This window comes from Sphingomonas sp. DMC8 (assembly GCF_056314185.1).
This window is the reverse complement of record NZ_JBQUYV010000007.1, coordinates 219,183-275,284: the sequence shown is the minus strand read 5'-3', so window position 1 is coordinate 275,284 and position 56,102 is coordinate 219,183. Positions and strand designations below refer to the sequence as shown.

Annotated in this window: 52 protein-coding genes (2 of these 52 cut by a window edge); 31 read left to right on the top strand and 21 right to left on the bottom strand. The window is 66.9% G+C overall.

What is annotated here, in order from left to right:
- From prfA to ACT53K_RS15860, 3 genes are all read left to right on the top strand, one after another.
- Positions 1-703, top strand: the 3' portion of a protein-coding gene (prfA, locus tag ACT53K_RS15870) for a peptide chain release factor 1 (protein WP_476229683.1). 371 nt of this gene lie to the left of the window's left edge; 703 of the gene's 1,074 nt are visible here — the last part of the coding sequence; its start codon lies beyond the left edge, outside the window; the stop codon is at positions 701-703.
- A gap of 69 nt (positions 704-772) precedes the next feature.
- On the top strand, positions 773-1,642 hold the full coding sequence (gene prmC / locus ACT53K_RS15865) for a peptide chain release factor N(5)-glutamine methyltransferase (protein WP_476229682.1): 870 nt from the start codon (positions 773-775) through the stop codon (positions 1,640-1,642).
- Positions 1,643-1,903: 261 nt separating this feature from the next.
- Positions 1,904-2,731: a DUF4167 domain-containing protein gene (locus ACT53K_RS15860; RefSeq protein WP_476229681.1), complete on the top strand. Its 828-nt coding sequence runs from the start codon at positions 1,904-1,906 to the stop codon at positions 2,729-2,731.
- 249 nt (positions 2,732-2,980) lie between these two features.
- Here the strand turns inward: ACT53K_RS15860 and ACT53K_RS15855 are convergent, their stop codons facing one another.
- Entirely contained in the window at positions 2,981-4,264 is a 1,284-nt protein-coding gene (locus ACT53K_RS15855; protein WP_476229680.1) for a methyltransferase family protein, read from the bottom strand.
- A gap of 160 nt (positions 4,265-4,424) precedes the next feature.
- Between ACT53K_RS15855 and ACT53K_RS15850 the strand changes: the two genes are divergently transcribed.
- The 9 genes from ACT53K_RS15850 to ACT53K_RS15810 all read left to right on the top strand — a co-directional run bounded on the left by ACT53K_RS15850 (position 4,425) and on the right by ACT53K_RS15810 (position 13,932).
- Complete coding sequence (locus ACT53K_RS15850) at positions 4,425-6,314, top strand: M61 family metallopeptidase (RefSeq protein WP_476229679.1); 1,890 nt, start codon at positions 4,425-4,427, stop codon at positions 6,312-6,314.
- A gap of 40 nt (positions 6,315-6,354) precedes the next feature.
- Positions 6,355-6,894, top strand: a complete 540-nt coding sequence (gene ppa / locus ACT53K_RS15845) for an inorganic diphosphatase (RefSeq protein ID WP_476229678.1) — start codon at positions 6,355-6,357, stop codon at positions 6,892-6,894.
- A gap of 140 nt (positions 6,895-7,034) precedes the next feature.
- A complete protein-coding gene (locus ACT53K_RS15840) occupies positions 7,035-7,559 on the top strand; it encodes a DUF1345 domain-containing protein (protein WP_476229700.1) in 525 nt (174 codons plus the stop codon).
- Positions 7,560-7,654: 95 nt separating this feature from the next.
- Positions 7,655-8,113, top strand: coding sequence for a hypothetical protein (locus ACT53K_RS15835; protein WP_476229677.1), 459 nt, complete (start codon positions 7,655-7,657; stop codon positions 8,111-8,113).
- A 68-nt stretch (positions 8,114-8,181) separates the two neighbouring features.
- Positions 8,182-10,374, top strand: coding sequence for an excinuclease ABC subunit UvrB (gene uvrB / locus ACT53K_RS15830; RefSeq protein WP_476229676.1), 2,193 nt, complete (start codon positions 8,182-8,184; stop codon positions 10,372-10,374).
- 146 nt (positions 10,375-10,520) lie between these two features.
- Positions 10,521-10,820, top strand: coding sequence for a type II toxin-antitoxin system RelE/ParE family toxin (locus ACT53K_RS15825; protein ID WP_476229675.1), 300 nt, complete (start codon positions 10,521-10,523; stop codon positions 10,818-10,820).
- Positions 10,789-11,109 (top strand): HigA family addiction module antitoxin, encoded by a 321-nt coding sequence (locus ACT53K_RS15820; protein ID WP_476229674.1) that lies wholly within the window; start codon positions 10,789-10,791, stop codon positions 11,107-11,109. The genes ACT53K_RS15825 and ACT53K_RS15820 overlap by 32 nt, the downstream gene beginning before the upstream one ends.
- 75 nt (positions 11,110-11,184) lie before the next feature.
- A complete protein-coding gene (locus ACT53K_RS15815; RefSeq protein WP_476229673.1) occupies positions 11,185-11,718 on the top strand; it encodes a hypothetical protein in 534 nt (177 codons plus the stop codon).
- Positions 11,719-12,231: 513 nt separating this feature from the next.
- Positions 12,232-13,932 carry a putative bifunctional diguanylate cyclase/phosphodiesterase gene (locus ACT53K_RS15810; RefSeq protein ID WP_476229672.1) on the top strand — a complete coding sequence of 567 codons (1,701 nt, stop codon included), beginning with the start codon at positions 12,232-12,234 and terminating at the stop codon, positions 13,930-13,932.
- Between the two features lie 4 nt (positions 13,933-13,936).
- Here the strand turns inward: ACT53K_RS15810 and mutS are convergent, their stop codons facing one another.
- A complete protein-coding gene (gene mutS / locus ACT53K_RS15805; RefSeq protein WP_476229699.1) occupies positions 13,937-16,516 on the bottom strand; it encodes a DNA mismatch repair protein MutS in 2,580 nt (859 codons plus the stop codon).
- Between the two features lie 110 nt (positions 16,517-16,626).
- Between mutS and ACT53K_RS15800 the strand changes: the two genes are divergently transcribed.
- Together ACT53K_RS15800 and ACT53K_RS15795 are read left to right on the top strand one after the other, a co-directional pair.
- Positions 16,627-18,189 (top strand): hypothetical protein, encoded by a 1,563-nt coding sequence (locus ACT53K_RS15800; RefSeq protein WP_476229671.1) that lies wholly within the window; start codon positions 16,627-16,629, stop codon positions 18,187-18,189.
- Between the two features lie 72 nt (positions 18,190-18,261).
- Positions 18,262-20,517 (top strand): NADP-dependent malic enzyme, encoded by a 2,256-nt coding sequence (locus ACT53K_RS15795; protein ID WP_476229670.1) that lies wholly within the window; start codon positions 18,262-18,264, stop codon positions 20,515-20,517.
- A gap of 23 nt (positions 20,518-20,540) precedes the next feature.
- On the opposite strand, the gene ACT53K_RS15790 is transcribed toward ACT53K_RS15795, so the two are convergent.
- Both ACT53K_RS15790 and ACT53K_RS15785 read right to left on the bottom strand, forming a co-directional pair.
- Positions 20,541-21,329, bottom strand: a complete 789-nt coding sequence (locus tag ACT53K_RS15790) for an SDR family oxidoreductase (protein ID WP_476229669.1) — start codon at positions 21,327-21,329, stop codon at positions 20,541-20,543.
- Between the two features lie 207 nt (positions 21,330-21,536).
- Positions 21,537-22,682 carry an acyl-CoA dehydrogenase family protein gene (locus tag ACT53K_RS15785; RefSeq protein WP_476229668.1) on the bottom strand — a complete coding sequence of 382 codons (1,146 nt, stop codon included), beginning with the start codon at positions 22,680-22,682 and terminating at the stop codon, positions 21,537-21,539.
- Positions 22,683-22,823: 141 nt separating this feature from the next.
- Here ACT53K_RS15785 and ACT53K_RS15780 point away from each other — a divergent pair, with 141 nt between their 5' ends.
- From ACT53K_RS15780 to ACT53K_RS15770, 3 genes are read left to right on the top strand one after another with little or no spacing between them, the layout of a single operon-like run.
- Positions 22,824-24,281: an MFS transporter gene (locus ACT53K_RS15780; RefSeq protein ID WP_476229667.1), complete on the top strand. Its 1,458-nt coding sequence runs from the start codon at positions 22,824-22,826 to the stop codon at positions 24,279-24,281.
- Positions 24,282-24,296: 15 nt separating this feature from the next.
- The gene (locus tag ACT53K_RS15775; protein ID WP_476229666.1) at positions 24,297-24,524 is read left to right on the top strand and encodes an AbrB/MazE/SpoVT family DNA-binding domain-containing protein; all 228 of its coding nucleotides are present in this window, start codon (positions 24,297-24,299) and stop codon (positions 24,522-24,524) included.
- A complete protein-coding gene (locus tag ACT53K_RS15770; protein WP_476229665.1) occupies positions 24,525-24,914 on the top strand; it encodes a type II toxin-antitoxin system death-on-curing family toxin in 390 nt (129 codons plus the stop codon).
- A gap of 68 nt (positions 24,915-24,982) precedes the next feature.
- Here ACT53K_RS15770 and ACT53K_RS15765 read toward each other — a convergent pair whose 3' ends face one another.
- Entirely contained in the window at positions 24,983-25,138 is a 156-nt protein-coding gene (locus tag ACT53K_RS15765) for a hypothetical protein (protein WP_476229664.1), read from the bottom strand.
- Positions 25,139-25,152: 14 nt separating this feature from the next.
- Positions 25,153-26,445, bottom strand: a complete 1,293-nt coding sequence (gene aceA / locus ACT53K_RS15760) for an isocitrate lyase (protein WP_476229663.1) — start codon at positions 26,443-26,445, stop codon at positions 25,153-25,155.
- A 409-nt stretch (positions 26,446-26,854) separates the two neighbouring features.
- Here aceA and ACT53K_RS15755 point away from each other — a divergent pair, with 409 nt between their 5' ends.
- Entirely contained in the window at positions 26,855-28,231 is a 1,377-nt protein-coding gene (locus ACT53K_RS15755; protein ID WP_476229662.1) for a helix-turn-helix domain-containing protein, read from the top strand.
- A 180-nt stretch (positions 28,232-28,411) separates the two neighbouring features.
- Here ACT53K_RS15755 and ACT53K_RS15750 read toward each other — a convergent pair whose 3' ends face one another.
- Positions 28,412-28,867 (bottom strand): DUF2721 domain-containing protein, encoded by a 456-nt coding sequence (locus ACT53K_RS15750; RefSeq protein WP_476229661.1) that lies wholly within the window; start codon positions 28,865-28,867, stop codon positions 28,412-28,414.
- A gap of 86 nt (positions 28,868-28,953) precedes the next feature.
- On the opposite strand from ACT53K_RS15750, the gene ACT53K_RS15745 reads away from it, so the two are divergent.
- Positions 28,954-30,081 carry a GNAT family N-acetyltransferase gene (locus tag ACT53K_RS15745; protein WP_476229660.1) on the top strand — a complete coding sequence of 376 codons (1,128 nt, stop codon included), beginning with the start codon at positions 28,954-28,956 and terminating at the stop codon, positions 30,079-30,081.
- Here the strand turns inward: ACT53K_RS15745 and ACT53K_RS15740 are convergent.
- Positions 30,048-30,644, bottom strand: a complete 597-nt coding sequence (locus ACT53K_RS15740; RefSeq protein WP_476229659.1) for an NUDIX domain-containing protein — start codon at positions 30,642-30,644, stop codon at positions 30,048-30,050. The genes ACT53K_RS15745 and ACT53K_RS15740 overlap by 34 nt on opposite strands.
- Before the next feature lie 143 nt (positions 30,645-30,787).
- Between ACT53K_RS15740 and ACT53K_RS15735 the strand changes: the two genes are divergently transcribed.
- The 4 genes from ACT53K_RS15735 to ACT53K_RS15720 all read left to right on the top strand — a co-directional run bounded on the left by ACT53K_RS15735 (position 30,788) and on the right by ACT53K_RS15720 (position 33,927).
- Positions 30,788-31,639 carry an amidohydrolase family protein gene (locus ACT53K_RS15735; RefSeq protein WP_476229658.1) on the top strand — a complete coding sequence of 284 codons (852 nt, stop codon included), beginning with the start codon at positions 30,788-30,790 and terminating at the stop codon, positions 31,637-31,639.
- A gap of 28 nt (positions 31,640-31,667) precedes the next feature.
- Positions 31,668-32,030: an L-rhamnose mutarotase gene (locus ACT53K_RS15730; protein WP_476229657.1), complete on the top strand. Its 363-nt coding sequence runs from the start codon at positions 31,668-31,670 to the stop codon at positions 32,028-32,030.
- Positions 32,031-32,052: 22 nt separating this feature from the next.
- On the top strand, positions 32,053-32,835 hold the full coding sequence (locus tag ACT53K_RS15725) for an IclR family transcriptional regulator (protein ID WP_476229656.1): 783 nt from the start codon (positions 32,053-32,055) through the stop codon (positions 32,833-32,835).
- Between the two features lie 90 nt (positions 32,836-32,925).
- Positions 32,926-33,927 (top strand): zinc-binding alcohol dehydrogenase family protein, encoded by a 1,002-nt coding sequence (locus ACT53K_RS15720; protein WP_476229655.1) that lies wholly within the window; start codon positions 32,926-32,928, stop codon positions 33,925-33,927.
- Positions 33,928-33,943: 16 nt separating this feature from the next.
- Here the strand turns inward: ACT53K_RS15720 and ACT53K_RS15715 are convergent, their stop codons facing one another.
- Entirely contained in the window at positions 33,944-35,482 is a 1,539-nt protein-coding gene (locus ACT53K_RS15715) for an alpha-L-fucosidase (protein WP_476229654.1), read from the bottom strand.
- A gap of 181 nt (positions 35,483-35,663) precedes the next feature.
- Here ACT53K_RS15715 and ACT53K_RS15710 point away from each other — a divergent pair, with 181 nt between their 5' ends.
- Together ACT53K_RS15710 and ACT53K_RS15705 are read left to right on the top strand one after the other, a co-directional pair.
- Positions 35,664-37,079, top strand: coding sequence for a glycosyltransferase (locus ACT53K_RS15710; RefSeq protein WP_476229653.1), 1,416 nt, complete (start codon positions 35,664-35,666; stop codon positions 37,077-37,079).
- 51 nt (positions 37,080-37,130) lie between these two features.
- Positions 37,131-37,793: a tetratricopeptide repeat protein gene (locus ACT53K_RS15705; RefSeq protein ID WP_476229652.1), complete on the top strand. Its 663-nt coding sequence runs from the start codon at positions 37,131-37,133 to the stop codon at positions 37,791-37,793.
- Between the two features lie 13 nt (positions 37,794-37,806).
- Here the strand turns inward: ACT53K_RS15705 and ACT53K_RS15700 are convergent, their stop codons facing one another.
- From ACT53K_RS15700 to ACT53K_RS15670, 7 genes are all read right to left on the bottom strand, one after another.
- Positions 37,807-38,445, bottom strand: a complete 639-nt coding sequence (locus tag ACT53K_RS15700) for an Npun_F0296 family exosortase-dependent surface protein (protein WP_476229651.1) — start codon at positions 38,443-38,445, stop codon at positions 37,807-37,809.
- A gap of 204 nt (positions 38,446-38,649) precedes the next feature.
- A complete protein-coding gene (locus ACT53K_RS15695; protein ID WP_476229650.1) occupies positions 38,650-38,901 on the bottom strand; it encodes an ATP synthase F1 subunit epsilon in 252 nt (83 codons plus the stop codon).
- A gap of 131 nt (positions 38,902-39,032) precedes the next feature.
- Positions 39,033-40,505 carry a F0F1 ATP synthase subunit beta gene (gene atpD, locus ACT53K_RS15690; protein ID WP_476229649.1) on the bottom strand — a complete coding sequence of 491 codons (1,473 nt, stop codon included), beginning with the start codon at positions 40,503-40,505 and terminating at the stop codon, positions 39,033-39,035.
- A gap of 27 nt (positions 40,506-40,532) precedes the next feature.
- The gene (locus ACT53K_RS15685; RefSeq protein WP_476229648.1) at positions 40,533-41,408 is read right to left on the bottom strand and encodes a F0F1 ATP synthase subunit gamma; all 876 of its coding nucleotides are present in this window, start codon (positions 41,406-41,408) and stop codon (positions 40,533-40,535) included.
- Between the two features lie 14 nt (positions 41,409-41,422).
- Positions 41,423-42,952 carry a F0F1 ATP synthase subunit alpha gene (gene atpA, locus ACT53K_RS15680; protein ID WP_476229647.1) on the bottom strand — a complete coding sequence of 510 codons (1,530 nt, stop codon included), beginning with the start codon at positions 42,950-42,952 and terminating at the stop codon, positions 41,423-41,425.
- Positions 42,953-42,963: 11 nt separating this feature from the next.
- On the bottom strand, positions 42,964-43,518 hold the full coding sequence (locus tag ACT53K_RS15675; protein ID WP_476229646.1) for a F0F1 ATP synthase subunit delta: 555 nt from the start codon (positions 43,516-43,518) through the stop codon (positions 42,964-42,966).
- Positions 43,519-43,864: 346 nt separating this feature from the next.
- Positions 43,865-45,328, bottom strand: a complete 1,464-nt coding sequence (locus ACT53K_RS15670; RefSeq protein WP_476229645.1) for a DEAD/DEAH box helicase — start codon at positions 45,326-45,328, stop codon at positions 43,865-43,867.
- Between the two features lie 575 nt (positions 45,329-45,903).
- Between ACT53K_RS15670 and ACT53K_RS15665 the strand changes: the two genes are divergently transcribed.
- A complete protein-coding gene (locus ACT53K_RS15665; protein ID WP_476229644.1) occupies positions 45,904-46,251 on the top strand; it encodes a PilZ domain-containing protein in 348 nt (115 codons plus the stop codon).
- A 72-nt stretch (positions 46,252-46,323) separates the two neighbouring features.
- On the top strand, positions 46,324-47,367 hold the full coding sequence (ada, locus tag ACT53K_RS15660; RefSeq protein ID WP_476229643.1) for a bifunctional DNA-binding transcriptional regulator/O6-methylguanine-DNA methyltransferase Ada: 1,044 nt from the start codon (positions 46,324-46,326) through the stop codon (positions 47,365-47,367).
- Positions 47,368-47,373: 6 nt separating this feature from the next.
- Here the strand turns inward: ada and ACT53K_RS15655 are convergent, their stop codons facing one another.
- Both ACT53K_RS15655 and ACT53K_RS15650 read right to left on the bottom strand, forming a co-directional pair.
- Entirely contained in the window at positions 47,374-48,891 is a 1,518-nt protein-coding gene (locus ACT53K_RS15655; RefSeq protein WP_476229642.1) for a S1C family serine protease, read from the bottom strand.
- 104 nt (positions 48,892-48,995) lie between these two features.
- Complete coding sequence (locus ACT53K_RS15650) at positions 48,996-51,161, bottom strand: primosomal protein N' (protein WP_476229641.1); 2,166 nt, start codon at positions 51,159-51,161, stop codon at positions 48,996-48,998.
- Between the two features lie 76 nt (positions 51,162-51,237).
- Here ACT53K_RS15650 and ACT53K_RS15645 point away from each other — a divergent pair, with 76 nt between their 5' ends.
- From ACT53K_RS15645 to ACT53K_RS15630, 4 genes are all read left to right on the top strand, one after another.
- Complete coding sequence (locus ACT53K_RS15645) at positions 51,238-51,690, top strand: hypothetical protein (protein WP_476229640.1); 453 nt, start codon at positions 51,238-51,240, stop codon at positions 51,688-51,690.
- A 102-nt stretch (positions 51,691-51,792) separates the two neighbouring features.
- Positions 51,793-52,215, top strand: a complete 423-nt coding sequence (locus ACT53K_RS15640; RefSeq protein ID WP_476229639.1) for a hypothetical protein — start codon at positions 51,793-51,795, stop codon at positions 52,213-52,215.
- A 34-nt stretch (positions 52,216-52,249) separates the two neighbouring features.
- A complete protein-coding gene (gene fsa, locus ACT53K_RS15635) occupies positions 52,250-52,903 on the top strand; it encodes a fructose-6-phosphate aldolase (protein ID WP_476229638.1) in 654 nt (217 codons plus the stop codon).
- Between the two features lie 227 nt (positions 52,904-53,130).
- A complete protein-coding gene (locus ACT53K_RS15630; protein WP_476229637.1) occupies positions 53,131-54,024 on the top strand; it encodes a tyrosine recombinase XerC in 894 nt (297 codons plus the stop codon).
- Positions 54,025-54,216: 192 nt separating this feature from the next.
- On the opposite strand, the gene ACT53K_RS15625 is transcribed toward ACT53K_RS15630, so the two are convergent.
- The 3 genes in view from ACT53K_RS15625 to ACT53K_RS15615 are tightly spaced (at most 31 nt apart) and all read right to left on the bottom strand, a layout consistent with a single transcriptional unit that may run on beyond the window.
- Positions 54,217-54,804: a DedA family protein gene (locus tag ACT53K_RS15625; protein WP_476229636.1), complete on the bottom strand. Its 588-nt coding sequence runs from the start codon at positions 54,802-54,804 to the stop codon at positions 54,217-54,219.
- A 15-nt stretch (positions 54,805-54,819) separates the two neighbouring features.
- Positions 54,820-55,776: a glutathione synthase gene (gene gshB, locus ACT53K_RS15620; protein WP_476229635.1), complete on the bottom strand. Its 957-nt coding sequence runs from the start codon at positions 55,774-55,776 to the stop codon at positions 54,820-54,822.
- Between the two features lie 31 nt (positions 55,777-55,807).
- Positions 55,808-56,102, bottom strand: partial view of a YraN family protein gene (locus ACT53K_RS15615; RefSeq protein ID WP_476229634.1) — the 3' portion only. 59 nt of this gene lie beyond the right edge of the window; the window shows 295 of its 354 coding nt (coding positions 60-354); its start codon lies beyond the right edge, outside the window — the gene reads right to left on this strand; its stop codon occupies positions 55,808-55,810.

The following is a 56,102-nucleotide window of genomic DNA, read 5'->3' as shown; positions in this document are numbered from 1 at the left end:
GGCGCTGTTTGCCGGCGACCTGCTCCGCATGTACCAGCGCTATGCCGACCGGCTCGGCTGGCGGACCGAGCTGATCTCGGCCAGCACTTCGGAAGCGGGCGGCTACAAGGAAGTCGTGGTCGGCATCACCGGCACCGGCGTGTTCGCCAAATTGAAGTTCGAAAGCGGCGTGCACCGCGTGCAGCGCGTGCCGGCGACCGAGGCGGGCGGCCGCATCCACACCTCCGCCGCCACCGTCGCGGTGCTGCCCGAGGCGGAAGAGGCGGACGTGCAGATCGACGAAAAGGATCTGCGCATCGACATCTACCGCGCCTCCGGCCCGGGCGGGCAGGGCGTGAACACCACCGACAGCGCGGTCCGGATCACCCACCTGCCGACGGGGATCGTCGTGATCCAGCAGGACGAGCGCTCGCAGCACAAGAACAAGGCCAAGGCGATGAAGGTGCTCCGCACCCGCCTGTACGAGGCTGAGCGCGAGCGGCTGGCGGCCGAGCGCGTCGGCGCGCGGCGCTCGATGGTCGGCTCGGGCGACCGGTCGGAACGGATACGGACGTATAATTTTCCGCAAGGCCGCGTGACCGACCACCGCATCAACCTGACGCTGCACCGCTTGCCGGAAATCATGGAAGGCGAGCTGGGCGAACTGGTCGGCGCGCTGGTCGCGCAGGACGAGGCAGACCGGCTTGCGCAGCTGGATGGCTGACTTACCCGCCCATATTCCCCTCCCGCTTGCGGGAGGGGCTGGGGGAGGGACCGACGTGGAAGCATTGCTGTGACGTCCGGACAAGAACCGCCGTCCCCTCCCCCGCCCCCTCCCGCAAGCGGGAGGGGAGTAAGAACTGTCCTTGCCGAAGCCACCCGCCAGTTCGAAAGCGTCTCTGACACCCCCCGGCTCGATGCCGAGTTGCTGATGGCCCATGCGCTGGACACCACGCGCGAAGGGTTGTTGCTCGCCCGGCTGAACGATCCCGAACCCGCCGGTTTCGCAGCACTCGTCGCGCGCAGGCTGGCCCACGAGCCGGTCGCCTATATCCTCGGCCGCCGCGCCTTCTGGACGATCGAGCTGGCGGTCGGCCCCGGCGTGCTGATCCCGCGGCCTGACAGCGAGACGCTGATCGAAACGGCTGTGGCGTGGTTTGCCGACCGTGCCCCGGCACGTATCCTCGATCTCGGCACCGGTCCCGGCACGCTGCTGCTCGCAGCGCTCGCCGAATGGCCCGAGGCAGAGGGGCTGGGCGTCGATGCTTCCGAAACCGCGCTCGACTATGCCCGCCGCAATGCCGCGGCGCTGGGCATGGCGAACCGCGCAACCTTCCGCGTGGGCGATTGGGCAGCGGGTATCGACGGCCCGTTCGACCTGATCCTAGCCAACCCGCCCTATATCGGGACGGAGGAGCCGCTGCCGCCGCAGGTGCGCGACCATGAACCGGCCGAGGCGCTGTTCGCGGGTGCCGACGGGCTCGACGATTATCGCCGTATTATTCCGGATATCCCGCGCCTGCTCGCCCCCGGCGGGGCGGCGGTGCTGGAGATCGGCTGGACCCAGGCCGCAGCAGTTTCTTTGCTGGGACAGGAACATGGCCTGTCTCCAAGCGTCTATAAGGATATGGGTGGGCGCCCGCGCGTGGTGCGGCTGACTTGAATCCACGCGAAAACGTCACATATTTCTGCTTGGAGAATGCTGCACCAGCGGCTAGAAGGACGCCGGGGCGAGGCACCTTCAACCAAGTCGTTGAATTAAAGGGCTGAGGCCCGACTCCATGGTCATGTGCGCCGCTGCAGTCCGGCGGCCGTGGCAAGCGGGGAGCACCGGATATCCGGTGCTGTCCGCGAATGTAACCCTGCATCCGGAACCTCGATGGATCGACGGACGGCTTTGTAAAGACAGGACACAGAGACCTTGATGAACAATCGTCAGGCCGGCCGCCGTCGCGGTCGTGGCGGGCAGCAGCGCCAGGGTGGAAACCCGAACAACCAGGGCAACGGCAATCGTATTGACAACCGTGCCCGTGGCAATGCCGCCCAGCTGCTTGAGAAGTACAAGAACCTCGCGCGCGATGCACAGATGCAGGGCGATCGGGTGAATGCTGAATATTATCTGCAGTTCGCCGATCATTACTTTCGCGTGCTGAACGAGAATCGTTCACGCTTCGAGGAACAGAATCAGCAGCGCCGCCAGCGCGAGGAATTCGACGGCGACGAGGACGAATTCGAACTCGAAGGCGAAGCGGGTCGCGAAGACGAGCAGGAGGCGCCGCGCCAGCAGCACCAGCCCCGCCGTGACCGCGAACCGCGCTACGAGCGGGAGGCGCGTGAGCCCCGCGAAGGCCGTGAGCCCCGTGAAGGCCGTGAACCGCGTGAGGGTCGTGAACCGCGGGAACCCCGCGACTATCGCGAATCGCGTGACGATCGCCGCAACGGTCGCAACAACGGCGCCGCCAACGGCTATGCCAATGGTCATGCCGACGAAGCCGCGCAGAATGAAGCCGCTGCGCCGGCCCAGTTTGTCGATGCTCCTGCTCCCGCCGCTGCCGAAGCCGCACCGCGCCGTCGCGGTCGCCCCCGTCGCGAGGCCGCGCCCGTAGAGGCCGAAACCTCGCACGGTATCGACCTGGCAGTACTGCCGCCGGCGATCGGCGCTGAAGCTGCTCCGGCGGAGGAAGAGGCTGTGAAGAAGCCGCGTCGCCGCCGCGTCACCAAGGGCGACGAAGCCGAAGTGCCGGCAGCCTGAATCCAGGCCACAAGCAATCGGTGAAGGGCTCGCTTCCCAAGGGAGGCGGGCCCTTAGCTTTTCCGGGAATCACCCCGAGTTGCGCTGATAAGAACCCATCGCTGCTTGACGAAGCGTCGCCCCGGCGGAAGCCGGGGTCCATTGAAGTCTCGCTATCGGCTCTTGCTGAAAATGAGAGGCGAATGGATCCAGGTTTCCGCCGGGATGACAGAGGAAAGCGGGATGGGGCAGAACCCATGCACCTTGGTATCAGGCGCGGCCGGACAGGCGTGCGAAGAACCGCGGCACCGGACCGTGCCGTTCCATCCAGTCGCGATAGGCGCGATATTCGGGATCGGCGCACAGATGCGCCTCCTCGGTCTTCGCGCGCCAGTAATAGATGCCGCTGACGCAGGCGAGAATTGCGGTGTTGCGCGCGGCATCGACCCAGCCCGTGGTTGCCAGGAAGGGCAGGGTGGAAAGCCACCAGAACAGGTTTTTTGCCAGATAGGCGGGGTGGCGGCTCCAGGCATAGGGGCCGTGCGTCAGCACGCCGCGATGCGTCAGGTTGGAAAAGCGTAGGCCGAACGCCACCGTCGCCCAGGCATAAAGCGCCGTCAGCCCCACCAGCACCGCGCCGGTGATCGCCAGCAGCACGGGGTGGCCCGCCAGCCATATATTCCAGTCGGCGGTGCCCTGATGGTAATCGAGCACGCTGCCCATCAGCGCGAAGGGTGGATAGCAGATCAGCGCCGCCGTCCAGCCCGCCACGCTGGGGTTGGCACTGCGGATGTGGGAATCGAGCGGGCGCAGCGTGAGGATGTAGCCGGCAGTGGCGAAGGCGACATCGATCAGGAACATGAAGGTAATGCAGCACCCTGCCAGCGCCACCGGATCGCGCCACACCTGCCCATAATCGGCGCCAACGAACTGGCCGAAGCCAGGCGGTACGATCGACAGCATGAAGGCGAGGAAAAAGCCCTTCACGGCCCAGCTGCGTGCATGGTTCGCAACGGCGGCCGGGTCGGCACCCTTCAGCCCCATTGCCCAGGCGCCGGCATGCCAGGCGCCGTCACGCGGCGTCACCAGCCGCCGGTCCAGCCACAGGACATAGGGAATCGAGAGCACGAACAGCGCGGGTGCGGCGATGCCGATGCACCACATGGCAAAGGGGAAATTGCCGTAGCGCGGATCCCACCAGAAACGGCCGACCGCATAGATGGCGGCAATCGCGCCCCAGGTGAGCCACAAGCCGGTAAGTTTGGTGATCGAAATCTCCAGCACTTCGCGCCAAGGCCGCCGCAGCGACCAGTCGATGCCGGTGCTGGAGTTGCGGTGGACCTTGTCGACGATCAGCGACCACAGCACCATCGGCAGCGCGCAGGCGGCGACATTGACCAGCGCGGCATAGGGGCCGTCGAGCCGGAAATGGTGCGCGATCGCGACCCAGAGGGTCATGCCGGCCAGCCCCGCCAGCCCGACGCCATGGCTGACGGCAGAGCGCGGCCGCGGCGTGACGGCGGCAGAGGCGCCGAGGGTGGCGTCGTGGAACATGGCGGAAGGCATAGGGCGAAGATGGTTAGAAAGGCGTGAACTGTGCCGCCTGCGCGTTCAGGTGCCGGAAGCCCTTGCAACGGCGCGCGGCGCGGGTAACGATATTACGCAAGGCGCGCAGTTTCTTGCGCGTTCGCCATCCTCCTGAGGTGTTTCGCCGATGATCCGTGCCGTTTCCGCTTTCGCCCTGTTGCTTGCTTCGACTGCGCCCGCGTTCGCGCAGAATTCGGCGCCGCAGCCGGTGCCGATCGTCGACACGATCCCGGCCGCGCGCGACATTCCCTATCCGGGCACGATCAAGCTGGATGTCGACGCGACCGATACCCTGCGCGGCATCTTCCGCGTGCGCGAGACGATTCCGGTGGCGAAGGCCGGCCACCTGACGCTGCTGTTCCCCGAATGGCTGCCCGGCAAGCACGGCCCGCGCGGCGAAATCGAGAAGCTGGCGGGCCTGCAGATCTGCGCGGGCGGCAAGCGGATCGCCTGGACGCGCGATCCGGTCGACGTCTTCGCCTTCCATGTCGATGTGCCCGCCGGCGCGAAGCAGCTCGACCTGGAGTTCCAGTTCGTCTCCGCGACCGAAGGCAATCAGGGCCGTATCGTCATGACGCCGGCGATGATGAGCCTGCAGTTCAATTCGCTGAGCCTCTATCCGGCCGGCTATTTCGTGCGTCGCATTCCGATCCAGGCCACGGTGAAATATCCCGAAGGCTGGTCGGCCGCTGGCGCGGTGCCGGCCAAGGCCAATGGCTCGACCTATACCTATGAAAAGACCACCTACGAGATCCTGATGGATTCGCCGGTGCTCGCCGGCCGCTATTACCGGCCGATCGAGCTCAGCCCGCGCGTTACGCTCGATATGTTCGCCGACACGCCCGAAGAACTGGAAGCGACGCCCGAACAGATCGACGCGCACAAGCGCCTGGTCGATCAGGCGGTGAAGACCTTCGGCACCCAGCATTACGACCATTATCATTTCCTGCTGTCGATCAGCGACGACCTGGGCGGTATCGGCCTGGAGCATCATCGCAGCTCCGAAGACGGCGTGGGGCTGGGCTATTTCACCAAGTGGAAGGAACAGGCCGGCGCGCGCAACCTGCTCCCGCACGAATATACCCATAGCTGGGACGGCAAGTACCGTCGCGGCGCCGAGCTGTGGACGCCCGATTACCGGATGCCGATGCGCGACCAGTCGCTGTGGGTCTATGAAGGCCAGACCCAGTTCTGGGGCTATGTGCTCCAGGCGCGCTCCGGTCTGGTCAGCAAGGAAGAGACGCTCGACGCCTATGCCAACATCATGGCCAGCCTCGACACGCGCGCCGGCCGCCAGTGGCGCCCGCTGATCGATACCACCAACGATCCGATCCTCACCGCACGTGCGCCCAAGCCCTGGACGAGCTGGCAGCGCTCCGAAGACTATTACAACGAAGGCCTGCTGGTGTGGATGGAGGTCGACTCGATCCTGCGCGAGAAGAGCGGCGGCACCAAATCGATCGACGATTTCGCCCGCGCCTTTTTCGGCGGTCGCGACGGCGATTATGGCGAAGTCACTTACACGTTCGACGATGTAGTGAAGACGCTGGACGGCATCGTCGCCTATGACTGGCACAAGCTGCTGACCGAGCGGCTGTACGACGTATCCGACCATGCGCCGCTGAAGGGATTCGAGCGCAACGGCTACAAGCTCGTCTATACCGATGTGCCGAACAAGGGCGGCCGGCCGGGTTTTGCCGATCTCAGCTATTCGCTGGGGCTTGCCGTGGGCAAGAAGGGCGTCGCCGGCGTCGCCTGGGACGGTCCTGCATTCAAGGCGGGGATCACGCTGGCCGACGAAATCGTCGCCGTGAACGGCCGTGCCTATTCGAGCGAGATGCTGATCGATGCGGTCAAGGGCGCCAAGGGCACCAAGGTGCCGATCGTGCTGACGCTGAAGCGTGGCGAACGCTATCGTGATGTCGCCATCGACTATCATGACGGCCTGCGCTATCCGCACCTCGTCAAGACGGCGCAAGGAGAGGCTGGCCTAGACAAGCTGCTTCAGCCCCGCTGAGACGGGGCGGGGCCGCCAACCAACAGGTGCTTGAAACACAATGCGTATTGACCTGATTCCCGTCGGCGACGATCCGCCGAACAACCTGAACGTCATCATCGAAGTGCCGGTGGGCGGCGAGCCGGTGAAATATGAGTTCGACAAGGCCAGCGGCGCGCTGTTCGTCGATCGCATCCTGCACACGCCGATGCGCTATCCGGCGAACTATGGCTTCGTGCCGCACACGCTGTCGCCCGACGGCGATCCGCTCGACGCGCTGGTCATTGCCCGCTCGCCCTTCGTTCCGGGTTGCGTCGTGCGCGCGCGTCCGATCGGCGTGCTGAAGCTGGAAGACGAAGCCGGCGGCGACGAGAAGCTGGTGTGCGTGCCGGTCGACAGCACTTTCCCCTATTACAGCGACATCGGCGAGCGGACCGACCTGCCGTCGATCGTGCTCCAGCAGATCGAGCATTTCTTCAAACACTATAAGGATCTCGAATCCGAAAAGTGGGTGCGGATCGGCAACTGGGGCGATGCCGCCGAAGCGCGCCAGATCGTGCTCGAAGCGATCGAGGCCGCCAAGAAGGCGAAGGCAGCCTGAGCAGGAAGACGCTGCGGCGCGGGGCACATCGCCGGGGAATCGGCAATGTGCTCGCGCCGCCGCGATTCCTGGCCTTCGCGCTGGTCACCACCGTCGCGACGCTGCTGCTGCACCCTTATTGGGGGCTGCGCGGCGGCGTGATGCTGGGGTTCGACATCGGCGCGACCTGTTTCCTGGCGCTGTGCGTGCCGATGCTGCGCCACCAGTCGGAAGCGATGCGGCGATCGGCCTGCGCCAATGATGCCAACCGGCTGGTGCTGCTGGGCATTACCGGCGCCGTGACGGTGGTGATCCTGATCGCGGTCGCCAGCGAGCTGATGGAGCGCAAAGCGCCACAGCCCGGCGCACTGGCGCTGATCCTCACGACATTGGCGCTAAGCTGGACGTTCAGCAACAGCGTCTATGCGCTGCATTATGCCCATCTCTTCTACACCGCCGCGCCCGGCGGCCGCGACCAGGGCGGGCTGCAGTTCCCCGAGACGCCGGAGCCCAATTACTGGGACTTCATCTATTTCGCTTTCTGTCTGGGCATGACCTTCCAGACCAGCGACGTGTCCGTCACCACAAGGCGGATGCGCCGGGTCGTGACGCTGCACTGCATTGCCGCCTTCGTGTTCAACCTGGGCGTGCTGGCCTTTACGATCAACGTGCTAGGCGGGAGCTGAACGCCACTTCCGGGATGCCTCCGGGCGAGGCCGTATTGCGCGGGGGCGGGCGAGCGCAGTATGGAAGCGCACCCTGGGGAGGGGCGGATTTCAGCATGGCGAGCGTCGTGCGGCCACAGGGCCGACTGGATACCAGCATCGATCGCGCGGGACTCGCGCTCGCCGCCGGCAGTGCGCTGGGCGGGGTGCTGATCCTTGCGCTGCTGGTGGCCGGCGGACAGCGCAGCCCGCTGGCGCTCGCTGCCGGCTGGGTGCTGGGCAGCCTGTTCTCGGGAATTGCGATCACTGCGGTGGCCGGGCCGCTCTGGCTGGTATTCCACGTCGCCGGTCTGCGCCGCGCCCGGCATGCCGCGCTGGTCGCCGGCGTCACCGCGCTGGGCCTGTTCACCGGCGCGCAGACCTATGGCTTCGGCGCGCTGGGCCTGCCGCCGATGGACAGCCGCGCCTGGATGATGCGCTGGATCAGCGCGCTCGGCACCAGCGCCCTGATCGCGCTGATCGCCGCCGGAATCGGCCTGGTGATGTGGCGGATCGCCTATCGGGCGCGGGATTAGCGCGTTCGGGGCGGTGCCCGTGCGTACATGCTCTGTTCTTTTCCCGCCGGCGCCCCCATATTCGCGCCATGGCAATCCAGATTCGCACATCGCTGGACGAACCGGAAACCGGCCAGTCCTTCGTGCCCCACCGCCCGCAGCGCCCGGAAAAGGCAGAAGGGGGGCGGCGGTTCAAGCTGGTTTCCGACTATCAGCCCTCGGGCGACCAGCGTTTCGCGATTCCCGAACTGGTGGAACAGGCGCGCGCCGGCGAGCGCGACCAGGTGCTGCTGGGCGTCACCGGATCGGGCAAGACCTACACCATGGCCAAGGTGATCGAGGAGCTGCAGCGCCCCGCGCTGATCCTCGCGCCGAACAAGATCCTTGCCGCGCAGCTGTACGGCGAGTTCAAGAGCTTCTTCCCCGAAAACGCGGTCGAATATTTCGTCAGCTATTACGATTACTACCAGCCCGAGGCCTATGTGCCGCGGTCGGACACGTACATCGAGAAGGAAAGCTCGATCAACGAGGCGATCGACCGGATGCGCCACGCCGCGACCCGGTCGCTGCTCGAGCGCGACGACGTGATCATCGTCGCCTCGGTCTCATGCCTCTATGGTATCGGTTCGGTCGAAACCTATTCGGCCATGGTGTTCGACCTGAAAAAGGGCCAGGTGGTCGACCAGCGCGAGATCATCCGCAAGCTCGTCGCGCTCCAGTACAAGCGCAACGACGCCGCCTTCGGGCGCGGCGCCTTCCGGGTGCGCGGCGACAATCTGGAGCTCTTCCCCTCGCACTATGAGGATACCGCCTGGCGGATCAGCTTCTTTGGCGACGAGATCGAGGAGATTGTCGAGTTCGATCCGCTCACCGGCAAGAAGGTGGCGAGCCTCGATTATGTTCGCGTCTATGCCAACAGCCACTATGTGACACCCGGGCCGACGCTGAAACAGGCGATGGAAGGCATTCGCCACGAACTGGCCGAACGGCTGAAGGAACTGGAGGCCGAGGGCAAGCTGCTGGAGCTGCAGCGGCTGGAGCAGCGCACCAATTTCGACCTGGAAATGATCGCGGCCACCGGCTCTTGCGCAGGCATCGAGAATTACAGCCGTTTCCTCACCGGCCGCCTGCCCGGCGAGCCGCCGCCCACCTTGTTCGAATATCTGCCCGAAAACGCGCTGCTGTTCGTCGACGAGAGCCATCAGACGATCGGCCAGATCAACGGCATGTCGCGCGGCGACCACAAGCGCAAGCTGACGCTCGCCGAATATGGCTTTCGCCTGCCGAGCGCGATCGACAACCGGCCGCTGCGCTTCAACGAATGGGACGCAATGCGGCCGCAGACCACCTATGTCTCGGCCACACCGGGCGACTGGGAGATGGAGCGCACCGGCGGCGTGTTTGTCGAGCAGGTGATCCGCCCCACCGGCCTGATCGATCCGCCGGTCGAGATCCGGCCGGTCGAGGAGCAGGTGCAGGATCTGATCCAGGAGTGCAAGGCAACCGCCGCCAAGGGATACCGCACGCTGGTGACGACGCTCACCAAGCGCATGGCCGAGGATCTGACCGAATATATGCACGAGGCGGGCGTGAAGGTCCGCTACATGCACTCGGACACCGAGACGCTGGAACGCATCGAACTGATCCGCGATCTGCGGATGGGCGTGTACGACGTGCTGATCGGCATCAACCTGTTGCGCGAGGGGCTCGACATTCCCGAATGCGGACTGGTGGCGATTCTCGATGCCGACAAGGAAGGATTCCTGCGATCCGAGACCTCGCTCATTCAGACGATCGGTCGTGCGGCGCGCAACGTGGAGGGGCGGGTGATCCTCTATGCCGATCGCATGACCGGCAGCATGGAACGCGCGCTGGCCGAGACCAACCGCCGCCGCGAGAAGCAGATGGCGTATAATGCCGAACACGGCATCACGCCGGAGACGGTGAAGAAGAATATCGGCGACATCATCGCCCATGTCGCCTCGAAGGACGGCGTGACGGTGGAGATCGATGCGGACCGCCCGCACATGGTCGGCCACAATCTGCGCGCCTATATCGAAGAGCTCGAGAAGAAGATGCGCGACGCGGCGGCGAACCTGGAGTTCGAGGAAGCCGGTCGCCTGCGCGACGAAATCCGCGCGCTGGAGGCGGAAGAACTCGGGTTGCCCGAAGGCGAGCGCAAGGCGCCGGTGATGGGGCGGAGCAACGAAGGCAAGCCGGGCACGCGCAAGACGCGGTACGGGAAGCAGACCAAGACGCGGATGGGGGCGGGGCGGCGGTAACCGTTACAGCAAGAAATTTAGGTGCGTCCTGCTAGTCGCGCGACTTCCCGTCTCGTTTGTCAACCTGCTTTTTGAAGAGTCTATGAATAACCAGTTTGTCACTGCAACCATCGCTGCATCAATACAGAGCTCGTATTCAACATGCGGTGAGCGGCGCGATGATCCGAAGCTTTGCTGAGCAAGAAACGTTACGTATTTTTGAGGGTGGCCGAAGTCGGTCACTCCCGTCCAACATCCAGCAGACCGCGCGCCGCAAACTGCGTATCCTCAACCGCGTGACCAGCCCGCTGGAACTGCGCGAGCCTCGGGGTAATCGCCTTGAGGAGTTGAAGGGCGACCGCAAAGGGACATATAGTATCCGCATAAACGACCAGTGGCGGATCACCTTCCGCTGGGTGGATGGAGGCGCGGACGATGTCCGGATCGAGGATTACCATCGCGGATGAGGACCGGCTGGACAATGTCCATCCCGGCGAGATCCTGCGTGAGGATTTTCTGGTCGGCTCGGCGTTTCCGCTGGAAGAAGTTGCGGCGGGCGCCGGTATCGACCCGACGAAGCTCGCCAGACTGGTTGCTGGAGAGATTTCGGTCGATGCGGAGACCGATTTGCGGCTGACGCGTTATCTCCGCATGTCGGAAGGTTTTTTCCTTGGCCTTCAAAACGACTATGATCTGGAAGCGGCAAAGCGTGCGATGAATGGCGCGCTCGACCGCATCGTACCGCGCGCTGCTTGAGCAATCCGTCGGGTTCATCGCTCGTCATGGCCCCGGACGGTTGAGCGTCGCTCTACGCTCCCCCATAAGCCACTCATGCGTTCCTTCCCCCGTATTACCACCGCCGCCCTTGTCATCCTCGCCGGCTGCGTTCCTGCCCCCAGCACGCCGCCGCCCGCCGCGCGGCCGGTGCCGGTTCCGCCGCCGCTCGCACCGCCGCCGCCCAAGCCCGCTGCACCCGTCGCCGACTGGCGGGACTGGTCGCTGACGCCCGGGGACTGGGCCTATCGCCGGGACGCGCGCGGCAGCATCGCGCTGTTCGGCGTGGCGGGGCAGGAGGCGCAGGTGACGCTGCGGTGCGACAAGGCGCGGGCGCGGGTGTATCTGTCGCGGCAGGGGACGATGCCGGCGGCGCTCACCATCCGCACCACCAGTACGGTGCGTGCCGTGCAGGGGGTGCCGACCGGGGGCACGCCGCCCTATGTCGCGGTGGAGTTTGCGCCCGGCGATCCGCTGCTCGACGCAATGGGATTCAGCCGCGGGCGCTTCCTGATCGAAGGCGGCGCAGGCACGCTCACCGTACCGGCCTGGCCGGAGATTCTGCGCGTGGTGGAGGATTGCCGGGGGTGACGCGGTAGCCACCGCTTCGGCCCAGAATTCCAGAATCGCACCAATAAAAACTTATTACAAGACTTGTTCTGCGACTCGGCATGACTCTACAAGTCAAGTGTGCCGGGTGGCACAGGCTCTTCAACTGGCGAAAGGAGGTGATCCGATGTCTCATGGTTCAGCAATGAGGTCGGTTCAGTTCGTTCGGGAGACGCGCCGCTAATCCTGTTGCGCGGACGGAAGCCCTCCGTCCGTGATGCCGTGCGGGAGGTATCCTCCTCCAATCAACGCCGGCAGCGACAGGCAAAGCGGCCCGCATGGTCTCCCGGGCTGGAGCTCTCCGGCCGCTGACCATGTCGGAGGTCGCCGGGTACCCTGGAGAGGGGCCCGGCGGCCTCTTTCATTTTCGGGGCCGAAACGGTTACCGGAACCTTGACGGGGCCGTATGGAACTGCCCCAACTTGTTCCGGCCACTGCCATCGCGGCACAAGTTGCATCATCGACACCCAGCGTGGATGCAGCGAAAGTACAAGCGTGGCGAAGGACAGCACCAACAGCGTCGGCCGCCTTCCTGCCACCCGCGGCTGTGTGGAGGCGGTGCTTGAAGCGCTGCCGCAACCGGCATTGCTTGTCGATCGCTGGCACCGCATCGTCGTCGCCAATACAGCGCTAAGCCGCATGGGCGGCTATTCGCACAGCCAGCTGATCGACGGTACGCCCGAAGATTTCATGTGCGCGGAAAGCGCCGCGCGGGTCCGCAGCGAACATGCCCGGGTCTTTGCGACCGGTGAGGATATGGAAAGCGAAGAGACGCTTCGCGCGGCCGATGGTCGCGACATCCATGTCATCTGCCGTCGCCGGCTCATCGACGTGCAGGGCGAGCGCCTGCTGCTGACAGTGATTACCGACCTGACCGAGCGCTATGAAGCAGAGGCGCGCAACCGCTATCTGGCGCTGCACGACCCGCTCACCGGGCTCGCCAATCGCAAACTGCTTGCGGATCGGCTGCGCTATGCGCTGGACCGTGACGGTGCGGCATCACCGGCGTTGATTTTCGTCGACCTGGACCATTTCAAGGACGTCAATGATGCGTTCGGCCATCCTGCGGGCGACGCACTGCTGCGCAGCTTTGCCGACCGGCTGAGCGCGCTGATGCGCGGTTCGGACACGGTGGCACGCATCGGCGGCGACGAGTTCGCAGTGCTGGTCAGCGATGCGGGCTGCGAAAAGGCGTTGGAAGCGCTGTGCCGCGCGATTCTGGCGGTGGCGGCACAACCGGTCGAACTTCCGGGTGGCACTGTCATCAGCGGCGCATCGGTCGGTTGTGCGGCGGCAGAAGCCGGCGTCGATCCCGATGAACTGCATCGCCGCGCCGATGTCGCGGTGTACGAGGCGAAGCGCGAAGGCCGTGGCTGCTACCGGATGTTCGACGCGGCGCTGGGCGAGCGGCTGCGCGAGCGGCGGGCGCTGGAAAAGGATCTGCGGGCGGCGATCACTGCCGGCGACCAGTTCGACGTGCATTATCAGCCCGTCGTCGAGTTCTCGGGCAGCCGGCTGGTGGGCATGGAAGCGCTGGTGCGCTGGCGCCATCCCGAACGCGGGCTGCTGATGCCCGGCACCTTCATCGGCATTGCGGAGGAAACGGGGCTGATCGTGCCGCTGGGCGAGCAGGTGCTGGCCCAGGCGGCTCGGACGATGGCGGCCTTTCCGGGCGTGCCGATTGCCGTGAACCTGTCGCCGGTCCAGTTGCGCAGTCCGGGCATGGATGCGCGAATCCTGGAGATATTGAAGGCGGAGGGATTGCCGCCCAGCCAGTTGCAGCTGGAGATTACCGAAACCGCGATGCTCACCGTCGACCAGCCGGTGCGGGATACGCTCGCCCGGCTGCGGCGCGAGGGTGTACAACTGGTGCTCGACGATTTCGGTACCGGCTATTCCAGCCTGTCGCACCTCCACCGGCTGGCGGTGGACCGGGTGAAGATCGACCAGAGCTTCGTGCGCGAACTGGGCACGTCGCAGGACGCGCGGGCGATCATCCAGGCGGTGCTGGGCATCGGCCATTCGCTGGGAATCGGCGTTACGGCCGAAGGCGTTGAGCAGGATGCGCAGCGCGTGTTCCTGCGTGCCTTTGGCTGCAACGAGTTCCAGGGCTATCTGTTCTCGCGGCCGCTGGCGCATGACGATGCCGTGGCGTTCATGGTCCGCGCCCAGGAGGCCGAGCGGCGCGCGGCCTGAGCCTTCAGCCTTCGCGCGCCAATCCCTTCAGCCGGTACAGCAGGTCCAATGCCTCGCGTGGGCTGAGGGCGTCGACATCGAGCCCCTCCAGTTCTGCACGCAGGGCGTCGACCTTTTCCTCTTCTACCTGCTGCGCGGCAGCGAACAGCGGGAGGTCGTCGAGGCCCGCCGCAAGCCCGCCAGTCTTGGCGCGGCCCGCTTCCAGCTTGTCGAGCACCGCCTTCGCGCGCTTTACGGTTGCCGGCGGCATCCCCGCCAGCCGCGCGACTGCCAGGCCATAGCTGCGATCCGCAGGCCCCTCGGCGAGTTCGTGGAGCAGGACGAGGTCGCCCTTCCATTCGCGGGCGCGGACATGGTGGAGGGTGAGCGCGTCGCAGCGTTCGGCCAGCCGGGTCAGTTCGTGATAATGGGTCGCGAACAGGCAGCGGCAGCGATTGTCCTCATGAATCGCCTCCACCACTGCCCAGGCGATGGCGAGGCCGTCATAGGTCGAGGTGCCGCGCCCGACCTCGTCGAGGATCACGAAGCTGCGCGGGGTGGCCTGCGCCAGGATCGCCGCGGTCTCGACCATTTCGACCATGAAGGTCGAGCGGCCGCGCGCGAGATTGTCCGAGGCGCCGACGCGGCTGAAAAGCCGGTCGACCAGCCCCAGCGTCGCGCGGGTGGCGGGGACATAGCTGCCGGCCTGTGCCAGTACCGCAATCAGCGCGTTCTGGCGCAGGAAGGTCGACTTGCCGCCCATGTTCGGGCCGGTGACCAGCCACAATCGGGAGTCTTCTGAAAGCTTGCAGTCATTCGCCACGAACCGGCCGCCGGCGCGGGTGACGGCGGCTTCGACCACCGGGTGACGCCCCCCCTCGATGTCGAAACAGGCATGGTCGACCAGCGCCGGGCGCGCCCAGCCGCCTTCCGCTGCGCGTTCGGCCAGCGCCGCGGCGACATCGATCCGGGCGAGCGCGTCGGCGGTGGCGGCGATCGCTTCGCTGCGGGCGAGTGCTTGCCCGGTCAGATCCTCCAGATGCGCGGCTTCGGCGGCGAGCGCATGGGCGCCGGCCTGCGTCACCTTGATCGCGACATCGTGCAGCTCGGGCGCGTTGAAGCGGACGACGCCGGCCAGCGTCTGGCGATGGGTAAAGCCGCTGTCGGGCTTCATCAGCGCATCGGCCGAGCGGGCCGGCACTTCGATATGATAACCGAGCACGCCGTTATGGCGGATCTTGAGTGCCGAAATGCCGGTGCGGGCGCGATAATCGCCCTCCAGCGCGGCAATGGCGCGGCGGCCCCCGGCACCGGCATCGCGCAGATCGTCGAGCGCGGCGTCATAGCCCTCGGCAATGTAACCGCCATGCGCTGCATCGACCGGCGGCTCGGGCACCAGCGCGCGGCCAAGCAGGTCGATCAGCGCGCCGTGCCCGCGCAGTTGCGGCGCCAGTTCGCGCAGCAGGGCGGGGGCGTCGGCAAGCTGGTCGAGCCGCTCGCCGAGCCGCCAGGCGCCGTCGAGGCCGTCGCGCAGCTGGCCGAGATCGCGCGGCGACCCGCGACCAGCAGCAAGGCGGCCGAGCGCGCGGCCGATGTCGGGCAGGGCACGCAGCGTGGCGCGGACGCTGTCGCGCAGGCTCGAATCGTCGTGGAAATGCTGGACGAGGTCGAGCCGCGCGTCGATGGCGGCGCGGTCCATCAGCGGGGCGGCGATGTCGGCGCCGAGCAGCCGGGCGCCGGCGCCGGTGACGGTGCGGTCGACCGCATCGAGCAGGCTGCCCTTGCGTGTGCCGGCGGCGCTGACGGTCAGCTCCAGGCTCTCGCGCGTCGCGGCGTCGATCGCCATCGCCGCTTCGGCCTGGCTGATGCGCGGCGGGCGGAGAAAGGGCAGTGAGCCCTTGGCGGTGTGGTCGAGATAGGCAACCAGCCCGCCTGCTGCTGCAAGCCCCGCGCGCGAGAACTGGCCGAATCCGTCGAGCGTGGCGACGCCGAACAGCGACTTCAGACGCGCTTCGCCGCCGCTGCTGTCGAAATCGATCCTGGGCCGCAAGGCGGTGGCGAGATCGGCAAAGTCGCTCGCCTCGCTGGCGATGATCTCCGCCGGGTTCAGGCGGGCGAGTTCGGCACTCAGGCGCGGGGCTTCGGTCTCGATCAGCTCGAAGCGACCCGTCGAGATGTCGGCACAGGCGATGGCGACGCCGCCGCCCGCCTCGCCCACCGCCACGCACCAGTTGGCGCTGCGGCTGTCGAGCAGCGCTTCCTCGGTCAGGGTGCCGGCGGTGACGACCCGGATAATCGCCCGGGCAACCAGCGCCTTGGATCCGCCGCGTTTCTTCGCTTCCTCGGGCGTCTCGGTCTGGTTGGCGATGGCGACGCGGTGGCCGGCCTTGATGAGGCGCGCGAGATATGCCTCCATCGCGTGCACCGGCACACCGCACATCGGAATCTTGTCGCCGTCATGCTCGCCGCGGGCGGTGAGGGCGATGTCGAGCACGGCGCTGGCGATCTTCGCATCCTCGAAGAACAGCTCGAAGAAGTCGCCCATCCGGTAGAAGAGCAGGCAATCCCCCGCCTCTTCCTTGAGCGCGAGATACTGGGCCATCATCGGAGTGGGGGCGGCAGACGACATCCGCTTGCGCTACCGGATTGCAGGGGGCGCGCACAACCGCCGCGATGGGATGACGGCTGCAGAAATTGGGGATAAGGCGCGCGCCCATGTTGTTCTCGCGCGTACCGGCTCGCACCGCTGTCTGGTTGCGGTGGTATGCGATCGCGGCCGTCGCGATCGCGTCCGCCCTGCCGTTCCTGTTCGTCCGCATTCCGCCGCTCACCGATGTGCCGGGTCATATCGGCCGGTTCGCAGTGCAGGTGGCGCCGGCGGAAAGCGGGCTGTGGCGCTATTTCGGGTTTGTCTGGCAGTTGAAGCTCAACCTGGCAGTCGATCTGCTGGTGCAGGCGCTCCATCCGCTGCTCGACCCGTTTGCGACCATGTGGCTCGCCTGTATCGCCGTCCCCGTTCTCACCGTGATCGGCCTGATGGCGCTGACGCGGCGGATCAATCCGCAGGGTGCCGCCGCGCTGCCCTGGGCGCTGATCTTCGTCTATAACAGCCCGTTCCTGTGGGGCTTTGTCAATTATTCGCTCAGCGCCGCGCTGGCGCTGTGCGGCTTTGCGCTCTGGCCGCGCTGGGAGCAGCGCCCGTGGCTGCGCGGCATCGTCTTCGCCTTGCTGATCCCGGCATTGTTCGTCGGCCATGCCGAAGGCGGCGCGCTGCTGTTCGTCTGGATTGCGAGCTACGAGTTCGGCGAGGCGCAGGCGTGGCGCCCCTCCACCTGGCACCGCGCGCCGGCGGGGCGGTTGATCGCACGGCTGTGGCCGCTCGCCTTCGCGGTGCTGCCGGTGCTGCTGGCGCATGAGGGCGGCGGCGGGATCACCGACTGGTCGGTGCCGCAGAAGTTCGACGAGCTGATCGGCATGGTCCGCGACCAGAATGCCGTTCTCGACATCGCGACGGCGGCACTCGCGCTGCTGGTGCTGATCCTCGGCTGGTGGCTGGGCGCGCGACTGGCGCCGAGGGCATTCTGGCCGGTGATGGCGACGCTGCTGCTGTTCCTTGTCGCGCCCCGCCAGCTTTCCGGCAGCAACAATGTCGACATGCGGATCGCTCCCTATGTCTTCCTGCTGGCGCTGGCATTGCAGGACTGGAGCGCTGTGGCGCGGGCGCGGCGATTGCAAGTGGCCTGGGCCGGCATCGCCCTGCTGGCGGTACGGTTCGGCCTCACCACGGCGAGTTTCATCGACTATGCTGCCGAGTATCGCCGTGAGCTCGCCGCGCTCGACCATGTCGCGCCGGGCAGCCGGGTGCTCAACCTGGTCCGCGACGGCTGCGGGCTCGAGGACTGGCGCCAGTCCCGCACCACCCATCTCGGCAATCTCGCGACGCCGCTGCGCGGCGCCTGGGTGAATGCGCATTGGGCGGTGCCGTCGCTCCACCTGCTGCGCATCCGCTATGCGCCGCCGGTTTTCGCCCGCGATCCCTCTCAGCTCGTCTCGCCGCAGCGCTGCATCAAGAAGGTGATCAGCGAACGGACGCGGCGGACTATGGCGGAGCAATTGCCGCTGTTGCCGCTCGACCAGGCCGATTATCTCTGGCTGATCGATGTCCGGCTTCCGCCTAATGCCCACCAGCCGCGTCTTGCGCTGCTCTGGCAGTCTGGCGACAGCGCGCTCTATGCGATCCGCCCGCCCGAAACGACGTCGGGGAAAGCACCCAAATAACGCGCCGCCGGTTTGCAATCCCCTCCCCGTGCTGCTTAAGGGGCCTAAACGACATGGGTTAGGATTGAGCGGATGGCCGAAGACAGCAACGTCCAGTTTTCCGATCGCGAAGCGCTTCGCTATCACGCGGAAGGGCGGCCGGGTAAGATCGAGATCATCGCCTCCAAACCCATGGCGACACAGCGCGATCTGGCGCTGGCCTATTCGCCGGGCGTGGCAGTGCCGGTGTTGGCGATCTCGGAAAATCCGAGCACGGCCTATGACTATACTGCCAAGGGCAATCTGGTCGCGGTGATCTCGAACGGCACCGCGATTCTGGGGCTCGGCAATCTCGGCGCGCTTGCCTCCAAGCCGGTGATGGAAGGCAAGGCGGTGTTGTTCAAGCGCTTCGCCGATGTCGATTCGATCGACCTTGAGCTCAAGACCGAGGATGTCGACCGCTTTATCGATGCGGTCGAACTGATGGAGCCGAGCTTCGGCGGCATCAACCTGGAAGACATCAAGGCGCCCGAATGCTTCGTGATCGAGCAGACGCTGCGCGAACGCATGAACATTCCGGTGTTCCATGACGACCAGCACGGCACTGCGATCATCGCTGCCGCCGGCCTTATCAACGCGCTGCACCTGACCGGGCGTGACATCAAGACCACCAAGATCGTCGTGAATGGCGCCGGCGCCGCTGCGATCGCCTGCACCGAACTGATCAAGGCGATGGGCCTGCCGGGCGACAATCTGCTGATGTGCGACCGCACCGGCGTGATCTATCAGGGCCGCGAAGGCGTGAACCAGTGGCAGTCGGCGCATGCCGCCAAGACCGACCGGCGCACGCTGGCCGAGGCGCTGGAAGGGGCGGACGTGTTCCTCGGCCTCTCCGCTGCCAATGCGCTGCCGGCAGAGCTGCTTGCGAAGATGGCGGACAAGCCGATCATCTTCGCGATGGCCAACCCCGATCCCGAAATCACCCCGCCCGAAGCCAAGCGCGTGCGGCCGGACGTGATCATCGCCACCGGCCGTTCGGACTATCCGAACCAGGTCAACAATGTGCTGTGCTTCCCGTTCATCTTCCGCGGCGCGCTCGACGTGCGCGCGACGGGGATCAACGATGCGATGAAGGTCGCCGCCGCCCGCGCGCTGGCCGAACTCGCCCGCCAGCAGGTGCCCGAGGAAGTGGCGACGGCGTATGGCACGTCGCACAGCTTCGGTCCCGACTATATCATCCCGACGCCGTTCGATCCGCGCCTCATCGAGATCATTCCGGCGGCAGTGGCGCAGGCGGCGATGGATTCGGGCGTGGCAACCCGGCCGATCATCGACATGACCGCCTATCGCCAGCAATTGCGCGCGCGGATGAACCCGACCACCTCGGTGCTCAGCATGGCCTATGAAGGTGCGCGGGCGCAGCCGAAGCGGGTGATTTTCGCCGAGGGCGAAGAAGAAGTGGTGCTGCGCGCTGCCATCGCCTTCCAGGAAGGCGGTTATGGCACGCCGGTGCTGGTCGGCCGCGAGTCGGTACATGAGCGGCTGCGTGCGCTGGGCGCCAATCCCGATCATTTCGAAGTGCACAACAGCGTCAACTCGCCGCTGGTCGAGGAGATGGTCGAGACGCTGTACAAGCGCCTTCAGCGCCGGGGCTATCTCCGCCGCGACTGCGAGCGGATGGTCAACCGCGACCGCAATATCTTCGGTTCGCTGCTGCTGCGTCTGGGCCATGCCGATGCGATGATCACCGGCGTGACGCGCACCTATGCTGAGACGATGCGCCAGGTGCGCCGCGTGATAGACCCTGTGGACGGCCGCGCACCGTTTGGCATCCATGTGCTGGTCGGCCAGTCGCACACCGTGTTCATCGCCGACACCACGGTCAACGAGCGCCCCAACGCCGAAGAACTGGCCGATATTGCCGAGCGCACGGTGCAGGTAGCCCGCCGCATGGGGCATGAGCCGCGCGTGGCGATGCTCAGCTATTCGACCTTCGGCAACCCCGAGGGCAAGTGGATCGACAATATCCGCGACGCCGTGAAGGTGCTCGATGCGCGGGGCGTCACCTTCGAATATGAAGGCGACATGGCGCCGGATGTGGCGCTGAACCCGAAGCTGCTCGCCAATTATCCATTCGCGCGCCTTTCCGGCCCGGCCAATGTGCTGATCATGCCGGGCCTGCAATCGGCGAACATTGCCGCCAAGCTGCTGCGCGAGCTGGGCGGTGATTCGACGATCGGCCCGATGCTGATCGGCATGGAAAAGTCGGTGCAGATCGCGCCTATGACCTCCACCGCCAGCGAACTGGTGACGCTGGCGGTGCTGGCAGCGGGTGACATCGCGCGCTGATCCGGGCATGCGCATCGGCGGCATCAGCCGTCGATGCTCGCCCCCAGCGAAGCATTGACCAGCCCGCCGTCGACGGTGACGGTTTCGCCGATCACATAGTCGCCGGCGCGGCTTGCCAGATAGATGGCCGCGCCTGCCATGTCCTCGTCGACGCCGATGCGGCGGGCGGGGATCGCCTTGGCGACGGTGCTGCCATGGTCGCGCGCGGCCTTGTTCATGTCGCTGGCAAAGGCGCCCGGGGCGATAGACGTGACGTTGATATGGTCGCGCACAAGCCGGGCAGCCATGCGCTTGGTGAGATAGATCAGCGCCGATTTCGAGGCGTGATAGCTATAGGTTTCCCAGGCGTTCAGCCGCTGGCCGTCGATCGAAGTGATGTTGATCACCTTGGCCGGGCGGTCGGCGCTGCCGCCGACCTTGAGCAGCCCGTGCAGTGCCTGGGTCAGGAAGAAGGGCGACTTGACGTTCAGGTCCATCACCTTGTCCCAGCCCTTTTCCGGGAAATTCTCGAACGGCTCGCCCCAGGCGGCGCCGGCATTGTTGACGAGGATGTCGAGCCGGGGTTCGCGCGCCGCCAGATCGGCAGCAAGCGCGCGGCAGCCCTCCACCGTCGAGACGTCATGGGGCAGGGGGATGGCGTTCGGCCCCAGCGCGGCGGCGGTTTCCTCACAGGCCGCTGCCTTGCGAGAGGAAACATAGACTTTGGCCCCCGAGGCGACGAAGCCTTCCGCAATCATCCGGCCGATGCCGCGCGATCCGCCGGTGACCAGCGCCACGCGGCCGTCGAGGCGGAACAGCGAAGTGATATCCATACCTTTCTCCCTCTCAAAATTTGTTCACCCTCACCCTCCCATCGCTGCGCGATGGGCCCCTCCCTCTCCCAAAGGGAGAGGTGTTCAAGCTCCCTCTACCCTTGGGAGAGGAAGGGGCCCGCCGCCGAAGGCGGTGGGAAGGGTGAGGGAGACCATGGGCTCACTGCCCCTCTCCCAACCCTCTTCCCCGAAGGAGAGAGGGCATTTTTATCCACCCCGCTTCAGCGTTTCGCGGGCGATGATCAGTTGCTGGATCTGGCTGGTGCCTTCGTAGATGCGGAACAGGCGGACATCGCGGTACAGCCGTTCGATCCCGTAATCGGCGATATAGCCGGCGCCGCCGAAGATCTGGACGGCGCGGTCCGCCACGCGACCGACCATCTCGCTGGCGAAGTACTTCGCCGCCGCCGCCTCCATCGTCGTGTTGCCGCCGGCATCCTTCGCACGGGCTGTTTCCAGCACCAGCGCCCGCGCGGCGAGCGCCTCGGTCTTGGAATCGGCCAGCATCGCCTGGATCAGCTGGTGCTCGGCGATCGGCTTGCCGAACTGGCGGCGCTCGCTGGCATAGGCGACGCAATCGGCGATCAGCCGCTCGGCCACGCCGACGCACACCGCCGCAATGTGCAGCCGCCCGCGGTCGAGCACCTGCATGGCGATGCGGAAGCCCTCGCCCTCCTCGCCCAGCCGGTTGGCGGCGGGGACGGGGACATTGTCGAAGATGACATCGGCGACCTTCGCGCCCTTTTGCCCCATCTTCTTCTCGGGCTCGCCGACCGACAGGCCGGGCAGATCGCGAGGGACGAGAAAGGCAGAAACGCCGCGCCCGCCGGGTTCGTCGCCGGTCCGGGCCATCACGGTGAAGAGATCGGCCTTGTCGGCATTGGTGATGTAGCGCTTGGTGCCGGAAAGCCGATAGACATCGCCGTCGCGCACCGCCCGGGTCTTCACGGCGCCCGAATCCGATCCGACATCGGGCTCGGTCAGGGCAAAGCTGGTGATGATCGCGCCGCTGGCGATGCGCGGCAGCCACGCGGCCTTTTGTTCGGGCGTGCCGGCGATCACCAGCCCCTGGCTGCCGATGCCGACATTGGTGCCGAAGGTCGAGCGGAAGGCCGGGGTGGTGCGACCCAGCTCGATCGCGACGCGGCATTCCTCGGACATGGTGAGGCCGAGGCCGCCAAATTCCTCGGCGATCGACAGGCCGAACAGGCCGAGCGCCTGCATCTCCGCGACCAGATCGGCCGGGATCGCGTCGGCTGCCTCCACCTCCGCCTCGCGCGGGCGGAGCCGCTCGGAAACGAAGCGGCGAACCGTGTCGATCAGCGCATCGAACAGCTCGGGTTCGAGGGCCATGCATCCTCTCTCTTCTAATCCATGCCGGTATAGCCTATCCACGGGTTGCGACAAGCCATACCCTTTATTCCAAAGCGTTTCATTTGCCCGGCCGGGCGCGGCCCTGTATCCCGCCTTCTCGCGTTCAACGGAGAAATCAGCATGCATGGCCGCAGCGCCGCCCCAGCCGCCCTTCCCGAGGCGCGGCGCGTCGCCACGCCGACCCTGTTCGCCTATGGCTTTGGCGCGGTCGCCTATGGCGTGAAGGATTTCGGCTTCGTCAGCTTCCTGCTGCTGTTCTACAATCAGGTGGTTGGGTTGCCGGCGGCCGAAGTAGGGCTGGTCATCATGTGCGCGCTGTTCCTCGATGCGTTCATCGATCCGGCGATCGGATTCCTGTCCGACCGGACGCGCAGCCGCTGGGGGCGGCGCCATCCCTGGATGTATGCCGCCGCGCTGCCGATCGGCGCCGGCTGGCTGCTGCTCTGGAACCCGCCCGCCTGGTCGCACGGCGCGCTGCTTGGCTGGCTGTTCGTTACCGCCGTGCTGGTGCGAACCGCGGTATCGGCCTTCGAAGTCCCCTCGCAGGCGCTGAGTCCCGAGCTTTCCTCCGATTATGACGAGCGGACGCGGATCATGGCGTGGCGTTTCCTGTTCGGCTGGGCCGGCGGGATGGCGATGCTGACGCTCTCCTATGGCTGGTTCCTGGCTGAACGCGCCGGCCAGCCGCACGGCCAGTTCGACCGCGCCGGCTATCCGCTGTTCGCGCTGGCGGGGGCGGGGATGATGGTGGTGGCGATCCTGGGATCGGCGCTGGGCACCCATCACGAGATCAAGAACCTGCCCAGGGTGGACATAGAGCGGAAGCCGTTCGGCGCGAGCATGGCCGAGCTGTTCCGGACCGTGCGCAACCCTGCCTTCCTGATCCTGATGGCGGCGGGGCTCAGCTATTACACGGCGCAGGGCATCAGCTTTTCGATGTCCAACTATCTTTATGCCCATGTCTGGCGTTTCGGGCCGCTGGCCTATCAGCTGCTGGGCGGCACGCTGTTGCTGGGCGTGTTCTTCGCCTTTCTGCTGGTGCGGCGGGTGGCGCAGTGGCTGGGCAAGCCGCTGGCGGCGACCTTGTTCCTGGTGGCCGCGGCGTTCCTGCTCACCTCGCCCTATCTGCTGCGGCTGGCGGGCCTGTTCCCCGGGCCGGGGAGCCCGGTGCTGCTGCCGCTGCTCTTCGTGATCTTCACCATCAACGTGATGTGCGCCGTGGCCTCCACCATGCTGGGCGCGTCGATGCTTGCCGACGTGGTCGAGCAGTCGGAGATGGAGACCGGCCGGCGATCCGAAGGCGTGTTCTTCGCCGGCTTCTTCTTCGTCCAGAAATGCTCGAGCGGGCTGGGCATCTTTGCCACCGGGCTGATCCTGTCGGTTTCGGGCTTTCCCGATGGCGCGGTGCCGGGGACGGTGCCGGTGGCGGTGGTCGACCGGTTCACCCTGCTGTTCTGCGGCGTGTATATCGCACTGGGGCTGACCGGCGCGCTGCTCTATCGCCGCTTCCCCTTCGGCAAGGCGGAACACGCCGCCCGGCTGGCGCGGATGCGGGGTGTTGCTGATCCGGCAGGCTGATGTTATAACGATCGTATGACCAAGCCGCTCAAGATCATCAAGATCGGCAACTCTGCCGGTGTCATCCTGCCCAAGGAAATCCTGGCGCGGTTGCGGGTGGAGCTGGGCGACGAGCTGTTCCTCAGTGAAACGGATAGCGGCGTGGCGCTCACCAGAAACGACCCCGACTTTGAAGAGCAAATGAAGGTCGCGCGTGAAGTCATGGTTCGGCGCCGCGCGGCGCTGCGCGAACTCGCCAAGTAAATGGCTGATTGGGTTTGGGTGGACGTGGCTGTGACAATCGCTGCGCATGGCGAGCAGCTTGCCGAACACGGCGGCGCGGCTGGCGTTCGTGACCGCAACATGCTGGAAAGCGCCATGGCCCGGCCTTTGAATTTGGTTGCTTACGGGGAGCCGGATGCAGCGGAACTTGCCGCTGCATATGCATTTGGAATCGCCCGCAACCACCCGTTCGTCGATGGTAACAAGCGGACGGCGGCGGTTGTGAGCGAAACTTTTCTGGCTCTGAACGGCTATGTTCTGACCTGTGGCGATGTCGAACTGGTGACGACCTTTCTTGAACTGGCTGCGGGCCACTTGACCGTAGAAGAGCTGGTAGCTTGGTTCAGGCGCTGGATTCAGCCGCTCGCCTGAACGCCAAAATGCCCGCCGGACCTGGGTCCGGCGGGCACCTTTCCTCCCCAGGAAAGGCAGTGGGGGCGTCAGGCGACGCGGCCCAGTCGATGGTAGAGGTTGGAGAACTTCACCGATTCCGGCTTGTCCTTCACCTGTTGCAGATGGCTGCCGACGGCTTCGCGGAGCAGGCGGAAGTCTTCGGTCGAGAAAACGGCGCGGCTGCGCTGGGGTTCGGTGGACATGGCATTCTCTCCTTTCACGCGGCTTGCATGGTCTTGAACTGGGCGGCTTCGGTGCTTTCGGCGAGTGCGGTGGTCGAGCTTTCGCCGCCGGCCACGGCCTGGGCGACCGCGTCGAAATAGCCGGTGCCGACTTCGCGCTGGTGGCGGGTGGCGGTGTAGCCATTCGCCTCGGCGGCGAACTCGGCCTGCTGCAGCTCCGAATAGGCCGCCATGCCGCGATCCCGGTATCCGCGCGCCAGCTCGTACATGCCGTAGTTCAGGCTGTGGAAGCCGGCGAGGGTGACGAACTGGAACTTGTACCCCATCGCGCCGATTTCGCGCTGGAAACGGGCGATGTCGTCCTTGTCCAGATTCTTCTCCCAGTTGAAGCTCGGCGAGCAATTGTACGCCAGCATCTTGTTCGGATGCGCCTTCTTGATCGCCTCGGCGAAGCGGCGGGCGTCGTCGAGATTCGGATGGCTCGTCTCCCACCACAACAGGTCGGCATGTTCGGCAAAGGCCAGGCCGCGCTTGATGCAATGGTCGACACCGGTGCCTTCCTTCAGGCGGAAGAACCCTTCGGGGGTGCGGTCGCCGGTCAGGAATTCATGGTCGCGCTCGTCGACGTCCGAGGTGATCAGCCGCGCCGATTCGGCATCGGTCCGCGCGCAGATCACCGTCGGTACGCCGCACACATCCGCCGCCAGCCGCGCCGCATCGAGGTTGCGGATATGCGCCTGGGTCGGGATCAGCACCTTGCCGCCGAGATGGCCGCACTTCTTCTCGCTGGCGAGCTGGTCCTCATAATGCACGCCCGCCGCACCCGCGGCGATGTACGCCTTCATGATCTCGAAGCAGTTGAGCGGGCCACCGAAGCCGGCCTCGGCATCGGCGACGATCGGCGCGAACCAGTCGCGGGTGGCGCCGCCTTCCATATGCTCGATCTGGTCGGCGCGCTGGAGGGTAGCGTTGATCCGCCGCGCCAGCTCCGGCCCGGCATTGGCCGGGTAGAGCGACTGGTCGGGATACATCTGGCCGGCGGTGTTGGCATCGGCCGCGACCTGCCAGCCCGAGAGATAGATCGCCTTCAGCCCGGCGCGGACCATCTGCATCGCCTGGTTGCCGGAAAGGGCGCCGAGCGCATGGACATAGTCCTCAGTGCGCAGCAGCTCCCACAGCTTCAGCGCGCCGCGGCGGGCAAGCGTGTGCTCGACCGGCAGCGAGCCGCGCAGCTTCGCCACATCGGCCGGGCTGTAGGGGCGGGTGATTCCGTCGAATCGGCCGGCGGGGGCGGGGACCAGATCCTCGAAGCGCTGGGGCTGAGACATTGTGAATTCCTTGACTGGATTGCGATTCCTTGTGTGGCTAAGTTTAGGAAGTTGCTGTCCAGACGGAATTACACTTCGTGTTCCCACAGGGTGGATATGTGTTACGGGTTGCGGTGTAGGGTTGTATTGTTGTAAAGTATTTACAATGGATGTTGCGACTCAGATTTAGAACGTAACAGGAACATGTGGTGTAGGAAAGCGCTGGTTCGAACCTGTGGATTCCCCTCCCTGAAAGGGAGGGGTTAGGGGTGGGTCCGCCACCGCCAGGTGGCGGGACTCATGGTCGACAGGGGGGCGAGTTTTCGGGGCGCGCAGACGCGCGCACCCACCCCCAGCCCCTCCCTTTCAGGGAGGGGGGCGAGGCAATCGCATGGCCCCCTCCCCGGGTAGGAAATTGGAAGGAACCTCGATGGCCGAACGCAAACTCTTCGCCGGGCACGCGATCCGTCGCCTGCGTTTCCAGCTCGGCGTCAGCCAGGCGGCGATGGCGGATGCGCTCGACATTTCGCCCAGCTATCTCAATCTGGTCGAGCGCAACCAGCGACCGATTTCCGCCGCGCTGATGCTCAAGCTTGCCGAGACCTATGATTTCGATCCGCGCCGCCTCGCTGCGGCCGAACCCGGCGGCGGTGCCGATGCGCTACGGCGGCGGCTGGCCGATCCGCTGTTCGCGGATCTGGCGATCGACCGGCATCAGCTTGAGGAATGGCTGGCCGGCGCGCCCGACGGGGCGGAGGCGTTTGCCCGCGCCTATGACCGGATGGGGCAGGGCGGCGGGGGCGAACCCGGCGCGCCCGATCCCGGCCAGCAGGTCCGCCGCGCGATCGAGCGCTGGCGCAACCATTTCGCCGATCTGGACGCGGCGGGCGAGGCGCTGGCCGACGAACTGCGCATGGCGGGCGACCCCTATGGCGCCATGGCCGAGCGGTTGCGGGTGAAGCACCAGTTGTCGGTGCGCATCCTGCCCGCCGAGGTGATGGGCGAGGCGCTGAAGCGGCTCGATTTCCACGCCCGGCAATTGCAATTGTCCGAAGCGCTCGATCCCAGCGCGCGGGCCTTTGCGCTGGCCGAACAGCTTGCGGTCGAGGCGCGCGACGAAATCGAGGCGCTGGTGCGCGGCGCCGCGCTCGATCGCGCCGGCGAGCGGATGTTCCGGCGCCATCTGACCGCCTATTTCGCCGCTTCGGTGACGATGCCTTATGCCCGTTTCCTGCGCGCGTGCGAGGCGAGCGGGTACGATCTCGATCTGTTGCAGCGGCGGTTCGGGGCGAGCCTGGCGCAAGTCGCCCACCGGCTGACGACATTGCAGCGCGTGGGCGCGCGGGGCCTGTCCTTCTTCCTGATGCGGTTCGACCGGGCCGGGCAGGTGTCGATGCGCTATGCCGGGGCGAGCGGATCGGCGCTGGTCGAGGCGGCGGTGCCCTGCCCGCTATGGAATGCGTATGACGCCTTTGCCCGCACCGATGAAACGGCGGTGCAACTGGTCGAGCTGGAAGATGGCGCGAGGCTGTTCACCATCGCCCGCTGCGCGCATCCGCATGGCACCACCCCCGGCGGGGTGCGGCCGCGCTTCGTGCTCGCGCTGGGATTGCCGGCGGCGGAAGCGGGCGCGCTGGCGGCGGCGCGCGGTGTCGATCTGGGCGGCAGCGCCGCGCCGATCGGGCTCGGCTGCCGCGCCTGTACCCGCGTGGCGTGCCCGCAACGATCGGCGGCGCCCGCCGGCCGCGCGGCATTGGCGAACGAGCGCGAACGGGGCGTGACGGCGTTCGGCTTCGCGGCGGATTGACGATGGGTGCCCGGTACTCCCCTCCCTCAAAGGGAGGGGCTGGGGGGTGGGTGCGCGCGTCTGCGCGCTCCAGAAAGCGATGCGTCCTGCCGGAGAGCGAGTCCCGCCGCCTGCCGGCGGCGGACCCACCCCCGACCCCTCCCTGCAAGCAGGGAGGGGGGCTGCCTTCGCTTCTGCCGGCTAGTTATCCAGCTCGAGCAGTTCCTTGCGGACATGGATGGCGCGCAGCGAGATGTGCACTTCGAACAGGAAATAGATCAGCCCCGCCATCAGCAGCAGCATCGACAGGATGAACGCCACCGCGACCCAGATGCCGACATGGAGATTGGCGAGCCGCGAGACGAACATCAGCGCGACGACGAAGCAGATCGCCAGCGCGCTGGCGGTGCAAAGGAAGATCGCGTTGTTGATCACCGAGATGCGGTGGTCGATGATCCGCAGCTCGCGGACATGGCGGTCATGCTCGGGGCCGCTGGAGCGGGGGTGAAGCTCCTCGATCACGCGGGCGCGGTCGACGATGCGGGCGAGCCGGCCGACCATCACGTTGAGGAACGCGCCGATGCCGGCGAGCAGGAACACGGGCGCGATCGCCGCCTGGATCGTCTGCGATACGGTGGAGAGATAGGGGCCTTCCATCCTGCCTGCTTAGGGGCAGCACTGTCCTTGCCGCAAGCCCAAGCGCGTCCACGGCTTGGTAAGGCCTGCACTGTATCTGTGCCGGAATGACCAGGGAAATGCCGAGTGCCGCCTTTGCGCGCCTGTCGCCGGCGCTTGCCGTGCGCTGCGTGGAGGGGCTGGCGGTCGAGATCGACGCGGTGGCGGCGCGGGCGGCGCCGGCATACCGGTTCCTGCGCCATGGCTGGTATGCGGCGGCGCTGCAGGCCTATGGCGGGGAGGCGCGCACCTTGCTCGCCACGCGCGAAGGCGAGGCGGTGGCGGCGCTGCCGATGATCCGGGTGGGGCCGCGCCCGGCAGGGCTGGCGGCGGTGCCCGGCTGCTACTGGCCGTTCCGCAGCGTGCCGATCGCCGCCGATGCCGGGCTGGAAGTGGCGGAGGCACTGCTGGCCGCGCTCGGCCGGCAGGTGCGGGCGCTGCGCATCGGCCCGGTCTATGACGGCGATCCGGCGCTGGAGGCGCTGAAGGCGGCGGCGCGGGGGCGCGGCTGGGCGGTGCTCGACCGGTTCGTTGCCGATTCCTATCTGCTCGACATGGCAGCGCTGCGGGCGGAGGGCGGCTGGCCGCGCAACTCGACGCTGCGCAAGAACCGTTTCCACGAAAAGCACCTGGCCGGCCATGGCGCGCTCGACTGGCAGTTCGTGTCGGGCAGCGAGTGGCAGGCGCCTGCCTTTGCCGCGCTGGCGGCGGTCGAGGAGCGGAGCTGGATTGCCAGCCGCACCGATGGCGGCGACGCGAAATTCACCGCGCGCGGGCACGGCGCCTTCTGGCGCGCGGCGGCGCAGGATCCGGTGCTGGCGGAACAGATGTGGGCGGCGGTGCTGCGCGTCGATGGCCGGCCGGCGGCCTTTTCGTTCGACCTGAATGCGGGCGCCCGCAAATACGCGATCGCCAACAGCTATGATCCCGATTTTGCCCGCCATTCGCCGGGCAAGCTGCTTTATTATCGCAATTTGCTGCGCGCGATCGACGACGGGATGACGCTGGTCGACTGGGGTGCGGGCGACAGCGGCTACAAGCGCACGATCGGCGCGGAAAAGGGACCGGCGATCCGCGACTGGCTGTTCGTGCGGCCGGGCCTGTCGGCCTTTGCTGCATCGATGCTGCGCGGCATCTGGCGGCGCAGCGGCCATGCCGCCTCTCAGCCGGCGGTGGAGGCCGGCGGCCAGGACTGAGCCGCGAGCCGGTCGCGCAGCGCCAGCACGAGCAGTGCGGTCTTCATGTCGGCCAGCGCTTCCATGCCCATCGCCCACAGCGCGGCGAGCGGCATTTCGACGACTTCGATCGCCTCATGCTCCTCTGCCAGCCCGCCGCCGGCCGCGACGCGATCGGCGGCGGCATAGGTAGCGAGATAGCAGCTCACACGCTCTGTAGAGACCGATGGGATCGTGTGGAAATGGCCGACCAGTTCGAGTGTGCGGACATGCAGCCCGCACTCCTCCAGCACTTCGCGCCGGGCGGTATCCTCGATGCCGTCGCCGGTTTCGATCCGCCCGGCGGGCGCTTCGTAGAGCGGTTCGCTTTGCCCGCGCAGCAGAAGCGGTGGGCGCGGCTGGCGCACCAGCATCACCGTGCCGCGCGCCGGATCATAGGGCAGCACGACCACGCCGTCGCCATGGTCCTCGATCTCGCGGGTGATGGTCTCGCCCTCGGGCGTGCGCAGCGTGGCGATCAGTAGCCGGCCCCAGCCGGAATAGCGCGTTTCGACCTGTTCGATCACGGGGTTCTGCACGGACATGCGCCGCCCCTACAGCATCCATGGCGCAGTGCAGCAGGAAAAAGCCGTGATTGCGACTGGGGTGCCACGCCCCGGGGCATCTTGCGTGCTTCGCGCCATGTCCTTACGCAAATCCGCTGTCATATAAGAAAGTCGGGCGAGCGATGGGATTGGCAGCAGCGGGCGCGCAGATGCGCGAGATTGTCGACGCGCACCAGCATTTCTGGCGGATCGATGCGCCGGGCCATGCGTGGCCGGGGCCGGACCTGCCCGCGATCCACCGCGATTTCCTGCCCGATGATCTGCGCGCAGCGGCTGCTGGCGTGCCGCTGGTGGCGACCGTGCTGGTCCAGTCGCAGCCGACCGATGCCGACACCGACTGGCTGTGCGACCTTGCCGCGCAGGAGCCTCTGGTCGGCGCGGTGGTGGGCTGGGCCGATCTGGCGGCGGCCGATGCACCGGCACGGATCGCGACGCTGGCCGCGCGGCCCAAGCTGCGCGGGCTGCGGCCGATGTTGCAGTCGATCGACGACAGCGACTGGATCTGCCGGCCCGATCTAGCGCCGGCGGTCGAGGCGATGCTCGCGCACGGGCTGCGCTTCGATGCGCTGGTCCAGCCCCGGCATCTCGGCGCGCTCCATCGCTTTGCGCAGGCCTGGCCGGCGTTGCCGATCGTGATCGATCATGGCGCCAAGCCCTTTGCCGCTATGGGCACGCTCGACCCGTGGCGCGCCGAGATCGCGGCGCTGGCGACGCTGCCCAATGTCTTCTGCAAATTGTCAGGCCTGCGCACCGAACAGGACGAAGGCCAGCCGGCAACGGCGCTGGCACCCTATGTCGCGCATCTGGTCGCCAGCTTCGGCGACCGGCTGATGTGGGGCAGCGACTGGCCGGTGCTGGGGTTGCGCGATGCCTATACCGCGTGGTTCGATACCGCCCGCGCGCTCGCCGGGCTGGATGCTGCGGGCGAGCAATGGCTGTTCGCCGGCTGCGCCCGCCACTTCTATGGTTTTTGACGCGATTTCCGAAGGAGTTTGCCCGCCCATGTCCCAGCGTTTCTGCCTCGCGCTCGATCTGGAGGACGATGCCGATCTGATCGCCGCCTATGAGGACTGGCACCGGGTCGGGCGGACGCCGTCGCCGGTCATCGCTTCGATCCGCGCGGCAGGCATCGAGAATATGGAGATTTTCCGGCTGGAAAACCGGCTGGTGATGATCATCGACGCGCGCGACGATTTCAGTTTCGCCCGCAAGGCGGAAATGGATACCGCCAATCCCGATGTGGTGGCGTGGGAGAAACGGATGCTAGCCTATCAGCGCCCCGCTGCGGGGGCTGGCGACGCGGAGAAATGGCGCCCCATGGCGCGCATCTTCCGCCTGCTCGACCATCCCGCAGACGGCCAGTGAGCGGCGGGAAACAGGAGGGACCATGGCACGCGCGCCGCTGAAGAAAACCTATGCCGCGCCGGCGATCGAAAAGGCGTTCGAGATCATCGAATTGCTTGCCGGTCGGCCGGAAGGCGCGCTCGTCACCGAAATGGCGGCTGACCTCGGGCGTTCGGTGGGGGAGTTGTTCCGCATCGTCGTGGTGATGGAGCAGCTCGGCTATCTGCGCCGGTCGGACGTTACCGACCGCTATTCGGTGGCGTACAAGCTGCTCGATGTCGCGCTGCGCGCCACCCCGTCGCAGGATCTGGTGCGCGCGGCGATGCCGGAAATGCAGCTGCTGGCGATGGAAATCGGCCAGTCCTGCCACCTCGTCGTGCCCAGCGACGGCCATGGCCTGGTGGTGGCGCGCGAGGAATCGCCCGGCACGCGCGGCTTTGCGCTGAAGGTCGGTGCCCAGATCGACATTCTCCAGAGTTGCTCGGGACAGGTGATCCTGGCCTTTTCCACGCCGCAGCTTGCCGAACGCATCATCCGCGATGCCGAGGCGGAAAGCGGCCAGCGTGTCGACGCCGCCTGGCTGGCGGCGCGGCTGGCGGCGGTGCGGGACGCGGGGCATGACAGCCGCACCAGCCCGATCACCCACGGCGTCACCGACATCAGTTTTCCGATTTTCGGCTTCGATCGGCTGGTGGTCGCGGCGCTCACCATTCCGTTCCTGGAGCTGATCGACGGATCGCAGAAAGTCGATCTGGCGGCGGCGCGGGAGAAGCTGCGCGCCACGGCAGCGCGGATTTCGGACCGGCTGGGCTATCAGCCCGATTGAACCAGTCTCCAATCGCGTTATTGGTACATATAAGAACCGATTTGCATGCGGCTGGCGTTCGATGCGCGGTCGGCGAAGGGAGCCTGTAGGATGCGTACGATCACCTGTGTGGAACCGCAGCAACTCGCGCTGCAGGAGCGGAGCGATCCCGTTCCCGGCCAGGGCGAAGTGCTGGTGCGGATCGGCCATGTCGGGCTGTGCGGCACCGATTATAACATCTTCGCCGGGCACCACCCGTTCCTCGAATATCCGCGCGTGATCGGCCATGAGCTGAGCGGCCGCATCGTGGCGCAGGGGCCGGGCACGACGATGCCGCTGGATCGGCTGGTGACGATCAACCCCTATCTCGCCTGCGGCACCTGCATCGCCTGCCGCAAGGGCAAGCCCAATGCCTGCGTCAACATCCGGGTGCTGGGCGTGCATGTCGATGGCGGCATGTGCGATCTGATCGCGGTGCCCGAACATGCCGTGATCGACGCCGAGGGGCTGACGCCCGAACAGGCGGCGATGGTCGAGTTTCTCGCGATCGGCGCGCATGCCGTGTCGCGCGCTCCGCGCGAGGGCGATCGCATGCTGGTGGTCGGCGCGGGGCCGATCGGCGTGGCAACGGCGTTGATCGCGCGGCAGGACGGCTTTGCCGTGACCATGGCCGATCGCAGCGCCGCCCGGCTACGCTTCGCGACCGGGCAGCTCGGCTTTGACGGCGTGGTGGCCGATGACGGGATCGATGCGGCGCTGGCCGCGCGCACCCATGGCGAGATGTTCGACGTGGTGGTCGATGCCACCGGATCGCTGCCGGCGATGCGCCGCAGCCTCGATTTCGTCGCGCATGGCGGGGCGCTGCTGCTGGTCGGCGTCGCGTCGGGCGATCTGAGCTTCGCCGATCCGGAGTTCCACAAGCGCGAGGCGGTGCTGATCGGCAGCCGCAATGCGCTCAACCGCGATTTCGAGCGGGTGATCGCGGGGCTAAAATCGGGCGCGCTGCCGTCGCGGCTGCTCCACACCCACAGCGTGGGCGTGGAGGAACTGCCGGCGCGTCTGCCGTCGCTCGCGCACGAGGACGGGCTGATGAAGGCGATCGTGGTATTCTGATCGCCTTCGGGTCGTTTCAGGCGAAGCGAATTTCGAAGGCGCTGGCGTGGCGCGTCGGCAGCGTGGCCGGCGGCGTGATCGTCAATGCCTGGTCGGATTGGCGGAAGTCGATCCGGCCGCGGTGGCCGAGCAGCGCGACGCTGCGCACGCGACGCTGGCCGTTCGGACCTGCGCGCCCCAGTGCGGTGATCGCCACTTCTCCCTTCGGTTCTCCCAGCGTGATGGCATAGAGCGTCTCGCCCCGGGTGGTGAAGCGAATATCCTGCGCGGTATAGGCGGCACGCTCCTGAAAGGCGCCCGCCTTCGCCTCGGTGGGGCCTTCGCCGAACATGTGCCAGGGGCGCGTGCCATGGATCGCCGGGCCGTTCACGGCCATCCACGGCGCCAGCTCCGCCAGCAGCTGCGCGGATTGCGGCGGCAGGCTGCCATCGGCGTGCAGCACGACATTGAGCAGCAGATTGCCGTTCTTGCTGACGATATCGGCGAGCATGGTGACGACATCGCTGGTGCTCTTGTAACGGTCATTCTCGTTATAGAACCAGTCGCCGTTCGACGTATCGGTCTGCCAGGGCAGCGGATTGATGCCGTGGAGCACGCCGCGTTCGACATCCTGCACGCCCCAGTCGGTGCGGAACTCGCCCGAGCCGAGATCCTTGCTGGTATACACCGCTTCCACGCGGCCATGGCGCGCCATGCTGCTGTTGTAGAAATGCGCCATCAGCGATCGGCCGACCGCGCCGAACGGCACACCGCCATCCGAATAGAGCAGGTCGGGCTGATAGCTGTCGACCAGATCGCGGATACGCGCGAACCAGCGCTGGTGATAGGCCGGGTTGCGCGTGTACCAGGTGCCCGGCTTGTTGCGATACGGTTCGTCGCGATTGTCGTGGTACAGATCGGCGAAGCGCGGATCGGCACCGTCATAATCCACCCCCAGCTTTGGCCAGAACTGGTCGTAGAGATGGCTGGGATACCACCAGCAATAGCTCGCGCCGAGATGTTCGGAAACGCCGAAGCGCAGGCCGCGCCGCCGCGCCGCCGCCTGCCATTCGCCGACAATGTCGCGCTTCGGGCCGATTGCCGTCGCGTTCCAGCGGTGGTGCCGCGAACGCCAGAGATCGAAATTGTCGTGGTGGACGCCCATCGACACCAGATATTTGGCGCCCGCCGCGACATATTTGTCGGCCAGCGCCTCGGGGTCGAACCGTTCCGCCTTCCACAGCGGCAGAATGTCCTTGTAGCCATGTTCGGAAGGATGGCCCCAGGTTTTCAGATGATGGTCATAATGGGGATGGCCGGGCACATACATGAAGCGCGCATACCAGTCGCCCTGGCCGGCGACCGCCTGTGGCCCCCAATGCGCCCAGATGCCGAACTTGGCGTCGCGGAACCAGTCGGGCGTACGATAGGCCGACAGCGAATCCACCGTCGGCCGGAAGGGGCCGGGGGCGATCTCCGGGGCAGGTTGCGGCGCGTCCTGCGCCTGCGCCACTTTCATGCCGAGTGCCGTCGCGAACGACCCGGCCAGAACGTCCCGCTTGCTGAAGCCCGCCATGCGCGTCTCTCCTGTCCTGTTCGAGGCTGCATAGACTGCGCCCCGTTCATGGTAACGTTATCATATCTGAAAGCGCGCTTTCAACCGCCTGGGTGCGGCGAATTTCGTTTCCGTTCCAGCGCGCTATCACTAAGCCTGCGGCCGGCATTGTCGGCGCGCCATGGGTCCAGCGGGAGAGGGAATGCAATCGCGCGAGGAAATGGGGGAACGCAGGGCCATTCAGCCGCCGGCAGTGACGGCGACACTGGCCGCCTGTCTTGCCGCGGTTTGCACCTATGGCCTGTGGTCGACGCCTGAACTGGTCGAACGCTGGGGATTCTCCTGGGCCGGGATCGGCTTGCTGCTCGCCTGGCTGGGCGTGGCGGGGCTGGCGGTGCCGATCGCCCGCCGGACACCCGGGCGGCCGGCTTTGGCGCTGCTGGGCGCCACTGTTCTGCTCACCCGCATCGGCATGGCGCACTGGACCGCCGGACGCACGCCCGATGGTGATGCGGAAATCTACCGGCTGCTCGCCGCGCGGCTGCTGCACGGCGAGGGGCTGGTGTTTTTCGAGCCCTATATGGGCGTCACTGTCCGCGCCTTCTTTCCTCCCGCCTATCCGCTGCTGCTGGCCGGCTGGGGCTGGGCGCTGGGGCTTGGCACCGCGTCGCTGGTTGCGCTCAACCTGCTGCTCGACGGTGCGGCGGCGTTGCTGGTCTGGCGGATCGGGTGCGCGCTTGAGCGGCCGGGCGCGGGCCGCGCGGCAGCATGGCTGTATCTGATCTGGCCCTCCGTCCAGCTGTCGGCGCCGCTGGCGCAGAAGGAGAGCCTGTGCGTCGTGCTGGTGCTGGCGCTGGCGTTCGCCTGGTTGCGCATCGCGCAGGGCAGTCTGGGCGGCTGGCGCGCGGCGCTGGCGATCGGCGTGCTGGCGGGGGTGCTGGCGCTCGCCCAGCCCGGGCAGGCGCCGCTGGCGGCGCTGTTCGGGCTGGCGATGGTGCCGCAGGCCGGCTGGCGGCGCGTGCTGGCAACCGGTGTGGCGGCGCTGCTGCCCGCGGTGCTGGTGCTGCTGCCCTGGTGGGTGCGCAACTGGATGCTGTTCCATGCCTTTGTTCCGCTCACCTCGGCGGGCAAGCTGAGCCTGTGGGTCGGCAACAATCCCGATGCCAATGGCGACTGGCTGCCCTCGCCGCAATCGCTGCGCGGCCTGCCCGAACTGGTGCAGACGCAAGCCGCAGCGGCGATGGCGAAGGCGTGGATCGTCGGCCATCCCGCCGCCTTTGCCTGGATTACCGCATCCAAATTCGTGCGCGCGACGGGCGTGGCGCAGTTCGGCATCGACCGGCTGGCGTTGATGGCGCCCCCGGTCGGCGCCGCCGTTACCGCGCTGTTGCTGCCGCTGTCGCAGGGCGCGCATCTGGGGATGCTGGCGGCGGGTGCGGGCACGCTGCTCCGGCGCGGCAACGCTGTTCCGCGGGCGCTGCTCTGGCTGGTCGTCGCGGGTGCGCTGCAACTGCCGCTGTTCGCCGTCTGGTTCGAGTTTGGCGAGCGCCACCGCGAATTTCTGACGCCGCTTCTGCTGCTGATGCTGGCGACCGCTCTGGCGCCCCGGCGCGACTAGCCAGCTGTTAACGCCTCCTCGCTATTGCCACCGCTAAAGGGAGTTGCAGATATGAAGAAGCGTTGGCTGGTGGGTGGTGTTGCGGTGGTTGCGCTGCTGGGCGCGGGCACCATGGCGCTGCGGATGGCCCATAAGCCGGCACAAGCTGCAGCGGCGCACACGGCGGTGTTCGTTGATCCGCCCAAGGTTCCGGGCGTGGACGAAGCGGCAGCGCAGGCGCGGGTGAAGGCCCATCCCGGCGACGCCGCCGCCTGGGCGCTGCTGGGGGACGTGCAGTTGCGTGGCCGTGCCTTCCCGCAGGCCGAGGCATCCTATGTCCACGCCGTATCGATCGACTCGAAGCGTGCGGAAACCTGGTCGGCGCTGGGCGAGGCGCGGATGCAGATCGAGCCCTCGCAGAACGGGCATCTGCCCGCCGGCGCGGCCGAGGCGTTCAACCATGCGCTCGCGCTCAATCCGAAGGATCCGCGCAGCCGCTTTTACCGCACGATGGAAAAGGATTTTCTGGGCCAGCACGATGCGGCGATCGGCGAATGGCTGGCCCAGCTGCGCGAGGCGCCGATGGGCTCCGATGCCGACGAATCGATTCGTGCTGCGATCACTGCTTCGGTGCGACGGAACCAGCAGCTGATCGGGCAGGCAATGCGCGAGGCGAGCGCGGTCCAGCCGCGCTATCGCCAGGCGCCCTTGCCGCCCGCAGGCACGAAGAACTGAGCCCCTTCGGGGCTCAGGCGAACAGGCTCAGCCGGCGCCGCGACAGCGCGAGCAGTCCGAGCGCGCCGAACCCGAACAGCGCCATGGTGCCGGGTTCGGGCACCGGCGTCGGCTGGCCGTTGTTGTAGAAAGAGAAGTTCGCTGCCTCGAGCGCGGTAGCGGACGAAATCAGCTGGACCGAGCTGATCTTGTCGCCGGTGCTCGGGTCGACCGAGAAGGTGACGTAGCGGTTGCGGTCGGGCGAGAGAAAGTCGCCGTTGTTGACCGCGCCGACCTGCGAACCCGTCAGCTGGCCGAGCAGCTTGCCGGCCTGATCGAAATATTTGACGGTGTTGTACGGGTCGATCGATCCCCACAGGAACTGGACATTGTCATAGCCCGTGCTGCTGGAGATGGTGGCCGGCGTGCCGACATCGGCAGCCAGATAGCTGCCGGTCGCGCCCACGGGGAGCGTCGTGCCGTTCTGCGAGCTGGGATAGATGGTGCCGCCGTTGAGCGAAAAGCCGTTCGGCAGCGGCGCGTTGAAGCTGAACGACACGCCGCCCTGGCTGCCATTATAGGCGTTGCTGTTCGAGGTGAACGAGGTCTGGGCGGAAGCCGCCGTCGTCAGACCGATAAACGCCACTCCAGCCAGACACATCCGCTTGAACATTGTGATCCTCGTTACGCAACCGTTGCTATTGGGGGGCGGCGTATCACAGGGGATGGTGCGGGACATGCGCGGGAATCGCCTGCCGGGGCCGCCAATTGTTCCACAGTAGAACAGGTGGCCCAGCATGGGGCATATTGTATATTGTTAACCAATAATAGCCGGCCGGCGGCCGGGAAGGGCGGGGCTGGCCCGCCGAATCACCGTTTATTCGGCGCGTTCGGCCAGCACCGTCAGCCCGCGTTCGTTGACTTCGGCGAAACCGCCTTCGACGCGGATCAGCTCGGGCGTGGTCGCACCGGCCTTATAGACTTCGATATTGCCGTCGCGGATCGTCGACATCACCGGGGCATGGCCCTCCAGCACGCCGAAATCCCCCTCGCTGCCGGGGACGACGACCATATGGACTTCTTCCGAGCGGACAAGGCGTTCCGGGGTGACGAGTTCGAAGTGCAGCATGTTCGCATCTCACTCCCCTCCCGCTTGCGGGAGGGGTCGGGGGAGGGGCTGATACAATCTTCGGGAGACGAGGCCAGCCCTTCCAGCCCCTCCCCTAACCCCTCCCGCAAGCGGGAGGGGAACTTGCAGTCTTACGCCTCGTCGGCGAGCTTCTTGGCCTTGGCGATCGCGTCGTCGATGCCGCCGACCATGTAGAAGGCCGCTTCCGGCAGATGGTCATACTCACCGTCGACCACCGCCTTGAACGAGCGCACCGTGTCTTCGAGCTGCACGAAGGCGCCCGGAATGCCGGTGAACACTTCGGCGACGTGGAACGGCTGGCTGAGGAAGCGCTGGATCTTGCGAGCGCGGGCGACGGTCAGCTTATCCTCTTCGGAAAGCTCGTCCATGCCCAGGATCGCGATGATGTCCTGCAGCGACTTGTACTTCTGCAGGATCGCCTGCACCGCACGCGCCGTTTCGTAATGCTCCTGGCCGACGATGCGCGGCTCGAGCACGCGGCTGGTCGAGTCGAGCGGGTCCACGGCCGGGTAGATGCCCAGTTCCGAGATCGCGCGGTTGAGCACGGTCGTCGCGTCGAGGTGGGCGAACGAAGTCGCCGGCGCCGGGTCGGTCAAGTCGTCGGCGGGCACGTACACGGCCTGCACCGAGGTGATCGAACCCTTGTTGGTCGAGGTGATGCGCTCCTGCAGCGCGCCCATGTCGGTCGACAGGGTCGGCTGATAGCCCACGGCCGAGGGAATACGGCCGAGCAGTGCCGACACTTCGGCGCCCGCCTGGGTGAAGCGGAAGATGTTGTCGACGAAGAACAGCACGTCCTGGCCTTCGACGTCGCGGAAATATTCGGCGATCGTCAGGCCCGACAGCGCGACGCGGGCGCGGGCGCCCGGCGGCTCGTTCATCTGGCCATAGACCAGCGCCACCTTCGATCCTTCGGTGATGGCGTTGCCGTCGGCGTCCTTGGCGATAACGCCGGCGTCGAGGAATTCGTGATAGAGGTCGTTGCCCTCACGGGTACGCTCGCCCACGCCCGCGAACACCGAGGTGCCGCCATGGCCCTTGGCGATGTTGTTGATCAGTTCCTGGATGAGCACGGTCTTGCCCACGCCGGCGCCGCCGAACAGGCCGATCTTGCCGCCCTTTGCGTACGGCGCGAGCAGGTCGATCACCTTGATGCCGGTGACGAGAATGCTGGCTTCGGTCGACTGCTCGATGAACTCGGGAGCCTTGGCGTGGATCGGCGCCTTCAGGTCGGTGTCGACCGGACCGCGCTCGTCGATCGGCTCGCCGACGACGTTCAGAATGCGGCCGAGCGTCTTCGGGCCGACCGGCACCGAGATCTGCGCGCCGGTGTCGGTCACGGTCTGGCCGCGGGTCAGGCCTTCGGTCGAGTCCATCGCGATCGTGCGGACGGTGTTCTCGCCCAGATGCTGCGCGACTTCGAGGACCAGACGCTGGCCGTTATTGTCCGTCTCCAGCGCCGAAAGGATCGCCGGCAGGGCATTGTCGAACGTCACGTCGACGACCGCGCCGATCACCTGGCTGATGCGGCCGACATTGTTGGTGCCCGTGGCGGGGCGGGTGTCTACAGCGGCGGTTGCCATCGTTGCTTTCCTTGCTTCGTGCAGCTTTTAGAGCGCTTCCGCGCCCGAAATGATTTCCACCAGTTCGGTCGTGATCGCGGCCTGGCGGGAACGGTTATATTCGATCGTCAGCCGGTTGATCAGATCGCCGGCATTGCGGGTGGCGTTGTCCATCGCGGTCATCGACGCGCCCTGTTCGCTGGCCTGGTTCTCCAGCAACGCCTTGAAGATCTGCACCGTCAGGTTGCGCGGCAACAGATCGGCGAGGATCGTCTCCTCGTCGGGCTCATAGTCGACCGCAGCGCCCGAACCGGCTTCGCCCGTCGCCGGCACCGAGACCGGGATGAGCTGCTGTTCGGTCGGAAGCTGGGCCAGCGCCGAGCGGAAGTGCGAGTAGAACAGGGTCGCCACGTCGAACTCGCCCGCAAAGAAGCGGTCGGTCACGTCCTTGGCGATCGCGCGGGCCTCGTCATAGCCCGGCGTCCGCACCGCAGTGGTGTCGAACTGGCCGACGATCATGCCGGGAAAGGTACGGGCGATCACCGCGCGGCCCTTGCGGCCGACGAGGTAGAACTTCACCGTCTTGCCCTCGGCAATCAGCGCGCGTGCCTTCAGCACCGCCGCCTTGACGATATTGGCGTTGAACGCACCCGACAGGCCCTTGTCGCCATTGGCGACGAGCAGCAGGTGCGTCTCCGCCTTGCCGGTGCCGGCGAGCAGACGGGGTGCGCTGTCGCTGCCCCCCACCTTGCTCGCGAGGCTGGCGACCACGCCCTCGAGGCGCTGGGCATAGGGGCGCGCGGCTTCTGCGGCGGCCTGCGCCTTCCGCAGTTTCGCCGCCGCGACCATCTGCTTGGCCTTGGTGATCTTCTGGGTCGATTTGACCGAGGCGATCCGGCCCTTGAGTTCCTTGAGGCTGGCCATCCGGCAGCGGTCCCTTAGGCGAAGGTCTTGGCGAAGGCGTCGAGCGCGGCCTTCACCTTGTCCCGCGTGTCGTTCTCGAACGCCTTGGTGGTGCGGATCTCTTCCAGAATGTCCGCATGGTGCGAACGGAAGTGGACCAGCATCGCGGCTTCGTAGCGAACCACGTCCTTCACGGCGACGGCATCGAGATAGCCGTTGGTGCCGGCGAAGATCGACACGGTCTGCTCTTCGAACGGCAGCGGGCTGAACTGCGGCTGCTTGAGCAGCTCGGTCAGGCGCGCGCCGCGGTTGAGCAGCTTCTGGGTCGAGGCGTCGAGGTCCGAACCGAACTGCGCGAAGGCAGCCATTTCGCGATACTGGGCCAGCTCAAGCTTGATCGAGCCCGACACCTTCTTCATCGCCTTGGTCTGCGCCGACGAACCCACGCGCGACACCGACAGACCCACGTTAATCGCCGGACGGATGCCCTGGTAGAACAGGTTCGTCTCGAGGAAGATCTGGCCGTCGGTGATCGAGATCACGTTGGTCGGGATGTAGGCCGACACGTCGCCCGCCTGGGTTTCGATGATCGGCAGCGCGGTCAGCGAGCCGGCGCCGTTGGCGTCGTTCATCTTCGCGGCGCGTTCGAGCAGGCGGCTGTGGAGATAGAAGACGTCGCCCGGATAGGCTTCGCGGCCCGGCGGACGGCGCAGCAGCAGCGACATCTGGCGATAGGCGACGGCCTGCTTGGAAAGGTCGTCATACACGATCACGGCGTGCATGCCGTTGTCGCGGAAGAATTCGCCCATCGCGCAGCCGGTGTAGGGCGCGAGGAACTGCAGCGGGGCCGGCTCCGACGCGGTGGCTGCGACGACGATCGAATATTCCATCGCGCCATTCTCTTCGAGCTGGCGGACGATCTGCGCGACGGTCGAGCGCTTCTGGCCGACGGCGACGTAGATGCAATAGAGCTTCTTCGACTCGTCGGTGCCGCTGTTCGGGCCCTTCTGGTTGATGAAGGTGTCGATCGCGACGGCGGTCTTGCCGGTCTGGCGGTCGCCGATGATCAGCTCGCGCTGGCCACGGCCGATCGGCACGAGGGCGTCGATCGCCTTGAGGCCGGTCTGCACCGGCTCGTGCACCGACTTGCGCGGGATGATGCCCGGCGCCTTCACTTCGACGCGGCGACGCTCGGTATATTCGATCGGGCCCTTGCCATCGATCGGGTTGCCGAGGCCGTCGACGACGCGGCCGAGCAGGCCCTTGCCGACGGGCACGTCGACGATGGTGCCGGTGCGCTTGACGGTGTCGCCTTCCTTGATCTCGGCGTCCGAGCCGAAGATCACGACGCCGACATTGTCGGCTTCGAGGTTGAGGGCCATGCCCTGCACGCCATTGGCGAATTCGACCATCTCACCGGCCTGGACATTGTCCAGCCCGTGGATGCGCGCGATGCCGTCGCCGACCGACAGCACCTGGCCGATTTCCGAAACCTGGGCCTCGGTGCCGAAATTGGCGATCTGGTCCTTGATGACCTTGGAGATTTCTGCGGCGCGGATATCCATCTTCTTAGCCTTCAGCCTTTCATCGCGTGCGCGAGGGAGTTCAGTCGGGTCTTGATCGACGAATCGATCATCTGGCTGCCGATCTTCACGACCAGGCCGCCGAGCAGCGAGGGATCGACCGACAGGTCGACGGTCACTTCGCGGCCGATACGGGTACGGAGCTGCGCCTTCAGCGCATCGACCTGCGCCGCGTCGAGCGGATGGGCCGAAATCACTTCGGCCGTCGTCTCGCCGCGGTGGCGCGAGGCCAGGGTGCGGAAGGCGCGGATGATCGCCGGCAACTGGGCCAGGCGGCGATTCTCGGCCAGCACGCCCAGAAACTTGGTGGTGGTCGCGTCGAGCGCCATCACGCCGGCAGCCGCAGCAACCGCCTTGCCCGCGACGGCGCGGCCGATCAATGGGCTGGTGGTGAGCGCCTTGAACTCGGCCGATTCGTCGAGCGCAGCACGCACCTTGGCAAGGCTCGCCTCGACAGCGTCGATGGCCTTTGCGTCACGCGCCAGCTCGAACAGGGCGGTTGCGTAGCGTCCGCTTAGGCTGGCCTGGATACCGCCGGAATTCTCCACGCGATTCGATTCCTCTCGGAGGGTCGGAGTTGGCCCCATGCAACAACGGGGGCGGCGCAAAGGCGCCCCCTGATGGGTTGGCGGGCTGCTAGCATCGCCGGTGCGGTGATGCAACCCGAGTCCCGGAACTGTCACCAATCAGGTCTTGCAGGGTCTTCGCGCACGGTGCGCAGCGACTTTCGCGGGACTGGCGGATGCGCGGCGAATGTTAGCGGTACGGCGGGATATTTTGCGCGCGACAAGGCGCGTTCGTGCGCGCCTTGCCTGCCGCCGGGCCTTGGCATCTGTCGCTCTCGCTCCCCCCCTGCGAGCAGGGAGGGGAGAGAAAGAGTCCGATGCGCGCCCCTTAGCGCGGGCGGGCGCCCTGGCGGGGCTTGCCGCCGCCGGCCGGGCGGGCATGCCATTTGCGCTTGGCATTGGCATAGTTGCGCGGCTGTTCGGCGCGAGCGCCGTCGCTGCGGCCCGCCTCGCCACGCGGACCGTCTGCCCGACGCGGCTGTTCGCCCCGCGGACCTTCGTGGCGGCGCGGCTGTTCGCTGCGCTGCCCCTCGGGCCGGCGCGCCTGACCGTCGCCGCGGCGGCTTTGCGCGTGCTGCATCGCGCGACCGTTGCGACCGGCCTGTTCGTCGCGGCTCATCGGCACCGGCGCGCGGCTCGACTTGATCTTGTCGGCTTCCGCCAGGAAGTTTTCGGGCAGCGGCTGCACCGTCAGCTTCTGGCGGGTGAGCTTTTCGATGTCCTTCAGGTACGGCCGCTCGTCGTCGGCGCAGAAGCTGATCGCCACGCCGTCATTGCCGGCACGCGCGGTGCGGCCGATGCGGTGGACATATTGCTCCGGCACGTTCGGCAGCTCGAAGTTGAAGACATGGCTCACGCCCGACACGTCGATGCCGCGCGCAGCGATGTCGGTCGCGACCAGCAGCTTCACCTTGCCCGAGCGGAACTCGCCCAGCGCGCGCTCGCGCTGCGGCTGGCTCTTGTTGCCGTGGATCGCGTTGGAGGCGATGCCGTTGCCGGCCAGCAGCCGCACGACGCGGTCCGCGCCATGCTTGGTGCGGGTGAAGATCAGCGCGCGGTCGATCTCCAACTCGCGCAGCTGCATTGTCAGCAGCGCCTGCTTCTCGGTCTGGTTGACGAAGGTGACGAACTGCTCGACCCGCTCCGCCGTGGTAGCGACCGGCGTTACCTTCACTTCCACCGGATTGTGGATGAACTGGCTGGCCAGCTCGCGGATCGACTTGGGCATGGTGGCCGAGAAAAACAGCGACTGGCGCTTGGCCGGCAGCTCCTTCACGATGCGGCGCAGCGCATGGATGAAGCCCAGATCGAGCATCTGGTCGGCCTCGTCGAGCACCAGAATCTCGATGCCGAGTAGGATCGCGTAGCACTGGTCGAGCAGGTCGACGAGGCGGCCGGGCGTAGCGACGAGGATGTCGACGCCGCGGGCGAGGTCGGTCTTGTTCTTGTGGACCGAGGTGCCGCCGAACACGGTGGCGATGCGCAGGCCCGTGCCCTGGGCATAATGCTTGGCATTGTCGGCAATCTGCGCCGCCAGCTCGCGGGTGGGGGCGAGGACGAGCATGCGGCAGCCGCGCGGCTGGGCACGGCGGCCCGAGGCGACGAGCCGGTCGATCGAGGGGAGCATGAACGCGGCGGTCTTGCCGGTGCCGGTCTGGGCGATGCCGAGCAGGTCGCGCCCTTCGAGCAGCGCCGGGATCGACTGGGCCTGGATCGGCGTCGCTTCGCTATAGCCCTTGGCGGCAAGCGCAGCGAGAACGGTCTCGGAAAGCCCGAGGTCTTTGAATAGCATGTGAAACCCTTACAAATGGGGCCGGCGCACACGCCAGAAGGGCGCGCGCGAAGGCGGGGTCAACAACGTGACGCCCCGCGTGATTTGGGAAGCCGGTAAAAGCGGGGCAGAGCCGCGCGGCGCTTTTTCCCCTAAGGGCCTGCGCCGCCGATCACGCTGCATAAAATGCCACGCCGTGCTGCAGCATATGGCAGTAATGCTGCCAAAGGTCAAGCAATGGACGGAACGGGGGCAAGACGCCGGGTTGGGGCTGCGGCGTCTCGCCCCCGTCCGTGGCACACCAGCACAATCCCCCCGGATTACGCGAGCTGGCATGCACGGGCCGGTGATACTTGCCGGCCCGGCCGTCCAACGGAGAGAGACCGGGGCAGGTAAACTCTCCGTCGACGACACAGGAAGAGTGCCCCGATCCGCCGCCGGGGACAATTTGACAGCGACAGGGCTGCGACGGCTGCGACTGGTGCGACGAAAAGTCGCCGAATTGCAGGAAGCATTAACCCGTCGCGATTAGTCCGGTGCGCAGGTCAGGGGCGTATCGGATCGTGTTGATTGCAAGACTGGAAGTATGGGGAAGCATGGACCCGCGCGGCGCGGTGCGCTTTCTCGTGGATCGCGGCACCACCGTGCGCGGCATGGACGGCAAGCCGTTCGACGCGCAGGTGGAGAATTTCTCGCGCACCGGCTTCCTGTTCGTCGCCGATGTCGCGCTGCCCATCGGCACGCTTATCTGGATCGGCCTGTCGGGTGCCGGCGCGCGGGAAGCGAAAGTGGTTTGGCGGGACGGTGAGCGCCATGGCTGCGAATTCCTGATGCCGCTTGCCCAGCGCGACCTGCAACACGCCTTTCGCAGCCAGGACGACATCATTGCCGATCTGGAAGAACTGCTTCGCCGCGCCAGGTTGCCGCGGGACGAGCGTTCGTAGCGGCGCTCGCTGCGTTCTTTGGGCGCAAGCGGCGGGATGTATGCCGGTGCTGCTTGGCCTAGGATCGCAGCCATGGACACGCTTTCTCTTTCCGAAGATGCCTGCTGGGCGGCATTCACAGCGCGCGACCGGTCGCAGGATGGTCGCTTCGTCGTCGCAGTCACCACCACCGGCATTTACTGCAAGCCCAGCTGCCCGGCGCGGCGGCCGCTGCGCGCGCATGTCCGCTTTCTGGCAGATGGCGCGGCGGCGCGCGCGGCCGGGTTTCGCCCCTGCCTGCGCTGCCGACCCGACGACGCCGCGCGCGATGCCGTGGCGGTGGCGCGCGCGGCGGCGCTGATCGAGGCGGCCGAGGAGCCGATCGGGCTGGAGGCGCTGGCGGCGGCGGTCGGCTATGCCCCGCACCATTTCAACCGGCTGTTCAAGCGCGCGACCGGTGTTACCCCCGCCGCCTATGCGCGCGGCCTGCGTGCCCGGCGGATGGCGGAGGCGCTGGCCAGCGAGCAAAGCGTCACGCGCGCCATTTATGAGGCGGGCTATGCGGCACCCAGCCGCTTCTACGAACAGGCGGACGCCCGGCTGGGGATGACGCCCAGCGCCTGGCGCGCCGGCGGGGCGGGCGTGACGATCCGCTGGACGATCGCCCAGACCAGCCTGGGGCCGCTGCTGATCGCAGCCACTGACAAGGGGCTGTGCCGCGTCGCGTTCGACGAGGACCAGTTCGCGCTCGCCCGGCGCTTTCCCGCGGCCGAGATCCTGCCCGGCGGCGCGGCGCTGGCCGATCTGGCAGCGCGCGTGGTGGCCGAGGTCGAACGGCCCGGGCGCGTGACGGACCTGCCGCTCGACGTGCAGGGCACCGCGTTTCAGGAGGCAGTGTGGCAGGCGCTTCGTGCGATCCCGGCAGGCGAGACGCGCAGCTATGCCCAGCTCGCTGCCGAGGCGGGGGCACCTGCCGCGGTGCGCGCGGCGGGTACGGCCTGTGGCGCCAATCCCGTCGCCATCGCCATTCCGTGCCACCGCGCCCAGCGCGGCGACGGCAGCATGGGCGGCTATGCCTATGGTATCGATCGCAAGCGGGTGCTGCGCGCCCGCGAAGGCGTTACCGAGCGGAAATAGCGGCGATCACTGGCCGCTGCTCGCGCAATTATAGACGAGCTTTTCGTTATAGACCTGCGGCAGCGTGGCGCGGATCGACTGCTGTTGCGCAGCCAGGCTGGCGCGCGCTGCCTGGTCGCTGGTGCAGGTCTTGACCGGCACGGTCGCCCGCACTTCGCGCGCGCGCTTCATTTCGTCGGCGGAAAGCAGGTAGCGGGTGTTGGTATAGGTGCGCGTTGCCGGATCGAAATCGAGCACCGACACGGTCTGTTCCTGATCGGGCACCAGCACGCGCTGCCAGTGCTTGCCCGATTCGGCATATTGGGTGCGGCCGTTGATGCAGCCATCCTGGCCGATGTCGAGCTGTACGGTGGGCGTCGACGAGACGGTCAGGCGGCTGCGATCGGGCGCCAGCGTGCAGACCAGCTTGCCCAGTGCGACACTCTGCGGCGCGGCGGCTTCGGCGCTGCTGTTGCCGTCCGGCACCGGCACCACCTGCGATTCGTCGAAATTCGGGCGGCTGACGAACACCACCACGGCAGCGATCAGCAGCACCCCGCCGCCGGCCGCCACCCAGATTCCCTCGCGCTTGCTGCCCCGGCCGATCATCAGCCCGGCGCCGCCCAGCGCCAGCGCGCCGAACACCAGCATCACGGCGGCAATCGCCATATAGGTTTCGCGCATCGATTCATTGGTGGCGCGCGCCTTGGCGATGGCGCTCTGGCGCGCGGCTTCGGCCTGGGCGGACGCGGCGCGGGCCTTTTCGTCGGCCAGCAGCTTGTCCTTTTCGTCCGCGCTCTTGTCGAGCGCCATCCGCTCCTCGACGCTCATGCAGGGGCCGTCGACGAGCTGGAAGGGCTGGTTGGCCTGGCGCAGGAAGCCCATCAATTCGCTGTCGGCAATCGCGAAGGCGAAGGTGGCATCGCCTTCTTCGGAGCGGGTGATCGCCGAATTGACGCCCAGCACCCGGCCGCACGGATCGAGCAGCGGGCCGCCCGAATTGCCGCGAGCGATATTGGCGGTGTGGAGCAGCACCGACACGCCCTCCATCGTCCGCAGCCCGGCAAAGCCCCCCTGCGAGCGGACGGGCGATAGCGGCGTGATGAAGTCCGCCGCCGAGCGCGCGGTGGCGAGATCGACATTGCCGGGATAGCCCAGCGCGATCAGCGATTCGCCGTCGGTCGCGCTGCCGCTGAACAGCGTGAGCGGCGGCAGGCGAATGCCGGTGAATTCGATCAGCGCCAGGTCGCGCTGCGTATCGATTGCGATCAGCCGCCCCTGATAGGATTTGGCGCCTTCGGACGGCACCACCCCGATCACGACATTGTCGGGATAGCGCGAGGCAAGCTCGACGACATGGGCATTGGTAACGACGCGATTCGGCGCGACGGCAAAGCCGCTGCCATGGCCGAAGCCGACCACTTCGTCGTCGGCCACGGCAATGGTGACGATGCGCACGACGCCGCGCCCGGCCGCCGAAATATCGTCCGCCCGCGCCGGCATCGCCCAGGCCAGCACCAGCGCCACCAGCATCGCCAACCGCATCACCAAGACCCCGCAATGATCGTTAACGGGCGCTTTCGACCAAAAGCGGCGGGGGTTCAAGCGGGGCAGTTACCGGGATAGTAAAACCGGTGGGATACATGTCCTCACACGAAGCTGTACGGGTCGACATCGACTGCCACCCGCACGCGCGGGCTCCAGCTGAGGGCGCCCAGCCAGGCACGGATCGCGTCCTGCACGGCGAAACCGCGCTTTGCATGGACGAGCAGGCGGAAGCGGTGGCGGCCGCGCAGCATCGCCAGCGGGGCGGGGGCGGGGCCATAGACGTGCATCTCGGCGAGTTCTGGTGCCGCACGGCCGATCATGCGCGCAGCTTCCTCCGCCGCGGCCTTGTCCTCCGACGAGACGACGATCGCGGCATAGCGGCCATAGGGCGGCGCATCGGCGTGGCGGCGTGCCTCGGTCTCCGCCGTGTAGAATGCTTCGGCATCGCCGGAGACCAGCGCCTGCATCACGCCTGCTTCGGGCGCATGGGTCTGGATGAACACGGTGCCCGGCTTCTCGCCGCGCCCGGCACGCCCGGCGACCTGCATGATCTGCTGGAAGGTGCGCTCCGCCGCGCGCAGGTCGCCGCCATCGAGCCCCAGATCGGCATCGACCACGCCGACGAGCGTGAGGTTGGGGAAGTGATAGCCCTTGGTGACGAGCTGGGTGCCGACGACGATGTCGATCGCGCCATGCTCCATGCGCTGCACGAACTCGGCCGCCTTGGCCGGCGACCAGAGCGTGTCCGACGTGACGATCGCGGTGCGCGCCTCGGGCCATAGCGCCGCGACCTCGTCCGCGATCCGCTCGACGCCGGGGCCGCAGGCGACCAGCGTGTCGTCGGACTTGCACTCCGGGCACATGCCCGGCGTGGGCATGGTGTGGCCGCAATGGTGGCACGACAGGCGGTGGAGCAGCCGGTGCTCGACCATCCAGGCGGTGCAATTGGGGCATTGGAAGCGGTGGCCGCAATGGCGGCACAGCGTGAGCGGCGCATAGCCGCGGCGGTTGAGGAACAGCAGTGACTGTTCGCCGCGCTTCAGCGTTTCCTCGATCGCCGCGACCAGCCGGGGCGCCAGCCAGCGGCCGCGCTCGGGGGGCTCGCGGATCAGGTCGATCGGCTCGATCTTCGGCAGTTCGGCCACGCCATAGCGGCCGGGCAGCTTGAGTTCGGCATAACGGCCGACCTCGACCTGATGCCGCGTCTCGATGGCCGGCGTGGCGGAGGCGAGGACGACCGGGCAGCGCTCGAACATGCCGCGCATCACCGCCACGTCGCGGGCGTGATAATGGACGCCTTCTTCCTGCTTGAAGCTGGTTTCGTGCGCCTCGTCGACGACGATCAGGCCCAGCTTGGGATAAGGAAGGAACAGCGCCGACCGCGCGCCCACCGTCACCATCGCCTCGCCGCCCGCAATCGCCCGCCAGGCACGGCGGCGCTCCGAGCTGCGCAGGCCCGAATGCCACGCGACCGGCTCACAGCCGAAGCGACCGGCGAAGCGAGTGAGGAAAGGTTCGGTCAGCGCGATTTCGGGGAGCAGTACCAAAGTCTGCCTGCCCGCCGCGAGCGCAGCCGCGACCGCTTCGAAATAGACCTCGGTCTTGCCCGATCCGGTGACACCGTCGAGCAGGAAGGGCTGGAAGGCGGCTTCCTCCACCGCCTTGCGCAGGGCGGCCGCCACGGCGGACTGGGCCGGGCTGAGGTGCGGCGGGGCGAAGCCGGGGTCGGGCAGCGGATAGGGCGCCTGGGTATCGACCGTCACCGGCTCGATGGCGCCGGCCTTTACCAGCCCGCGAATCACTGCGTCGGACACTTCGGCGATGGCGGCGAGTTCGCGTACCAGCCCCTGGCGTTCGCCGATCCGCTCCAGCGCCTGGGCGCGTTGCGGGGTAAGCCGATCGGGGAGCAGGCCGGTCGCGCGATATTCGGTAATCGTCGGCGCGGCCTCGAACGCTGCCGAGGTGCGCAGGCTCATCGCCAGTACCGCGGAGAGTGGGGCGAGATAATAGTCCGCCGTCCATTCGATCAGCCGCCGCACGGGCGCGGGGATCGGCGGCGCGTCGGCCACGGCCAGGATCGCGCGCAGCCGGTTGTCGCCAATCTCCTCGGTGGGCAGCCGTTCGGCCTCCCACACCACGCCGGCGAACTGGCGCGGGCCGATCGGCACGACGACGATGCTGCCCGGTTCCACCGCCATGCCCGGCGGCACGCGATAATCGAGCGGCCCCAGAGCCGGATGGAGGACGAGAATGCGGGCGCGGGACATGACTGGCCCCTCATATGGGCATTTCGTGCGGAACGGGAATCCCGTATCGCCAGTTGGTCCCCTCGGGAGATCAACGATGCTGTTGTTTGCCTTGCTGCTCGCCCAGACTGTGCCGGCCGATGCCGGGATCGCCTGCAAGACGACCGATGCCAGCCTGCCGGCCGCGCTTGCGGGCTGGCGTGCGCCCGGCGACACGCTGGAACCCGACAAGGCGGTGGCGCTCGATACCGTCGACGGTGCGAGCCTGAAGGGGCTGCCGGCGGGCACCAAGCCAGGCCGGGCGGCGATGCTGGAATTTCGCATCGCGCAGGCCGGCACCTATGGCGTGGCGCTCGACCAGCGCGGCTGGATCGACGTTCTGCCCGGCGCGACCGGCGGCGAGCCGCTCAAGCCGGCGGCTTTCGGCCATGGCCCCGAATGTTCCTCGATCCGCAAGATCGTGCGGTTCACGCTGGCGCCGGGCAGCTATCGCCTGTTCGTGACCGGCCTGACGTCGGCCAAGGCCAAGGTGATGCTCGTCACCGGCTAGGCCGCCGGACTGGAACCGAATCCGTTGTTTTCGCGCATGGGTGCGCTTGTCGGGGTTTTTGAACAAGAATAGAACATAGACGAAACAAATAGGGGATTCGGCATGTTCGCATTCTTGTTGCTCCTCACCACGGTTGCGCCTTGTACCACGACCGAGCTGCCCCCTGCGCTGACCGGGTGGACGCGCAGCGGCGAGGGGCTCGATACCCGCCATGCGGTCATGCTGGATGCGCGGCAGGGGGCGGTGGAAACGCAGGTGACGATTCGCAAGGCCGGCACCTTTGGCATTGCGATCGACCAGCCCGGCTGGGTCGATCTGGCCGGACCTGGCGGCCGGGCGATGCGGGTGTTTTCCCGCGACTCCGGGATCGCCTGCGCAAAAATCGACAAGATTGTCTATTATCGGCTGGCGCCCGGAACCTATCGGGTCACGGTCAAGCGATTGAACGCAAAGCAGGTAAAGCTGATGCTGGTGCATCGCCCAGGGCAGGCGCGGGGGTTTGCCCGAAGCACGCGGCTGGGCTAGGCGGGCGCGAACCGTTTCCAGAAGGATTGCCCGCATGAAGTTCTTTGCCGATACCGCCATCATCGACGACATTCGCGATCTGGCGGATGCCGGTCTGCTCGACGGCGTCACCACCAACCCGTCGCTGATCCACAAGTCGGGCCGCAACTTCCTGGAAGTGGTGGCGGAAATCTGCGCGATCGTCGACGGCCCGGTTTCGGCCGAAGTCGTCGCGCTCGATTATGAAGGCATGATGCGCGAGGCGGAAATCGTCCGCAAGATCGCCGACAATGTCGCGGTCAAGCTGCCGCTGACGATCGACGGGCTGAAGGCCTGCAAGGCGCTGACCAGCGACGGCACGATGACCAACGTGACGCTCTGCTTCTCGGCCAACCAGGCGCTGCTGGCCGCTAAGGCAGGTGCGACCTTCATCTCGCCGTTCGTCGGCCGGCATGACGATATCGGCTTCGACGGCATGCAGCTGATCGCCGATATCCGCCTGATCTACGACAATTACGGCTTCGAGACCGAAATCCTGGTCGCCAGCGTGCGCCATCCGATCCATGTCTATGAAGCCGCCCGCATCGGCGCCGACGTGATGACCGCGCCGCCGTCGGTGATCAAGCAGCTCGTCAAGCACCCGCTGACCGACAAGGGCATTGAATCTTTCATGGCCGACTGGGCGAAGACGGGGCAGTCGATCGGCTGAGGATTGCCGCATGTATCCCCCTCCCGCTTGCGGGAGGGGCTAGGGGAGGGGACTGACGTGGAGGTCTGGGATTCCGCTGCGGCCATCCCCTCCCCCGTCCCCGTTTCGGGTGAACGACGCCCCGCGTCGTTCAGATCAGGCCGGGGGCCTGATCGACCTGAAACGCGCAAGCGGGAGGGGAGCGCAAGTGGCGGCGGCAGGGCGCTCTCTCTGGGTGTGTCGCTGCCATGACCGACCTGCCGCTCCCGCGCCTTTTTGCCGAACATCTCGGCCGCGACCGGCGGCGCTCCGCGCACACGATCCGCGCCTATGAGGCCACCGCGATCCGGCTGCTCGGCTTCCTCCAGCATCATTGGGGCGGGCCGGTTGCGCAGGATGCCCTTGCCGGTGTGACCGCCGCCGATTTGCGCGCCTATCTCGCGCATCGTCGCGAGGAAGGTCTGTCCAATGCCTCCGCCGCGCGCGAACTGTCCGCCGTCCGGGCCTTTCTGAAATTCGCGGGCGGCGAGGCGGCCGAACTGCCGCGGCTGCGCGGGCCGAAGGTGAAGAAAGGCCTGCCGCGCCCGATCGCCCCGCACGAGGCCGTGGCGCTGGCCGAATGGGCATCGGACGAGGCCGCCGAACCCTGGATCGCCGCGCGCGACTGGGCAGTGCTGCTGCTCCTCTATGGCGGCGGGCTGCGGATCGGCGAGGCGGTCGCGCTGACCGGCGCGGTGCTGCCGCTCGGCGATATGCTGCGGGTGACGGGCAAGCGTGCCAAGACGCGCACCGTGCCGCTGTTGCCGCAGGTGCGCGCCGCGATCGAAGCCTATGTCGCGGCCTGCCCCTGGGCCACCGGCCGCGACTTGCCGCTGTTTCGTGGCGCCAAGGGCGGCCCGCTGCCGCCGGGTGCGATCCGCAAGGCGGTGCGGGCAGCGCGGACTGCGCTCGGCCTGTCCGAACGGACGACGCCGCATGCGCTGCGGCACAGCTTTGCCACGCACCTGCTGGGGCGCGGCGCCGATCTGCGCGCGCTGCAGGAGTTGCTGGGCCATGCCAGCCTCAGTTCGACACAGGTCTATACCGCCGTCGATGCCGCGCATCTGCTCGATGTGTACCGGAACGCCCATCCGCGCGCTTGAGGGCTGCGCGCCTGCCTTCCTGTCAAAGACGACGGCAATGAACGGGAGGGAAAACCGCGCCTCAACAACCACCGTCATCCCCGTCTGCGCGGGGATGACAATGGGATTTTGCCAGATGCGATAGCACTCCCTGCCTGTCTTAATGGGGGAGGGCCGGCGCCATGCGGGGGAGGGCAATGCACGGCGCCGTCCTTACGCCTCGCGCGGTTTCCAGGTCAGCACGCGCCAGACATAGAAGACCGCCATCGCCGCCGCGCCGATCAGGATCGCCGGCGTGATCCAGCGGTCGATTTCGGCGACCATCGCGCCCAGGCCATAGCCGGCGCCGACCAGGGCTGCGTTCCAGACCGCGCTGCCCGCCGCAGTATAGAGGCAGAAACGCCAGAAGCGCATGTGCATCAGCCCCGCCGGCAGCGAGATGATCGTGCGGCCGAACGGCATGAAGCGGAACAGGAAGATCGTCGGGCCGCCCCAGCGGTCGAAATAGCCCTTGAATCGCTCGACATCGTGCCACTCGATCGTCAGCCAGCGGCCCCAGCGCGCGACGAACGGCTTCAGCCGCTCATACCCCAGCCGTCGGCCGATTTCCCACCAGAAGAGGTTGCCGACCACGGTGCCGAGCGTGCCGATCACCACCAGCAGGGTCGGATCGAAATGCCCCTTGGCTGCGCCGATGCCCGCCACGCCCATGATCGCTTCGGACGGGATGGGCGGCACGACATTTTCGAGCACCATCAGCAGGAAGATGCCCCAATAACCCCAGGAAATCAGGATCGCCATCGCCTCAGCGTCCCGTCATCCGCGCGCGGCGACGCGGGCCTCGATCGCATCCCAGATCATGCCCGCCGTGTCGGTGCCGTTGAACCGGTCGATCGCGACGATCCCCGTCGGCGAGGTGACGTTGATTTCGGTGAGCCATTGCCCGCCAATAACGTCGATACCGACGAAAAGGAGCCCGCGCTTCTTCAGCTCCGGCCCCAGCACGGCGCAGATTTCCTGCTCGCGGGGTGTCAGTTCGGTCTTGGCTGCCGAGCCGCCGACCGCCAGGTTCGAGCGGATTTCGCCTTCGCCCGGCAGCCGGTTGATCGCGCCCGCCACTTCGCCGTCGACCAGCACGATGCGCTTGTCGCCCTTCACAATGTCGGGAAGGAAGGCCTGCACCATGTGCGGCTCGCGATAGGCGGTGTTGAACACTTCGATCAGCGAGGACAGGTTGGCGCCGTCGCGGCCGATCTTGAAGATCGCCTTGCCGCCATTGCCGTGCAGCGGCTTGACGACGATCTCACCATGTTCGGCCAGGAACGCCTTCGCCTCGTCGACCGAGCGGGTGACGAGCGTCGGCGGCATGAATTGCGGGAAATCGAGCACCCACACCTTTTCGGGCGCGTTGCGGACGCTGGCCGGGTCGTTCACCACCAGCGTGCGATCGGCGATCCGCTCGAGCAGATGGGTGGCGGTGATATAGCCAAGGTCGAAGGGCGGATCCTGACGCATCAGCACGACATCGGCCTCTTCGCCCAGGTCGAGCTTCACCGGATCGCCGAAGCTGAAATGGTCGCCGGCCACGCGCTGCACCGTCACCGGATGCGCCCGCGTCCAGACGCGGCCGGCGCTGTAGTTCAGATCCTCGGGGGCATAATGGAACAGCCGGTGCCCGCGCGCCTGCGCCGACAGCATCAGCGCGAAGCTCGAATCGCCTGCGATGTTGATCGAATCGAGCGGGTCCATCTGCACGGCGACGGTAAGCGACATTCTGCCTCCCAGGGTGTCTTGTCGGGCCAACTCACCCGATCCAGGCATTCTCGATATGGCGAGGCAAGGTGCGCGGGGCAATGAGGATCACGTCGACGCGGATATCGTCGCCGGGCGCGGCATAGCGCGGCATCAGCAGTTCGGCTGCGGCGGCGACGCGGGCGAGGCGGCGCTCGTCGATGGCAAAGTCGAGTTCCGCTGCGGACTTCCGCGTCTTCACTTCGACAAAGGCGACGAGCGCGCCGCGCTTTGCCACGATGTCGACTTCCCCGGCGGGCGTGCGCACCCGCTGGTCGAGGATTCTCCAGCCGCGCAGCCACAGCCAC

Excerpts from the sequence above, each read along its gene's own strand:
- ACT53K_RS15860 (WP_476229681.1), top strand. The coding sequence starts at position 1,904 with ATGAACAATCGTCAGGCCGGCCGCCGTCGCGGTCGTGGCGGGCAGCAG.
- ACT53K_RS15855 (WP_476229680.1), bottom strand. The coding sequence starts at position 4,264 with ATGTTCCACGACGCCACCCTCGGCGCCTCTGCCGCCGTCACGCCGCGG.
- ACT53K_RS15850 (WP_476229679.1), top strand. The coding sequence starts at position 4,425 with ATGATCCGTGCCGTTTCCGCTTTCGCCCTGTTGCTTGCTTCGACTGCG.
- ppa (WP_476229678.1), top strand. The coding sequence starts at position 6,355 with ATGCGTATTGACCTGATTCCCGTCGGCGACGATCCGCCGAACAACCTG.
- ACT53K_RS15840 (WP_476229700.1), top strand. The coding sequence starts at position 7,035 with ATGCTGGGGTTCGACATCGGCGCGACCTGTTTCCTGGCGCTGTGCGTG.
- ACT53K_RS15835 (WP_476229677.1), top strand. The coding sequence starts at position 7,655 with ATGGCGAGCGTCGTGCGGCCACAGGGCCGACTGGATACCAGCATCGAT.
- uvrB (WP_476229676.1), top strand. The coding sequence starts at position 8,182 with ATGGCAATCCAGATTCGCACATCGCTGGACGAACCGGAAACCGGCCAG.
- ACT53K_RS15820 (WP_476229674.1), top strand. The coding sequence starts at position 10,789 with ATGTCCGGATCGAGGATTACCATCGCGGATGAGGACCGGCTGGACAAT.
- ACT53K_RS15815 (WP_476229673.1), top strand. The coding sequence starts at position 11,185 with ATGCGTTCCTTCCCCCGTATTACCACCGCCGCCCTTGTCATCCTCGCC.
- mutS (WP_476229699.1), bottom strand. The coding sequence starts at position 16,516 with ATGATGGCCCAGTATCTCGCGCTCAAGGAAGAGGCGGGGGATTGCCTG.
- ACT53K_RS15800 (WP_476229671.1), top strand. The coding sequence starts at position 16,627 with ATGTTGTTCTCGCGCGTACCGGCTCGCACCGCTGTCTGGTTGCGGTGG.
- ACT53K_RS15795 (WP_476229670.1), top strand. The coding sequence starts at position 18,262 with ATGGCCGAAGACAGCAACGTCCAGTTTTCCGATCGCGAAGCGCTTCGC.
- ACT53K_RS15790 (WP_476229669.1), bottom strand. The coding sequence starts at position 21,329 with ATGGATATCACTTCGCTGTTCCGCCTCGACGGCCGCGTGGCGCTGGTC.
- ACT53K_RS15785 (WP_476229668.1), bottom strand. The coding sequence starts at position 22,682 with ATGGCCCTCGAACCCGAGCTGTTCGATGCGCTGATCGACACGGTTCGC.
- ACT53K_RS15780 (WP_476229667.1), top strand. The coding sequence starts at position 22,824 with ATGCATGGCCGCAGCGCCGCCCCAGCCGCCCTTCCCGAGGCGCGGCGC.
- ACT53K_RS15775 (WP_476229666.1), top strand. The coding sequence starts at position 24,297 with ATGACCAAGCCGCTCAAGATCATCAAGATCGGCAACTCTGCCGGTGTC.
- ACT53K_RS15770 (WP_476229665.1), top strand. The coding sequence starts at position 24,525 with ATGGCTGATTGGGTTTGGGTGGACGTGGCTGTGACAATCGCTGCGCAT.
- ACT53K_RS15765 (WP_476229664.1), bottom strand. The coding sequence starts at position 25,138 with ATGTCCACCGAACCCCAGCGCAGCCGCGCCGTTTTCTCGACCGAAGAC.
- aceA (WP_476229663.1), bottom strand. The coding sequence starts at position 26,445 with ATGTCTCAGCCCCAGCGCTTCGAGGATCTGGTCCCCGCCCCCGCCGGC.
- ACT53K_RS15755 (WP_476229662.1), top strand. The coding sequence starts at position 26,855 with ATGGCCGAACGCAAACTCTTCGCCGGGCACGCGATCCGTCGCCTGCGT.
- ACT53K_RS15750 (WP_476229661.1), bottom strand. The coding sequence starts at position 28,867 with ATGGAAGGCCCCTATCTCTCCACCGTATCGCAGACGATCCAGGCGGCG.
- ACT53K_RS15745 (WP_476229660.1), top strand. The coding sequence starts at position 28,954 with ATGACCAGGGAAATGCCGAGTGCCGCCTTTGCGCGCCTGTCGCCGGCG.
- ACT53K_RS15740 (WP_476229659.1), bottom strand. The coding sequence starts at position 30,644 with ATGTCCGTGCAGAACCCCGTGATCGAACAGGTCGAAACGCGCTATTCC.
- ACT53K_RS15735 (WP_476229658.1), top strand. The coding sequence starts at position 30,788 with ATGGGATTGGCAGCAGCGGGCGCGCAGATGCGCGAGATTGTCGACGCG.
- ACT53K_RS15730 (WP_476229657.1), top strand. The coding sequence starts at position 31,668 with ATGTCCCAGCGTTTCTGCCTCGCGCTCGATCTGGAGGACGATGCCGAT.
- ACT53K_RS15725 (WP_476229656.1), top strand. The coding sequence starts at position 32,053 with ATGGCACGCGCGCCGCTGAAGAAAACCTATGCCGCGCCGGCGATCGAA.
- ACT53K_RS15720 (WP_476229655.1), top strand. The coding sequence starts at position 32,926 with ATGCGTACGATCACCTGTGTGGAACCGCAGCAACTCGCGCTGCAGGAG.
- ACT53K_RS15715 (WP_476229654.1), bottom strand. The coding sequence starts at position 35,482 with ATGGCGGGCTTCAGCAAGCGGGACGTTCTGGCCGGGTCGTTCGCGACG.
- ACT53K_RS15710 (WP_476229653.1), top strand. The coding sequence starts at position 35,664 with ATGCAATCGCGCGAGGAAATGGGGGAACGCAGGGCCATTCAGCCGCCG.
- ACT53K_RS15705 (WP_476229652.1), top strand. The coding sequence starts at position 37,131 with ATGAAGAAGCGTTGGCTGGTGGGTGGTGTTGCGGTGGTTGCGCTGCTG.
- ACT53K_RS15700 (WP_476229651.1), bottom strand. The coding sequence starts at position 38,445 with ATGTTCAAGCGGATGTGTCTGGCTGGAGTGGCGTTTATCGGTCTGACG.
- ACT53K_RS15695 (WP_476229650.1), bottom strand. The coding sequence starts at position 38,901 with ATGCTGCACTTCGAACTCGTCACCCCGGAACGCCTTGTCCGCTCGGAA.
- atpD (WP_476229649.1), bottom strand. The coding sequence starts at position 40,505 with ATGGCAACCGCCGCTGTAGACACCCGCCCCGCCACGGGCACCAACAAT.
- ACT53K_RS15685 (WP_476229648.1), bottom strand. The coding sequence starts at position 41,408 with ATGGCCAGCCTCAAGGAACTCAAGGGCCGGATCGCCTCGGTCAAATCG.
- atpA (WP_476229647.1), bottom strand. The coding sequence starts at position 42,952 with ATGGATATCCGCGCCGCAGAAATCTCCAAGGTCATCAAGGACCAGATC.
- ACT53K_RS15670 (WP_476229645.1), bottom strand. The coding sequence starts at position 45,328 with ATGCTATTCAAAGACCTCGGGCTTTCCGAGACCGTTCTCGCTGCGCTT.
- ACT53K_RS15665 (WP_476229644.1), top strand. The coding sequence starts at position 45,904 with ATGGACCCGCGCGGCGCGGTGCGCTTTCTCGTGGATCGCGGCACCACC.
- ada (WP_476229643.1), top strand. The coding sequence starts at position 46,324 with ATGGACACGCTTTCTCTTTCCGAAGATGCCTGCTGGGCGGCATTCACA.
- ACT53K_RS15655 (WP_476229642.1), bottom strand. The coding sequence starts at position 48,891 with ATGCGGTTGGCGATGCTGGTGGCGCTGGTGCTGGCCTGGGCGATGCCG.
- ACT53K_RS15650 (WP_476229641.1), bottom strand. The coding sequence starts at position 51,161 with ATGTCCCGCGCCCGCATTCTCGTCCTCCATCCGGCTCTGGGGCCGCTC.
- ACT53K_RS15645 (WP_476229640.1), top strand. The coding sequence starts at position 51,238 with ATGCTGTTGTTTGCCTTGCTGCTCGCCCAGACTGTGCCGGCCGATGCC.
- ACT53K_RS15640 (WP_476229639.1), top strand. The coding sequence starts at position 51,793 with ATGTTCGCATTCTTGTTGCTCCTCACCACGGTTGCGCCTTGTACCACG.
- fsa (WP_476229638.1), top strand. The coding sequence starts at position 52,250 with ATGAAGTTCTTTGCCGATACCGCCATCATCGACGACATTCGCGATCTG.
- ACT53K_RS15630 (WP_476229637.1), top strand. The coding sequence starts at position 53,131 with ATGACCGACCTGCCGCTCCCGCGCCTTTTTGCCGAACATCTCGGCCGC.
- ACT53K_RS15625 (WP_476229636.1), bottom strand. The coding sequence starts at position 54,804 with ATGGCGATCCTGATTTCCTGGGGTTATTGGGGCATCTTCCTGCTGATG.
- gshB (WP_476229635.1), bottom strand. The coding sequence starts at position 55,776 with ATGTCGCTTACCGTCGCCGTGCAGATGGACCCGCTCGATTCGATCAAC.